This is a genomic window from Bacillus cereus group sp. MYBK216-1, assembly GCF_051916495.1.
Taxonomy (GTDB): Bacteria; Bacillota; Bacilli; order Bacillales; family Bacillaceae_G; genus Bacillus_A; species Bacillus_A thuringiensis_K.
In genome coordinates this window covers 518439-576109 of the sequence record NZ_JBQAGT010000001.1, presented here as the reverse complement: position 1 = coordinate 576109, position 57671 = coordinate 518439, and the positions used below count along the sequence as shown (strand labels likewise).

Sequence of the window (57671 nt, the reverse complement as noted above, 5' to 3'; positions counted from 1 at the left end):
TCTCCAGTAAAAAAATCATAATTGTACCAACAACAACGAGTGCAAAAAATGTTGTTGTCGTCAATTTTGTAAATAATGAAAAACGAAATAATTGTTGTCGCCTTTTACTAAGAAATTGCTTTACTTCCATTAGCACAGGGAAACCAATCGCGCCTAAAATAATTAGTAACATATGAATCATTTGAACAATATAATCTTTTTTATATGGAATTAATGATTGTCCTGTTAAATCAAATCCGCCGTTCGTAGTCGCACTAACAGCTGCAAAGAAACCGTGAAAATAAGCTTCTTGCCAAGTCGGAAAGTAAAGTAAAAATCTTGTACCTAATAGGATTGCTCCAATAAGTTCTATCGAAATAATTACAATTAAAATAGAACGCATCAATTCTACAAGACCCGATAAATTTCCTTGATTATGATCTGCCATAATTAATCTTCTTCTTTGCAAACCAATCTTTTTTCCCGTAATGATCCAAACAAATGTACCAAGCGCCATAATTCCTAAGCCGCCTAATTGTAGAATAAGGGCTAAAACAATAATTCCTGCTGTAGTAAACGTATCTGAAATCGTAATAACAGACAGTCCCGTAACACTTACCGCACTAACCGATGTAAAAAGCGAATCTATAAATGTCCATTTCACACCAGGCTTCGTAACAAACGGTAAACTAAGCAATATCACCGATACAACTACCGCTAATAAATAAAACAAAACGATGAGTTGTACAGGACGTAATTTTTGTAAAAACTTTTTTATATCTCTCATTCCATCACTTCGCTACCTTTTTTCTATCGATTAAATAAAGAAAAATCTTTACTTTCTTTATTTGTAAATAACTGCTCAAATAATTTGGCAAATACCATTCCATACACAGTTCCATTACCTCCGTGCAATAATGCGTAAAATAAATTATGTATCTTCTTATCTTCTTTTAAAATAGGTAGACCATCATGACTACTACCAAATGCTGCTGCCCAATAATACTCTGCTTGTATATTCTTATACTGTGGGAACATCTCTCTTACAATGTTAATAAGGATATCACGCTTACGCAATAGTTTCGTATCACCAATCGGTTGAATTTGCATCGCTTCATCTAATCCGCCTACCATAATGCGGTTTTGAAACGTCCGAAAATATAAGTAGGGACGTGCTGTTTCCCAAATTAACGATCGCTCATGCCAGCCATCAAACTGATTTATTTCATTTGTCACAACTGCATAAGATGCCTCTACTGTTGTATTTTTTTCTTTCTTTCCAAAAAGCGCTTCATAGCCCGTCGCCATAATAATATTCTTTGCTACAATTTGATTTCCTGTTTTCGTGTAACAAATTAAATCATTTTGCCGTTTTTTTATATGTATTGCCTCTGTATGTTCATATATATTAGCTCCCATTTGGTTTGCTTTATGCAAAAGACTATGCGCTAGTAAATACGGATTCACCTCAGCATCACCGTGTGTATACAATGCCGCTTGTTTTATAAAAGGATAACGTTCCTTAATATCAGATTCTGTAAAATACTCAACAGGAAATCCATAATTCTGTAACGTATTGTACTCCTCTTGTAAAAATGAGACATCCTCACTTTTACTTGCATAATATAAACTACTTCTTGGCATAAAATAGGGATCAATATCGAGAGTAGGTACCACTTTCTCCATTGTTCGTAACGCTTCGTAACACAGTTTATATGCTCGTACCCCTTTTTCTTCACCAAATGTATGGATAAGTGAGGTTAACGATTTATCATGAAGAAACTGTAATAAACCTACATTTGCAAATGTACTACCACATGCTATTTCTCTTTTTTCAATAAGCATTACACTCATACCGATTTTCGCTAAAGAATACGCTATATGAGCACCGGCTTCGCCACTTCCGACTACGAGCACATCACATATCATATCATTTTCTAACAGTGGATAACAAGGTACAGAAACTCCTGTATTCCAAAACAACTTACCCGTCATAAGTTTCATAATTATACTCCTAAAATATAAATTTCTCCTTTCTATGTTTTGTTATTTTTCACAAAAAAATCCAACTAACATAGGCTAGTTGGATTTTTTTATTTTTAATTAGAACGCTCTTCAAGCCAATTTCCAATCGTCGGATATGTTTGTTTTACAGCTGTTCCACCGTAAACGATAGACATATGCCCTGTTGGTAAACATACATATTGTTTATCTGTGCTAGAAATATGATCTAGTAATGCTTCTACTTGACATGGCAAAGCGATATGATCACGTTTCCCGGAAATATTTAAGACATTCGCCTTAATATTTGCAAGGTCTACCTTTTGTCCGCGAATAACGAGTTCACCCTTAACCAATTTATTATTTTGATAAAAATCACGAATCCACTGTCTGTATGATTCACCTGGGAACGGAATACCATCACCAACCCACTTTTGAACCAATCTCCAGCTTTCGACGAAGCGCTCATTCTCTGAACGATCTACTAAAGCAACATATGGACCAACAAAGTTCGTAATTGGCTTTAACATTTTGTTTCCGAAATCAATCATTTCTGGCGGAATATTTCCAAATGTATCAACGGCTTTATCTAAATTGAAATATTTCTCATCTAATAAAGGACCATACAATCCTGTTTCAGAGAAATCAAAAGGACTTGTCATGAAAATCAAATTACGAATTGGCATGTGCGGATGAAGTGCTGCATAAATAGAAGTTAGCGTTCCACCCATGCAATAACCAAGTAAAGAAATCTCGTCCGATTTTGCAGTTCGCATTACTTTTTTTACTGCTTTTGCAATATAATCAAACACGAAATCATCAAATTTCAAATGACTATCTTCTAAACCAAATGTGCCCCAATCAAGCATATACACATCAAAACCACGATCCACTAGATATTCCACTAAACTATTTCCAGGAGTTAAATCCATAATATATGGTTTATTAATAAGAGCATATATTAATAGAATTGGAACTCTTTGTGTTTTTTCTTGTTTTGGAATGTAGCGATAAAGCTTCGTCTTATTCTTCGTCCAAATAACCTCTTTCGGCGTTAATCCTACTTGCGGCTCTGGTTCACGTAATAAAATTTCACTCGCCCTTTTCACTCGGCGGTACGCTTTTCGGTACTCTTCTGGGTATAGCTCTAATTGCTTTTCCCATTCTGTTGCGAATGTAGTCATTTTTTTATCTCCTTTTTGGTCGATTTTCTTCTTAAAAAAAGAAGTGCATTCCTGCTATGGATATGCACTTTTTTCTTACTTCATTACATATATAATCCGCCGTTAATGTTTAATTGTTGACCTGTGATATACGCACCATCACGGCATAGGTATACTACACCTTTTGCAATTTCATCAGCTTGACCAAAACGTTTTTTGGGGATTTTTGCAACAATTTTTTGACGTACTTCTTCTGGTACTTCTGCTACCATTTCAGTATCAATAAATCCTGGGCAAATAGCGTTTACAGTGACATTTGTTTTTGCAAGTTCTAACGCTAATGATTTTGTAAATCCTAACATACCCGCTTTTGCTGCTGAGTAGTTTGTTTGGCCAAATCCACCTGCTTGACCAATAATAGAAGAAATGCTAATAATTCTTCCTTCTTCCGCTTCCGTTATGTATGGAAGAACCGCGCTTGTCGTATTAAATACACTGCTTAAATTCACGTCAATTACGCGCTCCCAATCTTCACGATTTAACTTTTTGAATGTACGATCTCTTGTAATACCAGCATTATTAACAAGAATATCAACTTTACCAAAATGATTCACAGCTTCTTCTACAAGTCGGTTTGCATCTTCTACTTTAGAAACATCCGCTTGCACTGCATAAACGTCATGCCCGTCTTTTCCTAATTCATTTACTAAATTTTCAGCTGCTTCTTTACTGCTATTATAGTTAATAACTACTTTCGCTCCCTCTTGTGCTAATGCTACTGTAATTGCTTTTCCAATTCCTTTTGCTCCACCTGTTACGATTGCTACTTTTCCATTTAATTGAACCATTTCTTTTCCCCCTTAAATGAATTTGTGAACGATTGTTATGAATCATTTTGATACTCATACTATAGAGTCCATATATAATTATGTTTCGCTGTTTATACGTGAAAAGAGATTCTCCCTCTCTCTTTTACCTGTTATAAACAAGCGCTTTTATCATTTTTTATTTTCTGGTTTATTCGCAGGCTTTACCTCTTCTTTTACAGGTACTTGTAGTTTAGCTAGTACTGCATTTTGCTTTTCTAGCAATTCTACAATTTGATCTACTTTTGTTTCAAGCGTACGAATATCTTGTTTTACTTTCGTCACATCACGCTTTAATGTAGGAGCTTGTCCTAAAGAATCTACTTTCTCTTCTAGAAACTCCTCAATGTTATCTACTTTATTTTCTAAGTTAATAACAAGCGTAGCCACTCTTGCGATATCTTCTTTCGTCGGCACATTTACTTGTTCTAAATAGTTTTTTGTCGTATCATTTAATGCTTTTTGATAAAACAAATTCAAATCTAGAACGCTGCCCATCCAAGCAGAATATTCTTCTGTTTTAATTGTTTCATTGAGCGCTTTTCCCCAAAATGTTTCGGTTTGTTCATAAGCATTTTTCCATGCTTGTAGTGGATCGAATTTTTGATCAATCACTTTACCTACACTCCCTTTTTCGTTTTTGAAACAATTCAACCTATTCACTATTTTCTAATATTCTGAATAAAACTTCAAGTCTATATTTTATTTTTTCTATTTTCTAACAAATGTGTTGACTTTAAAAACAGATAGGTGTAAATTGCACTTATAAGCAAAAAATTCCATCTAACTGATTCATGAGGTGATGCACAATCATGCTACAAAATGAACCAGAACAACGCGAAAGTTTGGAGAGCAACCAAGCGAAACAACCAAACTCCATGCCAAAAAACTTCTTAGTTCCCTTCTTACTTCTCTGTCTAAAAGACTGGAGTCTTCATGGTTACAAACTTATTCAAATGCTAATGGATATCGGCTTTTCTTCTGTTGACCAAGGTAATGTTTATAGAACACTACGCAAATTAGAAAAAGAAAACCTTATTTCTTCTACTTGGGATACAAGCGATGGAGGGCCGGCAAAAAGAATTTATTCTTTAACTGAATATGGAGAGCAATATTTAACAACATGTGCGACTTCTTTTGAACATTATCAAAATATGTTGCGAACGTTTTTCACGTTATACACCAATGCATTCTTTCCATTTTCTACTTCTCCAGAAAAGGATGAAAAGGATTCTTCATCTTCACCTGGTGGTACAGCAGAGTAATCTGCGTTCACAATATGCAAAAAAACATTTGGGGGTCAAACAATGGAAACTAAACCATACGAATTAGTCGATGCATTTTGGAAAAACTGGTCTCAATCACTTTCCCTTTTCTCTTCAGCTGGAAAACAGTTAGAGCAACTTACTTTAGAAACATTAAAACAACAACAAGACGCTTTGCATAAATTAACATCAGGAGTAGATGAACTAGAAAAAGAACTGCAACAACTCACTGCTCAGTTCAATAATCAATATACAGATTACGTGAAACAATTAACTGGAAACTCCTTAAATGATCAAATTAACGAATGGCAAGACAAGTGGAAGGAACTTTCTGCTCATATGCATCAGCTTACCGTTTCTCCTACAAAAACTTCTTTGTCAATTCTTACACAAACAAGCGGTCAATTTGAAGAAACAACAAAACAATTTATTGAGCAACAACAATTACAACGTGAAGAGGCTCAAAAACAGTTAGAGGGTTTTTTGGAAGAGTTCAAGTCAAAACAGTTGGAACTCGCAAAAAAGTTCGAGGAAAACTCAAAAAATCTATTTACTTCCATCAAGTAAGAAAAATGTGGGAGCTAACCGCAGCACAAACAAAACTCTTTCTTCCTCCTACTACATCAAGATGGCTAACATTTTTCGATATGGAAAAGAAGGAGGACAAAATGAATCCATTTCAAGAAGCACAAACTGTTCCGGAGCTTCGCTATGATGAGATTCAAGTCGGTGATCAAGCATCCCTTACAAAAACAATTACAGATGAAGATGTTATCAATTTTGCAAAATTGACTGGAGATGTGAATCCTATTCACATTTTAGATTCTTTTGCAAAAACGACAATGTTTAAAGAACGTATTGCTCACGGAATGCTCGTCTCGAGTTTTATTTCTACCATCCTTGGAACGAAACTCCCAGGCAAAAATACGATTTATTTATCCCAAAATGTTTCATTCCGTGCCCCTGTCAAAATCGGTGATACACTTCGCGTTGTGGCAGAGGTTATTAAGAAGCGTGACGATAAAAAAATCATTACGTTGCAAACAAACATATATAATCAATCAGATGATATTGTCGTGGAAGGAACAGCGACAATACTAAAAAAAGAGTAGCAAATTTGCTACTCTTTTTTCTATCCAAGAACTTCTAATCGCACCGATTACTTCCGCGTATGAGTACGTCGTTTCCACATAAAATAACGTTACCAGTTTAGATAAGAACTTAGCTGAACTGGACTACTCATAAGGATGTGTATCAACATGGTAAAAACAAACAAATTATTAGTTCCAGGTGCAGAACAAGCGCTTGAACAATTTAAATATGAAATTGCACAAGAATTTGGTGTAAGCTTAGGATCTAATACAGCATCTCGTTCTAACGGTTCAGTTGGCGGTGAAGTAACAAAACGTCTTGTTGCTTTAGCTCAACAACAACTACGTGGATAATAATATAACATATGGCTTAGAGGCAGATATTCTCTGCCTCTTTCTATTTTTAACATACATAATCGTACTTTTTCACATACTAGTAAAAGCAAACTGAAAGGAACGATATGTAACATGAAACGGATTAATATTCGCATGAGTCCTCCCCGTGTTCTTACATTGGCTTTTATTATGTTATCACTTATCGGTACATGCTTATTAAAGTTGCCAATTGCTACAACAACGTCTATCTCATGGCTAGATGCTTTATTTACAACCGTTTCTGCTTGTACGGTTACAGGGCTTGGTGTGGTAGACACTGGGAAGGTATTTACCTTATTTGGCCAATGTGTCATTTTAACACTTATACAAGTAGGCGGACTGGGCATTATGAGCTTTGCTGTCTTAATTGCGATTATGCTCGGAAGAAAAATCGGTCTTCAAAATCGGATTTTACTGCAACAAGCATTAAATCAAACGAATATCGGCGGCGTCATCCGTCTTGCCAAAGCATTATTTTTATTCTCTTTTACAGTCGAATGTATCGCTACTATAATTCTTTCTTTTGAATGGGTACCCAAATACGGGGTTACGAAAGGGATCTATTATAGTTTTTTCCATTCAATCTCAGCCTTTAACAATGCTGGCTTTTCTGTGTGGAGCGATAATTTAATGTCCCATTCTCATAGTATTCTTGTCAATCTCGTCATTTCCTCTCTCATCATTTTAGGTGGAATTGGTTTTACAGTAATCGTAGACATAAAAAGAAAGAAAAACTTTAAAAACCTTACACTACATTCAAAACTTATGCTCTCTTCTACTCTAATCGTCAACATTATTGCTACCCTTTTTATTTTTATATTCGAGTTCCATAACTCCCTTTCTATGAGAGGTTTTACCCCATTTGAAGAAGGATTGGCCTCTTATTTTCAAGCAATTTCAACGCGAACTGCCGGGTTTAATACAGTTGATATTTCTACATTATCAAAACCTTCCCTCCTATTAATGATGCTCCTTATGTTTATTGGTGCTGGTAGCGCTTCAACTGGTGGTGGGATTAAGTTAACAACATTTTTAATCATATTTTTTGGCGTATTTAAATTTTTACAACAACAAGAGGATATTGTCGTATTTAAAAAATCCATTAAAGATACTCTCATTGTCAAATCATTAACCATTACTATTATTTCCATTTCATTTATCTTTTTTGCTATTTTAATTTTAAGTATTACTGAGCGAGTTCCTCTATTGATGAGTGCTTTCGAAGTATTTTCAGCATTTGGGACTGTTGGCCTCAGTATGAATTTAACACCCCACTTAACTATAATCGGAAAAGCTATTATTATCTTTATGATGTTTTTTGGGAAAATGGGTCCTTTAACATTGGCTTTTTCATTTGCTCGTAAAAAGAACCCGAAAATAAAATATCCGAATGAAGATATTTTAACAGGTTGACAACCGTATAAATTATCCATATAATGAGAATACAATAACATATCTCCAAAGGGGAGTAGCGTCCAAGAATATTTCTTGGAAACAAAGTCGTCATTACGTAGAACTTAGTTCTTCCGGCTTTGTTGGCATTTTTTATTACATATGTCTAGCAAGACCTTTGCCTATTAACGGCAGAGGTCTTTTTTGTATTCATTTCCAGATTCTTCCAAAGTTAATAGGCAGGAGTATGGGGAAACTAAATAGTGGGGAAATTCTTCACTTATTTAGAACTTATAGAAATGAGAGGAGAATGTACATGGATGTATCATTATTATTGGAGTATGGTTGGGTATTACTCATCCTAATTGCACTTGAAGGGATTTTAGCGGCTGATAACGCTCTTGTTCTTGCAATTATGGTAAAACATTTACCAGAAGAAAAACGAAAGAAAGCACTATTTTATGGATTAGCGGGGGCATTTGTTTTCCGATTTGGATCGTTATTTATGATTTCGTTCTTAGTCGATGTATGGCAAGTGCAAGCAATCGGTGCCATCTACCTTATGTTTATCGCTGGTAATCACTTATTTAAAACATATGTTAAAAAGAATACAGATGAAGAAACAGAAGAAAAAGAAGCAAAGAAAAAACAAGAGAACTTTTGGTGGACTGTATTTAAAGTTGAGGTTGCTGATATCGCCTTCGCAGTTGATTCAATTTTAGCTGCTGTTGCACTAGCAATGACTTTACCAAAAACAGGATTAGGTACAATTGGTAGTCTTGATACTGGGCAATTCGTTGTTATCTTTGTAGGTGGACTTATCGGATTAATCATTATGCGATTTGCAGCAACTGCTTTCGTACAGATTTTAAAACGTAAACCAGGACTTGAAACTGCAGCATTCTTAATTGTAGGTTGGGTTGGTGTGAAGCTAGCAGTTTATACATTAGCACACCCTGCATTAAATGTAATACCACATTCATTCCCAGAATCCACTCCGTGGAAGCTTACATTCTGGATTGTATTAGTCGGAATCGCAGTTGGTGGTTGGTTCTTCTCAAAAGAAGTAGAAGTAAAAGTAGAAAAGAATTTAGACGAAAAAGCGCTGTAATTACAGCGCTTTTTCTTTTTCCGTTCTTCCTCTCAATGTCCAGAAAAAATTCCATTATACTACCTTTTGTAAACGTTTTCTTAATGTATGTATGTCCTTTTTGTGAAACATTGCACAAACTTATTGAAAGTGAGAACAATTCCATGTACTTTATTCATATAAGGAGTATTTATAGAAGATTTACTAAAGGAGCGTATTACTCATGCTAGAACAAGGACTAGATTATGTTGTCAAACTGGCTAAAAACAAAAAGAAAATACTAGATACAAACCCAATGCAATATTTCATTCGTGCTGCACTTGCGGGTATTTATATCGGTTTTATTATTGTACTATGTTTTAAATTAGGTAACTTTTTTCACATTGCAGATTCACCAGCAACGTATTTAGCTGCTTCTATGTTTTTCGGGATTGCTCTCGTACTTATTATATATGGCGGTGCTGAATTGTTTACTGGAAACACAATGTACTTTACTGTAGCAACTTTAAGAAAAGAAACAACGATTTCTGATACACTTCGTAACTGGGTTGCTTGTTATGCAGGTAACTTAGCCGGCGCGTTATTCTTTGCCTTACTATTTTACGCAACTGGAATTTTCGAAGCAATTGATCACGGTCACTTAATGAGTAAAGTCGTTGAAGGAAAGATGAACACACCTACGATGCAGTTATTCTTTAAAGCTATTTTATGTAACTGGCTCGTATGTCTTGCTTGTTTCTTACCTTCTCAGGTTAAAGGTGACACAGCAAAAATAATGGTCATGATGCTACTTGTTTTCACATTCTTCTTATCTGGCTACGAACATAGTATTGCAAACTTATCACTCTTTGCTTTATCTTTAGTTTCACCGCATCCTGAGACAATTTCTTTTTCAGGTGCTATTCATAACTTAATTCCTGTTACAATCGGTAACATTATTGGTGGATCAGTATTTGTCGGTATGGTATACCACTACTTAACAAAGAAAACACCTGACGTTCAACAGGAAAAAACTGAAATCGCAACAGCTCAACAAGAAGAGATTATTCCTTTACAAGCACATATGAAACATTAAAAACTCCAAAGTTTTACTTTGGAGTTTTTAGCTTCCCACGTATTTAACTAAAAGGTGAGGATTAATTTCTCCTTCTTCCTTTCCCTTATCCATTCTCTGTTTCATCTTATGCATACCGATGACATCATTCGTATGAAGGTGAATTTCATTTACATATAATCCCTCTGTACAAAAAGCTTCTACAAAATCTAGTCCATTTTTTGCTCCCCAGCCCATATTATAATCAAGGGAAAGAATATTCACATCATAATCCCGAACCATTTGCAAGGCACATTCTACTGTAGTTGCGGACACATACCCGAACGGGCAACTTCTTTGATCATCCATATATACGTTCATTTTCGATTCACTCTCTAATTTGAATAAGCGGCTAATACATAACACATTGCCCCAAGACTAATAAAAGGACCAAATGGAATTGGCTTTCGTACTTCTATACGTTTTAATCCGATACCAATCCCCAAAAAACAAAGACTAAAACAAGATGCTAAAAATAAAACGATAAAAACTCCCTTCACTCCTACTATAAAACCAAGTAACGAAAGCAGTTTTATATCTCCTCCGCCAAGCCCTTCTGGATATATCTTTTGCATGCAATATAACAAAATAAATATAACACCACTACCAGCTATACTATCTGTCCAAGTAACTAATTGTACAAAAACACTTTCGAGAATGAGTAAAACGGCAAACGAAATTAAAATACAATCAGGAATTAACATATATAAGTAATCTGTAACTGAAATAATAAGAAGTAGCGAAAAAAGGGATAAAATGATAATAAGCTCTCGTTCTATTCCAATCATATAAACTGTAAGAAGAAATATACCTCCTGTTATATATTCAAATGTTACATACATAATTGGAATTTTCCTCTTACAATTCGTACAATAGCCTCTTTGTATATAAAATGAAATGATGGGGATTAGTTCTTTTGTCCTTAGCACATATTTGCAATAATCACAATGTGAACGCGGGGTAATAATAGAAACACCTAATGGAACCCTCATCGCAACTAGCATAAAAAAAGAACCAAACACCATCCCTGCTAACAGTGCATATAAATAAGTGAACATCCCTTCCTCTCCTTTCCCAAAAAACATAGCAAAAAAAGGAGAGAACTTCTACTTCATATTATCCTTTATTCTACTAAAAAAGCAGGCCATTTTCTGGCCTGCTTTCCCCTCTTTTATACGATGAAATATACTGCTTTTAATGGTCCATGTACTCCGACAACAAGATTCATCTCAATGTCAGCCGAGTTACTTGGTCCTGTAATAAAGTTAATACAAGATGCCGCTGTCTCCCCATTTTCTACGCGTGAATTCATATCCTGAACTGCTTGTGTAATACGAGGCACAAGTGTTTCACGTGGAATAATAGCAAAATATACAGTCGGTAAAAAGTGTAAAGAACGTCCTTGCCCTTTATGACTTTGTACAACAATTGTACCAGATTCAGCTAATGTATAATCACTAAATGCAATACCAATATTCGCTTTTTCAGCTAAACGCATATTTTCGTCTTTTCTCTCTGGATCCCATACGTTCACTTCAACGTCTCGCTTTGGAAGTTCTTCTTTAAATAAAGATGTTAAACCATATGCATCAAAACGCTCATCTGCTGATAATAAAATAGGTCCCCCGCCGTTTTCCATAATTACTTTTTGAAGGTCTTCACCTAAACTGTCATTTGTCGTTTCTACTACAGTTGTATGAATGTTTGTACATTGCTTTTTAAACACTTCTAGTAATTCTTCTTGTGAATAATCTTTTAACGTTTCTATATTCACATTACTTTTCCATACTGGACGCTCTACACCTTCTGTTTTACGAGCGCGCCCAAGTTCTTTTGCAATGTTATCTAGAAAGGCATCACGGTTTTGAATTAATCCTGTCATTATTTGTCCCCACCTTTCTTATGATCTTTATACCAATCACGGAATCGTTCTTTACTTGGAGCTGGGAATTCACGAATATCTGTCCAGTTTTTAAGTGGCCCAACACCTTTTGATACACGGTTACCAGATGTAAATGGACTCATTGCTGCTGGCGCCATTTTTGATCCCATTTTATATAAAGCTGCTGAAGATGCACCCATACTAAACATTTTCATTGCTAATTTTTCTGCAAGTGGAGCACGTCCTTCTTGCTCAACGATAACTTGACGATGTTTTAATAATAAATCATGCAATGGAATTTTTACTGGACAAGCTTCTGTACATGCTCCGCATAAACTAGAGGCATAAGGAAGCTCTTTGTAATCATCATATCCACCTAAAAGTGGTGTTAATACCGCACCAATTGGTCCTGAGTATATAGAACCATATGAATGTCCACCAACATGACGATATACAGGGCATACGTTAACACAAGCAGCACAACGAATACATTGCAATACTTGGCGGAATTCAGATCCAAGAATTTGAGAACGACCATTATCGACCACAACTAAGTGGAATTCTTCTGGGCCATCTACTTCCTCTTCTTGAATTGGTCCCGCTACCGTTACATAACTTGTTAACTTTTGACCTACTGCACTACGACATAGTAAACCAACTAAAACATCTAATTCTTCCATTGTAGGAACCATACGTTCCATACCCATTACTGCAATTTGTGTTTTCGGAATCGACATGACAAGATCGGCATTACCTTCATTCGTTACTAAACAAAGAGAGCCAGTATTTGCAACAGCAAAGTTACAACCAGTTACACCAATTTCTGCATCCATAAATTTCTCACGAAGTTGTTTACGAACAAACTTTGTCATTTCATACGGGTCATCAGAATTTTCATAGCCTAACTTTTCTTTAAATACATCGCGAATTTGCGTTCTATTTTTATGAAGTGCAGGTGCAATAATATGTGAAGGTGGATCGTTATCTACTTGCAAGATATACTCTCCTAAGTCACTCTCTAACACTTCACAGCCAATCTCTTCAAGCGCATGGTTCATACTGATTTCTTCTGTTACCATCGACTTTGATTTTACTACTTTTTTCGCTTGTTTCTTTTTGGCAACATCTTGAATATACTTTGCAGCTTCCTCTTTCGTCTTCGCAAAGTACACGTGTCCGCCTCTTTTTGATACATTTTCACTTAACTGCATTAAGTAATAATCCAGATTTTCTAACGTATGTTGACGAATTTGTTCACCTAGTTCACGCCACTCTTCCCAGTTTCCTAATTCATCTGCAGCTTTTAAGCGATTCGTATATAAACGCGTTTGTGCAGAAGATACTGCTCCGCGCATAAACGAATCTTGAATTCCATCACCAACGCGATCATTAAATTTTTTCTCACTGATTTTCATAGACATAGCTTATGTTCCCCCTTCATGAGCGACTATTCAGTACCTCAGCAATATGCATTACTTTTACTTCTTTTCCTAAACGCTCAATACGTCCGCCAATGTTTAACAAACACCCACAATCTGCACCGATTAAATAATCTGCACCTGTTTCCATGACACTATCTACTTTTTCGTCTACCATTTGCTCAGAAATTGGAGTCATCTTAACTGAAAACGTTCCCCCAAACCCGCAACAATTTTGCACGTTTGGTAAATCTCTCACAGTTAATCCTTTTACATTTGATAATAAAATTCCTGGTGCTTCTTTTACTCCAAGCATACGCGTCATATGACATGATTTATGAATAGTAGCTATCCCTGATAAACTTGCACCAACATCTGTAACTTTTAAAACATCTACAATAAACTGTGTAAATTCATAAGTTTTATCAGCAACTTTTTGTGCACGTTTAGCCCACTTTGGATCATCTTTGAAAACATGCGGATACTCATGAAACATTGTCGCACAAGAACCAGATGGCGTAACAATATATTCTGCATCTTCGAAAGTTTCAATCATATGTTTCATCGCTTCTTTTGCTGCTTCTACATGGCCGCTATTATAAGCAGGCTGCCCACAACAAACTTGTGCTTCTGGAAATTCAATTTCACAACCTAAACGCTCCAACACTTCAACTGTTGCTTTGCCGACATTTGTTTCAAACATATCGACTAAACAAGTAACAAATAAAGTAACTTTCATAACTATTACTCCCCCTTTTTACAACTTCACCAACAAACATATGGTCATCAGATGACTTAGTAGAGAAGAAATAGGCTCAACCATGGCCTATCCTCTCCCTCTTCTAAAGAAAACGCTTACTTAATCTTTCTCTATTTTATCAGAAAATTAAATTTTTAAAAGATTAAATTACGAATTTATATCGTTTTTACCTGTGACAATATGTTCTACATTTGTTAAATGATCTAGCATTGCTTGCTGCGCTAATTCTACATCTTGTTTTAACACCGCATCATATATAACTTGATGCTCTTCTATAAGTCGTTCTGATGTCGTTTGTTCACCATATAAAATAATGCGTCTTGATTCACCAATTGTTTCAGCAATCATCTCTGAAACATGATTCATGAGTTCAAGCAAAATGTTATTATGCGAAGACTCTGCAATTCCCATATGAAATTGAAAATCGGCTTTTTCGCCAGCCTTTTCATCTCCAATGCTCTTTGCCATTTCATCTAGCCAATGTTTCATATTTTGTAAATTATCTTCCGTACGTTTTGCCGCCGCTACTCGAACTGCCCCCACTTCAAGCACCTTTCGTACTTCTAATAAATTCAAAATATCTTCTTTCTTCATTAATAATCTATTGTTTAATGATTTCGTTAATGAAGAAGAATCGAAGTTCTTCACATATGTACCTTCTCCTTGTTTCATCTCAATTAAGCCCATCGCTCTTAGCGCACTTAGCGCTTCACGAACAGCAGATCTGCCAACTTGAAACTGCTCAGCTAATTGATGCACAGGGAGTAGTTTGTCACCAGGTTTTAACGTACCATTTTTAATCATTGTTAAAATAGCTTCAGATACTTCTTCGTAAATTTTTTTCGGTTTAATAGATTTGTACTCCAGTTAAATCACCTCAGTATCTTCCAAACAACAATTGAAACGATTTATAAAAACTTTGCATCATAACTATTTTAGACCGAATTGATAAGAAGTACAAATGTTTTGTTCATAAAATAGTCAAATTTTCGATATTTATTACATATTAATTTATATTTTTATGTATAAATATTTCCTTCAATATAAAGAACATGTCCTAAAAATTAGAACATGCCCCCCTCATCCTGTAAATTCAGTTTAATACTAACCGTTGTTCCCTTATCTTTTTCACTTTCAATTTGCCACTGTCCACCATGTATATGAACAATTTGTTTCACAATAGCAAGGCCTAAACCTGTTCCACCGTGTTGACGACTTCTCGCTTTATCAACTCGGTAAAAGCGTTCCCCAAGGTTTTCCAAATGTTCTATATCAATGCCAATTCCTGTATCTTGTATTTTTAATTCACAGTAATCATAGATTTGCTCTAAAGTTATAACGATATTTCCTTTTTGATTTGTATACCGTATCGCATTATCTAACACATTATGAAGCACTTGTTGCATACGATCCTCATCAATCATGACAATGACCTCTGGATTTAAATTGGTTGAAATATGAATTTCCTTTTCTATAAACTTAATCTCATACGTATCTAATACGTCTTCAATCAGCTGTGAAAAAACGATAGGTTGCTTCTTTAACGGAAAGTGCTCGCCTTCTAATTGTGCTAAGTCTAACAAGTCATGAACGAGACGCTGCATACGACCTGCTTCTTTATGAATTAGCTGCGTTACTTTTTCCTGCTGCGGTCCCTTTGCAACACCATCTAAAATAGCCTCGCTATACCCTTTTATATAACTAAGTGGTGTTCTAAGTTCATGCGAAACATTTGCTAAAAATTCCTTACGCTTTACATCTTCTGTTTCTAATGAATTTGCCATTTTATTAAATGCTTTTCCTAATCGTCCAATTTCATCCTCTGAAGAAACTGTAATCCGCTCCGAGAAATCTCCCGTAGCCAAATGATTTGCAACCCGCTCCATTTGCGAAAGTGGCTTCGTAATTGCAATTATAATTTTTCTTCCAACCCATATCGTAATTAAAATCATAGCAATTGCTAACGGTGCTAAAATAAGACCCATATCATAGATTAAATCTTTTATACTTTTTAAAGGAATATACGAATAGACAATTCCGACTAATTTTTTATTTTCCAATACAGGAATGACAACCCCCATAATATTACGGTCAAAATGTTCTTCATATCCTATTTTTGTCACAGTTTTCCCATCTAATAGCGTTTGCCTATCTCCTTCACTTATAAGAGAATGGTGATGCACATCAAAAGGCAAACATGCGCTTAAGTCACGCGGATTAGACACAAAAATAACGTCTGAACTAGATATTTGATCAAACGATCTTACTTTCTCTTCAAAAGTTGATATTCCTTCACGCCTATCATATTGAGCAGCAAGACTTTTTCCTTCCATTACTAACGAAGCTTTTAAATTATCAACGTATAATTTTTCATACGAGTATAAAGATACGAAATAAAGAAAGGACACTGTTACACATACTGCACATACTACTGTAAGCCAAAGTTTTTGTACCATCGTAAACATACGTTACACCTCGAATTTATAGCCTACACCCCAAACAGTTTGAATGTAGTTTCCACTTTCTCCAAGCTTCAAGCGCATCGTTTTCACATGCGTATCCACTGTTCTTGTACTTCCGGCATAATCATATCCCCATACCTTTTCAAGTAATTGCTCCCGGCTAAACACTTGTCCTGTATGCTGGCAAAGAAAATATAGTAAATCAAACTCTTTTACAGTAAGAGAAATCAATTCACCATCCGCCTCGATTCGTCTACTTTTTTCATTGATAAGAATTGGTCCAAATTGAATCTCTTCTTGCTGTTCTTGCTTTGTATATCTTCTTAGCACAGCTTCCATACGGGCAACCAATTCACCAGGACTAAACGGTTTTACAATATAGTCATCTGCTCCCATACGTAAGCCGTTCACCCTATTCCACTCTTCACCTTTTGCGGTTAAAAATATAATCGGTACATCTGACGTTTTTCTAATTTCTTTACAAACTGAAAGTCCATCCATTTCTGGCATCATTATATCTAATACAACGAAATCATAATGATCCGTTTCTAGCTTTTTAAGAGCCTCTTTTCCATTTTCAGCTTCTCCCCACTCATATCCAAAGTTATCCAAATACATTCCAACAAGCTGCCTCATATCACTTTCATCATCTACAACTAGCACTCTATATTTATTCATTGTCCTTCCCTTCCCTCTCTATGAGTTGAAACGGTCCTTTTCCGACTTTAATTGTTTGTTTTATTTTCAAATTCTTCATATCCATAACGCACACTTCATCACTATCATAACTGGCTACATACCCTTCTGCTCCGCTCTCCAAAAATGCAAATGGATTCGACCCTACTTCTACAGAAGCTATTTCTTTATATGTGCTAACATCAAACTTTCTAAGTGTATTCGACCCATGACTGAGTGCATATACGTACTTACTATCCTTCGTTATATTCACAGGCATAAATGGAGCGTGTAAAGAACGCACCATTTCTCCACTCTGTAAAGAATACACTAACACTTTCTCATTTACTTGATTTCCATCACCATGTCCGCCAATCCATATTTCTTTCCCATCAGGACTAATCGTCGCTCCTGTTGATGCTGGCGGAATCATAAAGGATTGAACAACTTCTTTTTTCTTCGTATCAATTGTCGTTAGTTTCGTATCATAAAAGTTTAGTACAGATAACCGATTCTGATACTCTACCATCGTTATAGGCCCTTTTCCTGTTGAAACATTTCCTGTCTCTTTCCCATTTATCGTAAAGAATCTTACCTTTTGAACATTTTGATCAGCAGCAAATAATTGTTTTTTATCTGCTGATACGACCACATTTACAATGCCCTTTCCAGTTTTATATTTTTCCACTTGCCTTCCTTCCGCTAGTGAATATACATACATATATTCTAATTGCTTACCGTATACAAGTATTTCATCGCCATTTGGAAGCAGTGTGATTCCGGCCATTGGCTCATTTAGTTCCCATGTCGTAATTAACTTTTTATCCTTTTTATCAATAAAACTAATACTGCCTTCTTTTATATTCGTAGTTATAATAACATTTTTATCTTTAGCAATTGGTGTATATGAACTTCCTTGACACCCTACTAATAGAAATAAAAAACAGAGAAGAAAAACATACTTTCTCAAAAGATTCCCTCCATCTTCAGATGATTTCGTTATAATTGTAAAATAACAAATAAATGTGTGGAAAGTGTGAAATTTCCCTTTCTTACTCAATTTACATATATAATGTACAACAAATAGAATTTGAGGTGTGTCAATTATGCTATTTCCTGATTTAGCGAATAAAATTGTACGAGAAGTACGCAGACTAATTACAGAAAATATAATTATCATTAATATAGAAGGCGTTATTATCGCAAGTACAGATATAGAAAGAATTGGACAATTTCATGAAGGTGCACTCCGCTGCGCCAAACAAAAGAAAACCGTCATCATTACAAAAGAAGATGAAAGGCGATTGCAAGGTGTAAAGGCTGGGATGAATCTTCCTTTATTATTTCATGATGAAGTAATTGGTGTCATTGGGATTACAGGAGAACCTGAAAACATTTCACGCTACGGAGAAATATTGCGTAAGATGACCGAATTATTAATTCATGAAAACTACTTTTTAGAGCAACTAGAACTTGAGCACCGTTCTTATGAAGCTTTTGTCTTTGATTGGCTTCAAAATACAGAGTGGTCCCCAAGTTTTCTTGATCGCGCAAAAACACTTGGCATTGATTTATATAAGAAAAAACAACTTATTTTGTTTTCTATTGGCAAAAATGACACGATGCTCCAGCGTAAAATATGGCAACACATACGTAATATTTTAACAAAAGAGCATCTATTTGTTCGCTGGGGAAATGATCGTTTTATTTTATTTACAGCAATGAGCTCCAAAGAGCAAACTTATCAATTTTTAAAACGATTAAAACAAGACTGCGAAACTTTATTTTCTATTCCTTTATATATAGGGATTGGACAAACAGTTACCTCAAACAATATGAGCATATGTTACGAACAAGCATTACGCGCTCTTTCTGTATCATTGGAAACGAAAAAAATTGTATTTAATGAAGATTTACGTTTAGAAATGTGTTTACAAGATATTTCTGCCGAAACGCGTGAACAATTTCTAGAGCGTACCATCGAAAACTTATTATCATTTCCTGAGCTTATGCACACTTTACGCTTATTTATCGATTATAACCAATCTTATAAACAGACGGCTAAACAATTACATATACACATTAACACATTACATTACAGGCTAAAAAAGATTGAAGAACATACAGGACTTGATCCAAAACAATTCAAAGACTTAAACGTTTTATACTTCGCACTTCTCCTATTAGATAATCATATAAAAAAGAACGATAAAATAGATTAATCTTTAGATGATTATACATAGAAAGAATCCCTCAACTTTTTTATCATTATAATGAAAGCACTGTTACCACGTTGTTTATTATAACTAAACACGTTAACAGTTTGAGGGGGATTTCCAATGTTAGAAAAACAAATTATTCATTCATTCGTATCTATTGTTGGCGAAGATAATGTAGATACATCCAATATGGGGCGTTTAACTTATAGTTATGATGCTACTCCAAACTTCCAAGCAATGCCTGATGCAGTCATTGCTCCTCGTAATACAAATGAAGTAGCTGAAGTGTTAAAAGTATGTAACACTCACAAAATTCCTGTGTATGTGCGCGGGTCTGGAACAAATCTTTGCGCAGGAACATGTCCACTTGAAGGCGGTATCGTCCTTATTTTCCGCCATATGAACAATATTTTAGAAATTGATGAAGAAAACTTAACAATTACTGTACAAGCTGGTGTCATTACACTTGATATTATTAAAGCGGTAGAAGAAAAAGGTTTATTTTATCCACCAGATCCAAGCTCGATGAAAATTTCTACAATCGGCGGTAATATTAATGAAAACTCAGGTGGATTACGCGGTTTGAAATATGGCGTAACACGTGATTATGTAATGGGGCTTGAACTTGTCTTACCAAATGGTGATATTATTCGCACTGGTGGTAAATTAGCAAAAGATGTAGCTGGTTACGATTTAACTCGTTTATTTATCGGTTCTGAAGGAACACTTGGCGTGGTAACAGAAGCTATATTAAAACTTGTTCCTATGCCTGAAACAAAGAAAACAATGCTTGCATTATATGAAGATATTAATGAAGCTGCACGTGCTGTTTCTTCTATTATTGCAAATAAAATCATTCCAGCAACACTGGAGTTTTTAGACCAACCGACAATTGAAGTAGTAGAAGAGTTTGCACAAATCGGTTTACCTACAGATGTAAAAGCAATTTTATTAATCGAACAAGACGGTCCGCCCGAAGTAGTCAATCGAGATATTGAAAACATGGCTAATGTTTGCCGCTCTATGAATGCAGTTGATGTTCGCGTTGCAAAAGATGAAACAGAAGCAGATGCGCTTCGTACCGCTCGCCGTAGTGCTCTATCAGCGCTCGCACGACTAAAACCTACTACAATATTAGAAGATGCAACTGTACCACGTTCACAAATCGCTCCTATGGTTGAAGCTATTAATGCCATTGCAAAAAAATATATTATTCCTATTTGTACGTTTGGACACGCTGGTGATGGTAATTTACATCCAACTTGTATGACAGACGCTCGTAATGCAGAAGAAATGCACCGAGCTGAGCAAGCTTTTGCTGAAATATTTGCGAAAGCAATTGAACTTGGTGGCACAATTACTGGTGAACATGGTGTTGGTGCAATGAAAGCTCCATATTTAGAAATGAAATTAGGTAAAGAAGGTATTGCAGCTATGCAAGGAATAAAGCAAGCTTTCGATCCAAATAACATTATGAATCCTGGAAAAATGTTCGCGAAAGACACTCGAAAAAGAGTGGTGGTTGAGCGATGACCACATTAAATAAAGAAAATATTCAAAAAGAATTTAAAGAACGATTAAGTGAAGATGAATTACTAAACTGTATGCGATGCGGTTTTTGTTTACCTACTTGTCCTACCTACATTCAATCCGGATATAAAGAGTCACATTCACCGCGCGGACGTATCGCATTAATGAAAGCAGTCGTTGATGGTTTAATCGAACCAGATGAAGATGTTGAAAATACATTAAACGTTTGTCTTGGTTGCCGTGCTTGTGAGCCTGTTTGTCCATCTGGTGTAAATTATGGACATTTATTAGAAGAAGCTCGTGATATTATTAATCAAAATAAAAAATTCTCAGTGCCAGTGAAAGCTGTTCGAAAAGTCGTTTTTGAAGGATTATTCCCCCATCAAAATCGAATGAGAACATTAACTGGACTAATCGGATTTTATCAACGTTCTGGTTTACAAACACTAACACATAAAACAGGGATTATGAAGTTATTCCCTGAAACACTTGCAACGATGGATCTCGTTTTACCCAAAGTCCCTAAAATGAAAGCGATGAAAGATCGTCCTTCATTTTTACCTGCAGAAAGTACAAAGAAAAAACAAGTTGCATTCTTCACAGGCTGCTTAATGGATACGATGTTTTTAGAAACAAATAACGCAACGATGAAACTTCTTCAATTAGCTGGTTGTGATATCGTTATTCCGAAAACACAAAGTTGCTGCGGTGCATTGCATGGACATGCTGGTGAAAAGAGTGGAGCAAAAGAATTAGCAAAGCGAAATATAAAAGCATTCGAAGATTTAAACATCGACTATATTATTACGAATGCAGGTGGTTGCGGAGCTTATCTCGTAGACTATGATTATCTTTTAAAGGATGATCCGGATTGGGCTGAACGTGCTAAGCAGTTTATTTCTAAAATTAAAGATATTACTGCTATTCTAGTAGAACTAGATTTCCATAAACGTAATGACTTACGACTCACGCCGCAAGTTATTACGTATCAAGACTCTTGTCATTTACGCAATGTTATGCGCACATCTTCTGAACCTCGTATGTTACTAGAGGCTATCCAAGGTGCAACATACCGTGAAATGAAAGATGCCGACCGTTGCTGTGGTTCTGCTGGTATTTACAATATTGTTCATTCAGAGTTATCAATGGCATTTCTAGATTACAAAATGGACCGTGTGCATGAAACAGACGCAGCAACCATTGTTACTGCAAATCCAAGTTGTTTATTACAAATGAAATTGGGCATTGAGCGAGAAGGGCTTTCTCATAAAATGAGAGGAATTCACATTGTGGATTTATTATTAGAAGCAATTGAAACTAACTCGTAATAACTCGTAACATACGTAATAATAGGAAAACGGCTATCTCCTTCGTCTATGTAAAGAGATAGCCGCTTTTTTGTCTGCTACAACATTAAAAATATGTTACTTTATTATAAAAAAGAACAACAGAAACATTACAGTTTTGTAAAAATCAATCCATTATATTCCTCAAAAAATCGCTCAAACCATTGATACAATAGGATTCTTCATTTTCTATTTAGGTAACTTTATCCAAAAACCCCCTCTTAAAACCAAGTATAAAAACACTATAAATTCCTTTTACACTCTATATTTCTCTTATTTTTGTTCCCTTCTTCTCTTAGGATAAATTAGGTAATTTTAAAGTCTATGAATTTTTTTCCATCTTTTTTCTCGCAAATTGTATGCTACGATGAATTTGTCAGTCAGACAGGCTGTCAAAAACAAATCGTGTGAAAACAAATTAAAACTTTATATAGGGGGACACACATCATGAAAAAGCGTGTTTTATTATCTGTAGCTGCTGCAACAGCTCTTACTTTAGGAGTATCTTCTCTAGATGCACAAGCTGCAACAGTACAACCATCTAACTTAAAGGTTCAAAATATTCAGCATTCAAAAGTGATGATGAAACAAATGAGCCAACAAGAATTACAAGCATTCTTACAATCTATGGGCGTTGAATCATTAGCACAATGGCAACAAGGAAACTTCCAACCAAACTGCTTCATTCCTGGTCAACAACCTACTGAAAATGTTGTAACTGAGCAACCAACTGCTAAGCCAGAAACTCAAAAGCCTGCTGAACAAAAACCAGTTGAGCAAAAGCCTGCTGAAGAAGTTCAAAAACCAGAAGCTCAAAAACCTGCTGAAAACAACAATACTCAAAAACCTACTGAACAAAAACCTGCTGAGCAAAAGCCTGCTGAAGAAGCAAAATCTTTAAGCGAGTTTGAACAACGTGTTGTTGAATTAACAAATGCTGAGCGTGCAAAACAAGGCTTACCAGCACTAAAAATCGATACTGAATTAAGCAAAGTATCACGTATTAAGTCTGAAGATATGCAAAAAAACAACTACTTTGATCATAACAGCCCTACATACGGGTCTCCGTTTGACATGATGAAGAAATTTGGCATTTCTTATACATCTGCAGGTGAAAACATCGCTCAAGGCCAACGTACACCTGAAGAAGTAGTACAAGCTTGGATGAACAGCGCTGGACACCGTGCAAACATCTTAAATAACGGCTTCACTCATATCGGTGTTGGTTATGTAGAAAGCGGCAACTACTGGACACAACAATTTATTACGAAGTAAATAGATTAAAAGAGTCTTCTCATAATGAGAAGACTCTTTTTTAAGTTTCATAGCTTTCTATTATGTATGAATAGAAAATATATAACATAAACAACATAGATCCACAGCTTATTACACTAAGCAATACATAAAATCCCCACTCTAAGTTCAAAAACAATGAAAACAATATGCCACATGCCATCACTTGAAAAATCCGTCTACTCACTAAACGAATTTTTTGTAATTTAATTGGGTCTTTTTCTTTGCCTTTTATTTTCTTAAATTCTTTACTCAGCATAAAAAGAAACATACTAATCCCAATCGTTAATCCTGTTTGAAAGGATATCAAATCCCCAAAATTAATAAAGAGGATAAGCATATGAATAAACAACATAAATAACGTAATTTTCTTTATAAATCCGCCTATAATACCATGCTCTCTTTCATTAAACTTAAATATATTATGTGAAATAATATACAAAAATCCATATGAAAAAATAATAAAACAGGGAATAAATGCTACAACAACTTGTTTACTCATAAACTCGTTTGGCTCACCATTTACATTCCAATGTACTGCCATACGATTTGGTAAATAGGGATAAAGACATAGAGTAAGTAAAAGACAAGCGAAAAATATTCCAAGTACATACTTATATTTGATCAAGTGATTCTCACCTCTCTTTTCTCTTAACGGCTTCGCTTCTTGTAGAGAAATCCCTGCAAAAATCTACTTTTTTCAAGTTAAAACTTATACTTTACGCATTTTCTTTTTGAAATTCTTTTATTTTATTATTTAACTTTGCAGGAAACGGCACATCAACTTCAATCGCTTCTTTCGTAATTGGATGCAAGAAATTTATCTTCATCGCATGTAATGCTTGACTGGACATATATTTTGTTTGTCCACCATATAATACATCCCCAACTAGTGGATTACCATTATGACTCATATGAACACGAATTTGATGTGTTCTACCCGTTTCTAATTGTAACGTTACGAAAGTCGTGTTTTGCTTCTTAAAATACTTTTCTACTTTATAATATGTGATAGCCTGGTCACCTTTTGGAGAAATACGACGCCTTGTAGCATGATGGCGATCCCTTCCGATAGCAGCATCAATCTTTCCTTGTTTCTTCTTTACTTTCCCTTCAACGAGCGCAGCATACGTTCTTTTAATTTTTCTTTCCATTAATAGACGATCCATAATTGCACCAGCAATTCTATGCTTAGCAAACACGACACCACCTGTCGTATCTTTATCTAAACGATGAATATGACGCACCCTCGTCTCTAAACCTTGCATTTGAAAATGAAAAGCAACAAGATTTGCAAGCGTCCCGGTTCCACCTTTTTCAGCAGGGTGTGTGTCCATTTGCTCTGGTTTATTTACGATAAGTACGTGATCATCTTCGTATACTACATGTAATTCACCATATTCTGGATCTACACCGTACTCTTCCTCCGCAAACATATGGACTTGTAACTTATCGTTCTCTTTTAAAAGCTCATTCCATCTTCTTTGTTCCCCGTTAACCGTAACACCTTTTTCCATACGAAGCTGATGTAATAGCTTTTTCGGTATTTCCCATTCTACTTTTAATACCGATTCAATACTTATACCATTCCATTTAGCTGGAACGGTAATTTCACACCATTCGCCCTTTTTCTTTGTTTCCATACTGTTTATCACCTTATTTCTATTGATTCTCTCATTGTAACGGAAAACACACTTTGATGCACCGTCAAAAATAGAGGACAGTCTTATAATAGACTGCCCCTCAAGCTCTAAGTCTTTTCATTTCTAACAATACTTCTTCAGCTTTTTGTTCATACGATAAATCCTTAAAGAAATCCGCCAACCTTTTATAATCATTGTAAGCATCTAATAAATCGTCCATCTTTTCTATTTTCATCACTTGTTGTTTTTGTTTCATTTTTACTGGATAGCGATAACCTGATACTTCTTGTATTTTGTAATACTCATCCTCTACTTGAACGACCTTTACAAGTTCTTCCTCTTCTGCATCCATCGTATACCCGTCAAATTCTCTAAGTAGTTCATAAATGATATGAGTCCATTCATCTTTTGGATAAAATCCTTTTTCTAACCGATAACCGACAATGCGATACATATGCCCATCGTTCTCGGCAAACTGTACTGTATCATTTAACTTAAACTTAAAATAACGAAACATTGCCTTCACCTACTTATTATGTAATGTTCTTATCACATACTATTTGCAAAATGTAGGCTTTGCTATTCATAAAAAATGCTCATCAATATGATGAGCATTTTTTACAATGATTTTTCTCGTTTTTTTCGAAATGGTAACCACCAGTTCCAGTCTCCAAATAACTTCATTAAGCTTGGTACGAGCATAAGACGAATAATTGTTGCATCAAGAAATATTGCTAACGCAACGCCAAGACCCATCTGCTTTACTGGTAAAATATCAGTAAATGCGAATGCACCAGTTACAACAATCATTATTAAAGCAGCTGATGTAATGATTCTACTTGTTGAAACGAGCCCTTCTAACGTTGCTTGATCGTTATCTCCTGTTTCTTCATAGAGCTCATGAATACGTGAAATAAGAAATACTTCATAATCCATACTAAGCCCAAATACGAGGCCAAAAATGAAGATTGGTAAGACAAACAGAACCGGACTCGTTTCTAAACCGAAATGACCACCTTCAAATAACCAAACAACAATTCCAATAGTTGCACTTAAACTAAGTATATTCATAACAATTGCCTTAATTGGAATGAGTATAGATCGGAATGCAAATAATAATATAACAAAGGTCGATCCAAATATAACAGACATACCAATTACTACTTTATCTTTAATTTCATCTTCTAATTCTTGTTGAAATGTCGTCATTCCTCCTAGATAATAAGTAACATCCGTTTCTTTATAGTTCTTTTTAAAGTCACGCACCCACTGTTTTGCAGTCTCTGTACGTGGTTTTGTTTTCAAAAAGATTTCTATCGTCGTCTTATTCCCTTGCGTGTATGCTTCAAATACAGGAGTTAGTTTCGCTGATTCTGGCGACTGTAATATTCCAACAACTTGATCTACTTTCATTCCAGTTAACCCGTCGTATAAACTTCTTACTTCATGTACTTTCTTATCATCTTTTAACTTTTGAACGACTTCTTCTATCTTTTGTAGACTTTCTTTTTCTTTCATATCTTTTTTCGTCTCTACAACTAACGTAACATCAGCGTGTGTTTTGACAGTTTCATTAAATGCTTCTTCATACTTTTCATATGCAATTCTTGTATCACTCTTTTCAGGTAAAGCTTCAACACCAGGGAACTGCAAATTAGCTGTACGTAACGGTAATAAGCAAATAACAATAAATGTTGTAACAACAATAATCATTGCAATTGGATGTTTCATCACAAATTGTGCAAATTTACGCCATGCTTTTGCCGGCGTATGTGCTACTTGATTCTTTTTTAATATTCTTTTACCTATTAACGATAATAGTGCTGGAAGAAGTGTGAGTGAGAATAAAATGCTCATAATGACAACAATCATTCCGCTAATCGCTACAGATTGAATATAATCTATCTTAAAGAAAAACAAACCGGATAACCCAACAAATACACATAATCCTGAAAATACAATCGCATGTCCTGCCGTTTGATATGTAATTGCTATCGCTTCTTTTACCGTTCGTTTAGCAACTTCCTCTCGAAAACGGTTCACAAATAATAGCGCAAAATCAATAGATAATGCAAGTCCAATCATCGGTGCAACGTTTAACACGAAAATAGATAGTTCTTTATCAACACCGATGAAATACAATATCCCCATCGTACTAATAACACTAAGCGCCCCATTCAAAATCGGTAAAATTGATGCCAAAAGACTCCCAAACGAAAATAGTAATACAAGAAACGCAATTGGTAATCCAACCATTTCTGCTACTTTTAAATCATTTTGCGTTCTTTCATTAATCTCTTGATTAATTTTCGGAAATCCTGTAGGTGTTAATTTTAATGCTACATTACTTTCTTTCTCAATCTCATCAGCAAATTGTAATGTCTTTTCCATTCTTTCTTTATTTGTTTTCCCGGAAAATAAAATTGTCGCATAACCGATGTCATCTTGTAGCATTTCTTTATTTTGGATTGGGTGATGGAAAGATTCATAGTTCTCTTTCTCTTGAACATTCTTTACAATTTCATCTATTCGTTTTTTAAATTCCTCATGCGAAACATCTTTATTTTTCTCAAAAACGAGCAGAAGCGTATCTTGAGACTTCTTAAAATCTTTATCTAAAATTTCTTTTGTTTTTTGATAGTCGCCTTCCGTTTGGAAACCATCGCCACCTAATACTCCCGGTAGCTTTGGAGCAAAAATCCCAAGTGCGATTGCGAGCAACAGTAGCGCTACAATTACTGTATAACGAGACTGATACAAAAAGGCTCCTAACTTCCCCCACTTATCAACTTTATGTACATTTGTCTTCACACATTTTCACCTACTTTAAATGATTCAATTGTCACTTATACTGTATCACATCTTGATATAAACAAAAAACGTCTGGAAAAACTATAATGATAGTTTTTCCAGACGTCTTTCTATCTCTCTTTATTAAGCCCTAATCTCTCAGTAAGTAAACGATGGTAGTAAATCGCGATAATTAACAAAATACCACCTACGCAGTAACCAGCTAAAATATCAGTTGGGTAATGTACATTTAAAATGACTCTACTTAATCCAATCGATAGAATTACTATACCCATCAAAATTATTGTGACACATTTCCCAGCTACGCTTTTCAAATTAGCAGCAATGATATAAGTAAGAAATCCAAATGTCATAATCGATAGCATTGCATGTCCACTAGGAAAACTATATCCAAGTGCATCTAGCGCTTCATTTAATGACGGACGTTCTCTCTTTACAATCTCTTTTATCCCTTTATTCACAAGATGTGTTATTAAAATTCCCATTGGATATACAATCATCGCAGCATAATAACGCTTCTTCCAAAAAACAAGCAAACTTATAACGAGCGTAGCGACTATCCCAATTGCTGATCCCAATTTTGTAAAGTACGAGAAAAATGTAAGAGAACTTTCCGTTTGCAGCCCTCTTACTAATCCACGGACATATGTATCCATCACTGTAACGCCACCTGCATGTACGCGCCAAGCAACAATACCAAATACAGCAAATAACAAACCGATACACATTACCTCATACTGATGTAACTTCTTCAAACGATTTCCTCCTACTATGAAAAAATGCGATTTCTACTTTAGAAACCGCATTTCCTTACTTATTTACCTTTTGTTTTTAGCTCTGTCCAGTAACGATCATAATCTTTTAACTTATCGTCCACATCAACAAGCCATTCTGTACGATCTAACTCTTCTTTCGTTAAGAAGATCATGTGATTATCACGGTATTCTTTACTATGAAGAGGATGAGCTTTTTCATTTGGATTACTGTAACCAATTGACTCGTAGTTTTTCACACTTACTTTTTCATCTAGTAAGTAGTTCATAAATTTCTCAGCAAGCTCTTTATGTTTTGCACCTTTTGGAATTGCTAACGTATCAGCCCAAATTGTGCCGCCTTCTTTTGGTACAACATATTCTACATCTTTATTATCTTTTGCGATAAATGCTGCATCTCCAGACCAAACTGTTCCAATCCAAGCATCTTCTGTAATGAATTTTTGTTTAATGTTATCTGTATCAAATGCTAATAAGTTTGGAAGCAGCTTCTTTAAATCATCTGCTGCTGTCTTTAATTGTGCATCGTCTTTCGTACTGTTTGAGAACCCGTGCTTCTTAAGACCCATTCCTAATACTTCACGAGAATCGTTTAGTAACGTTACACGTCCTTTATATTTCTCATTCCATAAGTCAGCCCAGCTTGTAGGTGCTTCTTTCACATACTTTTTATTGTATGCAATCCCTGTTACACCCCAAGTGTACACTAAAGAATATTTATTCTCTGGATCAAACGCAGGTGTTTTGAAATTAGAAACCATGTTTTCGATATTTGGGATATTCTTTTTATCTAACGGCGCTAATAAGTCCATTTTCGCCATTGTTTTAACCATGTAATCAGACGGCTGGATTAAGTCATACTTTGCACCACCAGCTTGTAATTTTGCAAGCATTTCTTCATTACTTGCGTACTTGTCATAGTTAATTTTCACATTATACTTTTTTTCAAAATCTTTTAGCACTTGCTCATCAAAATTGTCAGCCCAGCTATAAATATTTAATTCTTCTTTCTTTTCACCACAACCAGCAAGCACACCAGCAACAAGGCTAAAGCTAATTGCTGCGCCAGCTATTCTTTTCATTAATTTCATCGATTTATTACCCCCTTGTACTTTCTATATCGTTCGTATTATAAAGGAAGGTGTCCTCCAGAGTTTTCTTCACCATCTGCACCTTTGTTCCGGAAGATTTCAGATAGAACCATTAATCCTACGATAGCAACAATTAAAATTGTAGAAAGAGCATTAATTTCTGGTGATACTCCGCGCTTAACCATACTGTAAATGTATAGTGGCAATGTTGTTGATCCTGGTCCTGATACGAAGAAACTAATTACAAAATCATCAATTGATAATGTGAATGTTAATAATGCTGCTGAAATAACTCCCGGTGCAATTGCTGGGAACGTTACATAACGAAACGTTTGCCAAGGGGTTGCTCCTAAATCATTTGCAGCTTCTTCTAAGTCACGTCCCATACTTGAAAGACGCGCAGCTAAAATAACAACAACAAACGAAATACTAAATGTAATATGTGCAATAATAATCGTTGTTTGTCCAAGTTCCATTCCTAACTGACTGAAAAGAATTAGTAAAGATAATCCCATTAAAATATCCGGAATTAAAATTGGTAAATATACAAGGCCATTAATAGCCCCTTCGAAACGATATTTATAACGATGTAAAGCAATTGCAAAGAATACACCAAGTACCGTTGTCACAATCGTTGTTATAACTGCAATCGTAATACTATTTACAAATGCATCAATAACATCTTGTTTTTGAAATAAATCTGTATACCAATGGAATGTAAAACCTTCCCACTCCGCATTAATGCGAGAGTCGTTGAAAGAATAGACCATTAAAACCATCATTGGAAAATACAAGAATAACAAAATTAACCAAGAATAGGAAACTAAAAACTTCTTCATCTTTGCCTATTCGCCTCCGTTCTCATTATATTTATATACTTTCGTTGCACGATAATATAAGTAAATTAACAGAACAGAGAATAGAACAACGATAATCGATAACGCGGATCCAAACGGCCAGTCACGTGCACCTAAGAATTGGTTTTGAATAACGTTTCCGATTAATGCTACTTTCGATCCGCCCATCACGTCTGATACAACAAACATTCCGATAGAAGAAACGAATACTAAAATAGAACCAGTCGCAATTCCTGACATCGTCATCGGCACTGTTATATTCCAAAATGCCTTTATTGGTGTTGCTCCTAAATCATAAGCCGCTTCTAGCTTACGCTTATCCAGCTGCTCAATTGCTGCATACACTGGTAAAATCATAAATGGTAATAAAGAATAGACCATTCCGAGTATTACAGAAGGAGTATTATATAATAAATTTAACGGTTCACTAATAATGCCAAGCTTTAATAACAACGTATTCACAAGACCTTGTGAACGTAAAATAACAATCCATGCGTATGAACGAACAAGAAAGTTAATCCAAAACGGGATCGTTGCCAATAATAAAAGAATAGAGCGGTATTTGCGGTCAACAATTGTAATTGTATAAGCAAACGGATAACCAATTAATAAACATATTACTGTCGTAATAACTGCGATTTTAACAGTTTCCCATAACGTTCCTAAGTACAATGGGTCAAACACACGGGATATATTCTCCAGCGTAAATTGCATTTCTACTGTCCCGTAAGCTCCGCGCTGCATGAAGGCGAATCCTAATACGAATATGAGCGGGATTAGGAAGAAAATTAACAGCCACGCGACTGTAGGTAGTGCGAGTAATTTCCCTTTTTTCAATTTAAGGTCACCTCGTCCTCTTGCTCCCAGCCTACATATACATTATCTCCAATGCTCCACTGCGCTGCCTCTTCAGCAGTTTGATATGCCATTAGTAATTCTGATGTTTTCTCATCACGTACATAAAGCTTCTCCATATTTCCGACAAACTCAATATCTTCAATATGTCCAAGATGGTATTCTTTTAAAATTGGTTCTTCAACCGAACGTACTTTTACATTTTCAGGGCGAATTGCTACATAGCCTTCCCCGTTTTTCACAATATTATTTTCACCGATGAATGTCGCAACGAACAATGTTTTTGGCTTATTATAAATTTCTTTCGGTGTTCCGATTTGTTCGATATGTCCTTTATTCATAACGACGATACGATCGCTCATGCTCATTGCTTCTTCTTGATCGTGCGTTACGTATATGAACGTAATTCCTAAATTACGTTGTAAGTTTTTCAATTCACGTTGCAAGTCTTTTCGTAACTTAAAGTCAAGCGCTCCAAGTGGCTCATCTAATAGTAATACACGCGGATTATTTACAATCGCTCTTGCAATTGCAACACGCTGCTGTTGTCCACCAGAAAGCTTCGCAGGTTTACGATTACGGAACTCAAGTAACTGCGTTAAACGCATTGCCTCTTCAGCACGCTCTTTCTGCTCTGCTGCTGATACTTTCTGCATTTTCATACCAAAACAAATATTCTTCTCTACTGTCATATGTGGGAATAGTGCGTAATGTTGGAACACTAGGTTCATATGACGTTTATATGGCGGCAAATCGTTAATTCTTTCATCATCTAATAAAAGATTCCCTTTAGTTGGAGTTTCAAATCCTGCGATCATACGAAGTAAAGTCGTTTTCCCGCAGCCACTCGGCCCTAAAATTGTTAAAAACTCTCCCTCTTTAATATCTAAAGAAAGAGGTGGGATAATCACTTGATTTCCAAAATGTTTTTCAACTGCTTCAACTTTAATAATCTTTTTCATTTTCCCGTCCTATCTACCTTAAATTTTAAATTTTTATATTCATGAATAAATATTTATGTTCTATAGACTATTTTTTGTTTCGATCCAAACAAAAATGGTTATTTAGCAAGCGTTCGTTTCTATTCTTTATGTAGTATGTTTGATTCATTTTCGCATGATACATAACGTCGAACAGAAAAACCCCTTCCATTGCGAAGGGGCTTTTATCATACGGCTACGCCTACTGATAAACACCATCATCATTTTAACAACTTTCGTATGAATTTTAAAGCACTTTTTGTAGAAGAGTAACGAATTTTCATGTCGAATGCTGTAGATTGGGCTAAAATGCTTTTATAATGTGAAAAAGTCCGAAAACTTTCTTTCCCATGATAACCCCCTAATCCACTACTTCCAACACCCCCAAAAGGTAAATATGGCGTGGCAAGATGATAGACAACATCATTAATACAGCCTCCACCATATGAAATATTACTCGTCACTTTCTTTTGTACTTCTTTATCTTCAGAAAATACATATAACGCTAACGGCTTCGGATGTTGCTGGATTGTGCCAATTACATCTTCTATATTGTCGTACTCTATGATTGGTAAAATCGGACCAAAAATTTCATCTTCCATAACAGCATCTTGCCATGTAATATCCGCTAGCACTGTCGGTTCAATATGTAATGTATCTTTCTCATAGTTTCCACCAATTACGACTTGACCATCTTGTAAAAATCCACATAATCGTTCAAAATGACGCTCACTTACAATACGCACATAATTTTCATTTTTCAAAGGTTCTTTACTATACTGCTCTGTAATTTCATGTCGCAGTGCCTCAATTAGCTTTTCTTTCACGGAAGAATGCACGTACATATAATCAGGCGCTACACACGTCTGCCCTGCATTTAAAAACTTACCCCAAACAATTCTTCTTGCTGTCATCTCTATCTTTGCATCTTTATGTACAATACAAGGACTTTTCCCGCCAAGTTCTAAAGTGAGCGGCGTCAACTGTTTCGCTGCTGCTTCCATTACAACTTTTCCAACGCTAACACTACCAGTAAAGAAAATATAATCAAACGGTTCCTTCAGCAAAGATGTACTCTCTTCAACGCCACCTTCTACTACCGCTACAAGCTCTTCTGGAAATAATTCATCTAGCATTCTCTTAAGCACTTTTGAAACGCTTGGCGTTAACTCTGACGGCTTTAAAACGATTGTATTTCCAGCTGCCAATGCTCCTACAAGTGGTGCAATTGCTAATTGAAAAGGATAGTTCCACGGTGCAATAATAAGCGTCACACCATACGGTTCTGGCACTACTTTTCCTTTTGATCCAAAATGAGTCAGTGCTGTTCGAACTCGCTTCGGTTTACTCCACGATGACATATGTTTCAATTGAAAGGAAATTTCTTTTAATACATATCCAACTTCCGTTGTAAACGACTCGTGAACTGACTTATTTAAATCTAATTTCAATGCCTGAAATATTTCTTCTTCAAAATGCTGAATGCCTTCATAAAGCTTCTTCAAATTATTCTTTCTCATTTCGATGCTTCTCGTATGACCTTTTAAAAAATATTCCTTTTGCCTACTTACAATAGAGGAAATACTCATTCACTCACCTTCTCCCACTATTTTTATCCAATTCTTTCATTATTTATATAGACTTCATATATAACAAATTTCTATTCTTAAAGTTACATTATATATGACTTTTTCAGCTATATAAAATTCATTGCTCACAAAAAAACTACCGAAAGAAAATCTCTCGGTAGTTTCACAGTATTAACGATATAAACGAACAGCACCTGCAGAATTATCATCAGCTTGTCCTACTACTTCAAACTTCAGACCAAGCTTCGGTAAAATACGTCCTGCATCTGGAATCTGTTGATTAATATACGTTTTAGAATCATCAAACTTCGGTACACCCGCTAAACCATCATACGTATACGTTCCACGCGTTGGAGATACAACTTTCCAAGCTGGCGTTTTATCGAATGAGAACGCCGCATCAGCGATTTGGAATCGTGTACTACTTTCCACTGTCGGTTTACCATTTAAAGTTCCTACAATTGCTTCTGGATGAGAATCAACTACACCTAGGAATCCGTGTCCTGGATGTACACCTACCCAGTTATCTGTGTAAGCTGAATCTGCATACCATACGACCATACCACTGTTATACTCTGGACCACGAGCAAATTTTAACGCGTTATCTGAACCAGCATAGTTTCTCCACTCAACATAATAGTTATGGCTCTTCTTCTCTGTTCCGTTAGAAACAGCAAAACCATCTAATTTGAATTGTGATGTACCTTCTGCATCATCAGAGAATACTACGTTACCATCTACTGTTAATGAAGCATTATCAAGTAGGAAACCATTTAATGCTAAACCACCATCAGTAATGTAATCAAATGTTAATTTTACTTTCTTACCTTTGAATTGGCTTAAATCATATGATTTGTCAATCCATTTGCCATTTGTCGAATCTGCATTTCCACTATTAGCTTTCTCACCAAGTCTTTCAATTAACGTTTGTTGACCATCTTCTGTTACAGCGTGTACTTCAAGGAAGTCATACTCTGCTTCAATTTCATATAATGATTTGAAGTCAAATTGTGCAGTCGTTGCATTTGTTAAATCGAACAGCGGTGTTTCCATCTTCGTATGAAGATCATCACCTTTTGTGCTGTAGTAATACTGTTTTCCGAATGCCGGCTCAATTGTTTTTATATCTTTATCTGGTAAGTTAACACGAATCATACCCGGACGGTTAGATTTCGTAACACTTTGGTCTAAATATGTTGCTAGGCCGATACCTTTATTTAATTTCTCATAATCTACTTCTACGATATTTGCCCAATTACCACCGATTGTTTTTTGGAAAAACTCTTTATTTTGTGGTGAGAAACTTGTTGGCGTCGTTCCAGCAATTTTACCTGCCCAGCTTCCGCCACTCATAATAGACCAAGCTTGAACTGGTTCACCATCTCCGCTATATTGTGTATCATACTCATCTGGTAAACCTAAATCATGACCATATTCATGTGCGAATACACCAACAGCCCCATCTTCTGGTTCAATTGTGTAGTCGAACGCTGCCATCTTTCCACCCCAATATGGAACTTTCGCTTGTGTACCTTCAATTGCAAATGGTTTTGGTCCAACTGTCCAGCGATGTGACCAAATTGCATCATCACCTAACTTACCACCACCTGCTTCTTGTCCAACACCTGCATGAATAATCATTAAGTGATCAATTAAACCGTCTGGTTGATTTTTATTTCCATCACCATTTACATCATATTGATCAAATTGATCAAACTCTGATAGATCAAGACCGCTATCTACAGCTGCTTTTAATGCATCTTTTACTAAATCACGTGGTCCTTTTGGTCCTTTATTATCATGACCACCGCTAGCAGCATCCGCACCGTAATCAGCAGCTTTACCAGGAACTGTTAACCATTTTGTAACTGTTCCATCTACAGTGTAACTACCACCAGATTGCTCTTCATAATATTGTTTAAATGTTTCAATTTTACTTCCATCATCTAACGTGAATGGCTCGTCACCGAATAACATTTTTTCATAGTGTTCTTTATTAAAGTCTTCCGAATACATATAGCCAGGCTCTTTATCAATATTGTTATGTTTAAAGTCAGCGTACTCTACAAGTAAAACGAGTACTTTATCTTTACGCACATCACCGTTATACGCTTTTTGCTTTGCTGGAGATGTTGGTACTTTACCATTTAATCCGCCTTTAACTGGTCCTGTCGCTGCAGGTGTTCCTGTTGCAGGGTTATCTAATTTTTCTTTCGTGTCTGCTTTCGCATCTTTCACTTTCTTTAAAAAGTCAGATGCTTCTTTCGTAAGTTGATCCCCATTCGGTACTTCTTTCCCAGGATTTTCACCCTTTTTGTTCTCTACATACTTTTCGACAGCTTTCTTTGTTTCTTTCTCTGAAGCTGACGAATCAATTACCCCACGTTTTTTTAGCGCATCTGCTAAACGTTCTTCCGGAATTAAGTGATCATCAACTGGGCTCGTAGCTGTTTTATTCGCAGGCGTTTCAGCATATGCAGATTGAGTGCCAGCTCCGAATGAAAGGCCTAATACAGCTGTTAAAGCGATTGATGACAAAACTTTGAACGGTTTCTTGTTCATCCCATATTTCCTCCCCTAATAAATAATATGTATTACAAATTGAATTTTATTAAAAATTCAATATTTTTTCAATATTTAGTCATATTATGTAATATTTTTAATATATTTGTAAAAATTTCATAGTTAGCATACGAATATATCACAATTCAACAATGTTTTCTGAAAATATTGAAAGTTTTTATCGAACAATTTATAATTTCCATAGAGGGAGTTTAATGGGGATTTTATCTTTGTTTCATCTACACAATATTTGATAATTCACTATATAAAACACAAAATCCGATTGCATTATCATGTATTCTGTAGCAGCAATTATGACCGATAATTAGGGAGGAATTACATTTGTACAAAGATAAGACAGACGCACTGGATCAAGAATGGATTGATTTAATACTTGAAGCTCTAGATGCTGGTATCGCCATGCAAGACATCGAGCAATTTTTCCAACGTATGAAGCCATCCAGTCAGGCTCAATAGGTTTGTTCTTTTTAACGAAGTTTATGTTATAATAATGACATCATAAGACAACTACATATTGATAGAAAGGTGCGCAAATATGATTGGAGAACGTATAAAACGCCTTCGTTTACAAAAAGGTATTTCATTAACTGAACTTGCCGAAAAAGCTGGCGTTGCTAAATCTTACATTAGTTCTATAGAACGAAATTTACAAAAAAACCCTTCCATTCAGTTTCTTGAAAAGATCGCAGCAGTTCTACAAATTCCAGTTGATACTTTACTTCATGATGAAACAACAAAGGAAACTAACCTAGACTCCGAATGGACACAACTCGTTAAAGATGCAATGAACTCTGGTGTCTCCAAAGAACAATTTCGTGAATTTCTTGAATTTACAAAGTGGAAGCAAAATCAAAAATAATAATAGAAAGAAGTGCTTACAACCAGCACTTCTTTTTCTTTATAAAAAAAAGCGGGGGATACCCGCCTTTTTTATTATCTTTCTTCCCCAGCTTCTTGGTTAGCATTGAATGTCCATTCTAAATTCAATGTATCACCTTGGAAGATATTTTGGTCTTTTCCATCATCTACAAATTCAAATTGTACCCATAGATAATCCTCTGTACCAGCTTCTAATCCACCTTTTTCTCCCCACTCAGGAGCGAAGATATCTTTAGCTAAAAGATCTGAATCAGCTTTTTGTAAGTCTGCTAAAGTTGTTTCGTATACAGGCTCACTTTGTTTGTCCCAGTTCCAAAGGAATTTTACTTTAACGTGCTTACCAAAGTCTTCACCTGCATTATCACCTTTTGCATCTTTAACAGTATACTTTGTTGCTAATTTAACGTCTTTAATAGTTAACGAACCGCTGTTTTGTAATAAGAACTCTTTCTTAACAGAATCCCCTGGTTTTAAATCTTTAATATCTACAAGCGTCTTAGGGTTTAATGTAAGGTCTAACGTCCCAGCTGCAAATGTATTGTTTGATACTTCTTTATCACTAAAGAATGCAAATGTTCCTCCACCAATTAAAGCTAACCCCAATGCTGCTGATGCAACTCCCATACCTAATTTCTTTTTCAGACTCACAATCAATTCCCCCTAGCTTTTTTTATATTTTTATCACTTATTTTTCAATAAGAGATGTAAAGAAAACTATATTAGCTTAGCCAATATGTGTTCTTTTTTAAAAACCTTATGTTCATTATAACGAACAAACCTATATAAACACAACACATATTTATTAATATTTTCAGTTATTTTTATTTCTCAATATTATTTAGACTTTTCAGAAAAAATAATGATAATTTATAACTTTTTTCACACTCAAATCATTTAATACTATAAGAAAAAAGAAAAACAAAGAGGTGAGGGCTAACGTTCCCTCACACTCGTATAAATATTACTAGTCTTGCTTATTCGTTCGCTCTCTCTTACACCACATTCTTATTTTCTGGCTGTTTCACTAAAGCAGTTACTCCGCTTTCTTCTGCTCTTCTAGCTTTTTCTGTTCTTCCAATTTCTTTTGCTCTTCTACTTTTTTCTGTTCTTCCACTTTCTTTTGCTCTTCTACTTTCTTCTGTTCTTCTACTTTCTTTTGTTCTTCTACTTTCTTCTGTTCTTCTACTTTCTTTTGTTCCTCTACTTTCTTTTGTTCTTCTACTTTCTTTTGTTCCTCTACTTTCTTTTGTTCTTCTATTTTCTTTTGTTCTTCGGCTTTCTTTTGTTCTTCGGCTTTCTTTTGTCCTTCCGCTTCAATTGCAACGTTTAATTGTTGCTGAAGAGCCTGGATTTGCTCATCAATAGCTTTCAAGCTAATTTCTTTCTCAATATAGTCACGCTTCTCTTTGATACTGCGGAAGCCTTCATTTACATATATGGACACTTGCTGCATCGACTCATCTTTATTTACCTTTAATTCTTCTTGTATTTGATTGTAAGGAGCTTCTATTTCAGTATATACATTTTGCAGGGCTTCCTTCTCAGCAACAATTTTCTCACGCCCTTGTTGCCATACAGAAATCGCCTGTTTTATTTCTTCAATAGAAGTTGCTTTCGATTTCCCCTTCATCGTTCCATACTCACGCTCAATAAACTGTTTATGTTTTTCAGATTGCTCTTTTAACGTATTAACTGTTTTCGGAAATATAATTGCTGTAGAAAGCGTCGCTTCTACTTTCGTTTCATGAATGAACGCCGCTTCTGTATGCGTCATAATTTGAGATCCTAAATAAAACGTAATAGAACACATACACGGCAATATAAGCATCTTTTTAAAATTACGCGGTCTTTTCAGCATCTTAATCTCTCCCATCGAACGTTACGTTCTTTATACAGAACATTACCTATATTATAGTAAAGAACTATTAAAATTGATAGACAAATACTAGAAAAATAGAAAAAGGGCTATCCATGTGATAGCCCTTTTTATTATTATCTTTCTTCACCTGCTGTTTGTTGTGCATCAAACGTCCAATTTAATTGTAACTTATCACCTTGGAATTGATTTTGATCTTTTCCATTATCAACGAACTCAAATTTCACTTTGAATTTATCGGATTTACCTGCTGAAATACCTTTTTCATCCCAGAACCAAGCCGATAAATCATTATCTACAGCTGTAAGTGTGTCACCTTTTAATTTATCTAAAGTAGTTTGTTTCACAATTGTCTCATGTTTATCTACATTTTTTAAGAATGTTACTTTAATATGTTTACCAAAATCATCTTTATTATCTTTCTTTACATCTTCTACATTATAATCTGTTTTCAGTAGAACCTTTTTAATATTTAAAGAGCCTTTATTTTCTAGTTTAAATTCTTTTTCAATTGTATCCCCAGGTTTTAAATTCGATACGTTAACAACCGTTGATGGATTTAATGCTAAATCCAGTGTTCCAGCCGCAAATGTATTGTTTGACACTTCTTTATCACTGAAAAATGCAAATGTTCCTCCACCAACTAAAGCTGCTCCTAATACCGCTGATGTAATACCCATTCCTAATTTTTTCTTTAAAGTCATGTCCATATCCCCTTAATATATATTTGTTAACTTCCTAAACGGAAAGTATAACCAAACGAACTAGACGGATTGTTCTACTTTTTTATCTTTCTTTTCTCCGTCAATGCTACGAATAGCACCAAAAATAGAAATCGCGGAATAACCAAGTAAAAAGACTCCTGGAATAATAAGAAGTAATGCTGCTCCCGCTTTTGAATTCGCATAATTCAGTAAATAACCAACATACGGAACTGTAATATCTGCATACTTTCCAACTACATTTTCTGCAAGTACTGGCTCTAAATCTGGTCCGTTGTTGTTATCCCCTTTTGTTTCATAAATTACTTTTCCATTTGTATCTTTCACACCGATAATACGGTGAGTGATAATTTTTTGATCTTTCTCTTTAAAGGTAATAACATCACCTTTTTGATATTTAGAACCATCTTTGTTTGGTTCTATTGCAATGATTGATCCTGTTAAAAACGTCGGCTCCATTGATCCTGAAAGAACGCTCTTAAATTGATATCCCATCACTGTCGGATCACCACCGCTTGCTTTTGAAGAAATAACTACAAAAGCTAAAAAAACCATCAATGCAAATAAAACAAATGAGATCGCGTTGCTAATTATCTTCCATATTAATTTCATCGTCTCTCTCCCTCTCCGTTGTTTTATATTATTTGAAGTATGCAATATCCACTTTGTTCTTTAACAAGAACACAAGTAAATGATATAACGAACTTTAAGTTATTGCAATAAGAAAATTTACAATTATTAGTTATTTTAAGTATAGAAAAAAGACTGTGCCAAAATTTTACACAGTCTTTTTATTAGTAATTTATTTACCTTCTGATTTCATTCCTTTTGTATTTCGGCGCAACACTACATATAAAATTGCTCCAAATAATACAATCGCACCTATCCCAACACTTATTACTTTCACATTTGAGTCTTTTACTTCAGGCATAGTTGTATCTTTTTTAGGCATCGTAAAAGTGACATCTTCTGTTGAAAGAACATTTACCGTCGCAATTGTTTGATTATTTTTCGTAATATCAACTGCACCAACTACCTCACCACGATGTATTCCTTTATGATATAAAGATTCTTTATCTAATGAAGCCGCCCGGAAAATAGTTTTCACATTTTTCCCTTCATCTTTCTTAAGCATAAGCTCCGCACTTTGTTCCAACTCAGAATTAACATCTTTATTTAAATATGTTGTTTTTTGATGCCAATTATGTTTATCAAGCACCATTTGCTTTGTAAATTGACCGAAAGAATATTCCGCCATCTGCTTCAAATCTTCATAAATTTCAGGTCTTTGAGAAGCCATTACTACGCTTATAATACGATTTCCATCTTTCTCATTTAATAAAACAAGTGTATTACGTGCTTCATTCGTAAACCCTGTCTTACCGCCAATGCTATATGGATTTTCAAAAAAATTAGATTTATTAAAAATAGACACCGTCTGCCTAGACGTCGTAACTGTCGTTCTTTTCGTATTCATCGCTTGTAAAATTTCAGGATACTTTTGCACACCCTTCGTAATCATAGCCATATCATACGGCGTCGTATAATGGTTCGGATCATGCAATCCATTCGGTGTTACAAAGTGGCTATCTTTCGCCCCCAATTGCTTCGCTTTCTCATTCATCATATTAGCGAAATTCTCAACACTCCCGCCAATCCGCTCCGCAATCGCATACGACACATCATTCGCACTCAGCACCATTAAAATCATAAGCGCAGTATTTCTATTAATTGTCTCTCCAGGTTGAAACTCAATTTGATAATTACTCTTCTCTTGATCTAATGCTAATTGTGAAAATGTAAATTGATCCTCTGGCTTTGTATGCTCCATGAGTAAAATCGCTGTTAACACCTTCGTCGTACTAGCAGGAAATGCGCGGTGATATGCGTTTTTGTCATACAAAACATCTCCTGTTTTTGCATCAATTGTCGTTGCAAACTGACTAAAAACATTCGGTCCTTCCGCAGGTGGTGGTGCAACTTGTTCTGGATTTACTCCAATATTCGTCTCAGCACGCAATGTCATAGGTGTCAAAAAAAACGAACAAATAACTGTAATAAAAACCAAAATTTTCTTAAAATTTACCATATGACTCTCCCTTTTCCATTTACTCCTTAACAAAATAATAAATCTACCAATCATATGTAATTTGTATTATATTGGAAGAATTTTCACTATTTTTTACTATATCATACTTTTACGATAAAGAACATAAATATACAATAAAAATAAGAAGGAATTACTCTTTCTTATCCTTCTCATCAATCAACGAATCTATTAACTTTTGACTAGCTTCCTCGGGCGTAATCTCATCTGTTATTCCCATAAACGACCAACCTTTAGAATCAACCCACTCAACAAACTCTTGTAAAAATTCATCATGTGTAACATCCACATCAAGAATCGATCCATTAATCGAAATCGTTCTATTTTTAGACACGCGCATCTTGAACGTTTTTCTTACCATTACAACTTTTCTCCCTCTACTTCTGAATATTTATAAAGTGAAACTTTCATCAACCCTCACCAATCGGACTTTTACGGCCATCCAGACTCCAACCTAACTTCTTTACTTTTGCTGAATTTCGAGGTAAGGGATCTTACTGCCTGCAAATAGCGAGATAAAATAATCATGTATCTCTGTTATACATGATTTTCAGTAAATTGTAAAAAGGATATATTGGCCAATTGGCATATTGAAACTGAAAATCTATCATTCTGCAAAAATATCAAATGATATGTAATTGATCATAAATGACTAAATAGATTCACATAAAAATAAAATAACTTACATTTTACCACACCAAATACAAATGACTTTCTTACAATGGAATGGAGTATACTAGAAGAAAACTTAAAATGAGGAGGAACCTCATGACGCGTTGTACGTATTGTAAAACGAAGTGGACAATAAAAGATGTATGGGCAATACTCGTGACATTTGAAAAGGATTGTCCGTATTGTTTTATGAGACAATATCTATCAAAGAAAACGGTGAACGCTATGCCAGAACTTATAAGCTTACCTTTACATTTCTTACTCCCTTTTCTTGTTGATTTGAGTGCTGAAGATCCTTTGGATTGGTATCGTAAATAATATAACCACTACATCCAAAGACTACTTTCTACTAAATTCGCTTCTCATCATTATTCCTTCATACATTACTAGCATAATCGCTTATACTTTCCCTTTTGAAGATTCTCTAACTCAGCAGGAAGAGCGTCCCCTGAACAAGGTTTATCAATTATGACTTTAATAAACGATGATATATGCATACTGTTAAGCATAAAAAATTAGCATTAAGTTCCACTCAAATATTAATTGAAACCCAACACTCCATTTAATCTGTAATCTAGAATACAAGCAGTGTTTTTTATTATGCATTTTTGCATACAGTATTATTTTCTCTTGTAAATAGATAATAATGTTATATAATAAAACCAACATTTTACCAATAAAAGGTAATAATAAGTGGTGGAATAAGTAAATAACCAAAGCGTATTAACAGATTTGTTCTATGTAAATCATGATACATATATAGAATCAAAACTATGAAATTTTATCTTGTGATTAGATTACTACAAGATGAAAGATTCATAGCGAATACACTTAAGGAAAAAACGTTCCATTAGATTAATATGATATCTATCGAACGAATTGAGAATATACTTAGGGGGAATTTCAAGTGAAAACATTTGGTAAAGTATTATTAACAGGAGCTTTAGCTTTAGGCGGTTTAACAGCTATGAACATTGATACACCAAAGGCACATGCTGACGGAGCAAGCGAGTTCTGTCGTTATATTTGTGGTCCTAGCGAAACGTTGAATGGCTTCACAATTCAATTACACGCTACAGAGTACAGCTACGGCCAAAATATGATTGCAAAAATCACAAATGATAGAGCTGAAGATGTGCGCTATCGTGTAACTATTGAAAAGAAATGGGCAAGTGGCTGGGGTTACTATGAAACTGACTTCAATTTTGGCTCCGAATTACCAGCTGGAACAAACGAAGAATTTTACAATACAACTGGTTTTGGGGGACAACTTCCAGAAAACGGGGAATATCGTTACAAAGTTAAAATTACAAATGCTGACGGTTCTGTAGATACAATTTATACAGCTTCAATGACACTTACAGGAAGATAGCTCATGAACGAGCTCCATTATTTATACTTGTATTTTTGATGATATCATTGATAATTGCGGTGATATTATTATTATTGAAATAAGCTCTTCTGGGCTTATTTTTTATATACAAATTGGAATAATAATATTCAGAAAATTACATCTTTACACTATTGAAGTTTGTTGCTATTATAAGAATACGTCAAATGTTACAATATTCAACAAATTATATAAATCCTCCGATTACACGAATGAAAACACATTGCTGGTCGTAATATTTATAGTTGGGATCCCGTAGCTCAGCAGGGAGAGCGCCACCTTGACAGGGTGGAGGTCGTGAGTTCGAGCCTCTCCGGGGTCATATCCTTTAAAAAGGCCATAGCTCTACAAAAGTTTGTAAGTGTTAAGGCGTTATCCTTTGCACACCCAAAATCACCCTAGTGCTGCGTTCACTTATTTTGTAGGGTGCAGGTCATTCGTGTCTTCTTATACGGTAAACCAAATTACCGATATAACGAGGCGTTTTATTTTGTCCAGAACAGATAAAAGAGGTACAGTACAGCAAAGTTAAGTCGTACAAGTATTGAGGTTACACAGATTGAAACTTACACGTTCCAAGAGTTATTTAACATTTATATATTTGCAAAAAAAAGCAGAAGGCCTCACAAGAAGAACCCTTGAAAATAAGAAGGAATAGTTCTTAGTATTTCACCGATATTTAGAAGAATATCATGAAGATATAACACCTAATACACTTCATACAAATATTAAATGAACAAATAAGAAGATAATATCTTTACTGAGATATTATCTTCTTATTTGTTCAAATGTTAATTTTCTTATAGTTAATAAGCGTATCTATCTTTAGTAAAAATTCTTCTTCCCAACAAGCAACGAATAATCTATATATAAGACCACTCTTAGTATCTAATTCCTTTATATATATATGTGTTACATCTTTAACGTATCCTTTCCCTTTACCATATCTGCTAATAACAGAACTCCAAAATGGACTACTATTAACCTTTGGACTTAAAATATGTTGTCCTAAATAATTCTTAGTCTTTTCACCAAGACTATCCTTAAACTCATTATACAATTTAATGATATTTTCTTCCCATAGGCTTAGCAAAGTGCGACAAGAACGACTAATGTTATATTGTTTCTGTGATGATATTAGGTGGACCACTTTTAATATTTCCTTCTCAAATATTGAATCAACAAATTGACCCATCACTGTATATCCAGATTGATAAACATTGCCATTGTACCATTCACCAAAAAGTTTATTTGTGGCATTAATAGTACTTGGATGCCAAGAAGCTATGCATTGTGTTAATAGTGCATTAAATTCTTCAACTTTTATAAAATTGTTATTTAGCTTTAATGACTCAACATTCCTTTTTATGACTTCTATATACTGCATATCACTCTTGGTTATGCGTCCATTTGTTAGCCTGCGGAAGTCTGCATTCACCTTATAGATATATTTAATCAAACCTTCTTCCCTTTTCCTTATAACACTAAAAATTGTATCAATGAAAGGGATCTTTTCCTGATTATAAACTTCTACACTGGAATTAGAAATCACTTTCCCCTTTACGAAACAACCAAACGGATTATAAAATAATATATTTTCTTTATCAAAATCTAAGTTATGCAATTCTCTCCAAATAGCATTTCTTTTATGATTTATCCCTTCTTCCTCATCCTCAACTACTCCGTTATCTCCAATGGTATTCTCTGGCTGTCCTTCTTCCCAATTTACAAGCAATACTAAATTGGATTTATTGCTATGAGGTGGATTAACAATAACATTATCAATTAAACCTTTTGTATTATAAGTAATAGGATTATTAAACCCTCCAACAAAAACACAAATTGTATTTTTCTGTTTATTAAGGTAGTTATGTAAATCTTCTCTAGCTTCCCATCCTTTTGAATCAAGTCCTCTTGTATCAATAATGCTCTCTACTTTCAAAATAGCCTTATCATTAAGGACTGCACTATTTACATGTACGTTGATAACCTCGGGGATACTCATATCTTCACGTGCAACTCGATTTATTAATCCAAACTCCCTTCTAAGCCAATCTTTCTGTCCCTCCAAAGTTCCTTCACCACAATATACAATTTTTTCGGTCGTACGATGATTAAGATTAGCTCGAGTTACAATTTCCTCAATAAAATCACCAACAGTTTTAAAATCTGAAGCTAGTTTTATAATTTCATCTTCTGTTAATCTAATAAGGTTTCTCAGTCCTCTATTGTACTCTTCAGGTAAAGTAGAACTATTACCCTTATCCTCCTTTACTTCACTCCAATACGAATGACAAAGTATTTCTAATAAGCTGATTACCTTACTATTTTCCATTTTCTTAATTTCAATAAATGTTTCAGAATCTGGTACAATAACAACCTCACTCATTGTTGTACCACCAGACCCTGTCGTGAGTAATTCATTCACTTTCTTAACCTCATCCCCTAATAACTTTCTCTCTTTGGAACTTGGTTTACTGTAAGAAATCAAATCAAAGAGATGAGATGCAAGGGTAGTTTTTCCATTTCCTTTCTCCCCAATGAAAACTATTTTATACTTTTCAACTTCCAATTGGCTTTTTGCTTCAGTAAGCGTCTCCACCATGTTATTTAATTCATTAATAATATAAGATTCTTCTTCTACCTTTACTTGTTCCAAGACCTCTAATTGGAGTTGTTCTATACTTTTTATCAACTCATTTTTATCCTTCAAATCAAACACCTCCAGTTCTAATTTATCTACGGTTAGCTGACTAATTCACTTAAAATAATATGCGTGCTCAATAAATTTATGACCCTAAAGTATGATATGCAGCTTATACACTTGTGCTTAAATGTACTATATATCACAAAACAAATCGTAATATGTTCTGTCTAACACATGTGAAAATAATGTCTGTTAATATCACTTTTTTCATTTTATACGGTGATAATTTCAATTCTGATTGCAGGAGTGTTAGTTTTACTCCCCCCTTTCCAATAGATATAATGTTATAGTTCGTCGAGAGTACCCCTTATATAAAAAAGGAGACACCCATCTCTTTTGATGGAAATTGTGATGTTAAGGATTTTTTAGGTAGAGCACAACCACCACGGATACGAAATTAATGTCTACAAAAGAATCCCCTTTTCATCATAATACTTGCTTCAACATCGGCCTCACTACCCTATATTCATCACTATAAGCTTCCTTTATGATTAAAGGCGGGTAATCACTTTTTTCTTCCTCAATCATTATGAATACTTCTGTTTTCTCTTGTAATGTATTAGATTCACTATTTTTAGTAGGTTTTCTACTTGTTTTAATTTTCTTTGTTACTTCGCCAAGTTTTTGCCCAACTTCTTCTACTTTGGCAGGTTCATTCGTAACATAGTATTCTTGTTCGTCCCATACTAATATAGGTGGCACTTGTTCTCTTTTGTTACATATTATATAAGTAGTACTAGCAACAAGTAGTATACAAGTTAATAAATAGAAGATAGTTCTTTTATTCATATACTACACTCCTTATCTATCATTTCATTGGATTATATAACACAAATTATTTACGGTAAATGGATTAGGTGGTAATTTTTAGGTTTAATAATAAAAAAACCTTACCGAAGTAAGGTTCCGTTTTTACATTCTATAGTGACTGATTAATTAATACGATCATTACAATAATCGCTATAAGCATAACAACTAAACAGCCGATTAATTTATAAAATCCTCGCTTCGTTAACGTCCCACCTTGAACGTCTTTACGAATAAATAAGAATACGGCTAAAAATAATACAAGCCCAATGCCAAAAGCATACATCATTTGCATATCTTAATCTTCCTTTCTCTCCTCCATCTTAATATCTTTTTGCTAAAACAACAAATGAGATAAAGACGGTACTCATTGTAAGTGCCATAAGTATATTCAATAATTCAGTAGCTGATAGTGTAAGTATTTTTAAGTTTAAGCCGATAGAGAAAAGAAGATAATATGCCGTTAATGCAAAAAAGGTTACAAACATTCCTTTATAACGAATAAGTTTCATTCGCTCATCTTTTTCTTTAAATTGTGGGTGCAAGTAACTAAGGCAGAAACACATAATCATCATTGCAAGTAACGTATAAGTAGGACTTGGCGGTGCAGAATGCGTCATTATACCTGTTAATATCATAAATCCACTCATAAATAGAAAAATAATCCCCATAATTACAAAGTACTTTTGTGAATAATTCATCCCTATCCCCCCTCTTCTTTTCCTTCATAAATAAATACATGTTCTATTGTTGTCTGAAATGTTTTCGCTATTTCAAATGCTAGCGGAAGTGATGGATCGTATTTCCCTTTTTCAATTGAGATAATGGTTTGTCTGGAAACTCCAAGTTTCTCAGCCAACTTTTCTTGAGATAGTCCAAATTTTTTCCGGTATTCGACCATTTTATTTTCCAAGGAAATTTCTCCCTCCTTCCATATACCGAGTATATATGTAAAGGAAACTTTACGTCAAGTTCCCTTTACATATATTTTGATTATTATTCACGCTATTTATATAGAAGAAACTTTTTTAAATTTCAGCACGTCTATTTTGAAGCGAAACACAAAAAACTGTAAAGAAATGTTACTATATCTCCTCACTTCTTTTTTTAAAATTTAATATCTCCATATTTGTTTTATCCTTTTAAAATATTTCATTTATTTCTTTATTTCACGAAATGCGTTATTTGTTTTACGGTGTTTTTCGTCATATTTATAGAAACTAACTGTTTATGAAGCATTTTTTATGTTTAGCAACTTTTTTTGTAGAAATCCTTCACTTTCCTTTCAATATTTAACACTATCTAAATAAAGTTTACGATAAATTCATAATTTTTTATTTTTTATACTATATTCCGTTATATTGTTGTATAATATCTATGAAAGCGCTTATTATTTCAATATACATAATTCAAACTATTTTTATCGAAACATTCTAACTATTATACCTATATTTAAATGCAACAATTATAGCTATTAGTATAGGCATACCAAATATATCCACCCCATTTTTCTGTAAAATTACTTTATAACATGAAAGATTAACTTGGGTGATAAGTTATTGTGAATGTTTTTTTACAAAACAGATAAGTAATAGTGTTTGGTATTATGTAAATTATTGTAATAACATAAGAGTAAAGAAAACATTTACATTGATTACTGATTCATTACTTATTGAAAAAGAGCAAAATGCACCTTTGTATGGAAAAGGATTATATGCATTGGGAGGTTTAAACAAATGACGAGGAAGAATACAACGACAAACCCTTGGGCCAAGTTCCACGGTCCGAACCTTGGTTATGTTATTGAGCAGTATGATCTTTACGTAACTGGAGCAGGTTCTGTTGATCCGGAATTACAAGAGCTTTTTGAAATTTTTGGAGCTCCTTCGTTTCAAGATGATGTCGTAACAGGGGACAACACAGCAACACATTTTTCTCCTCAAAACACAGGTAACATTGAAAAAATTCTTAAAGTCGTTCAACTTGTTGAGCAGATTCGTTCTTTCGGGCACACGTTGGCTCACATCAACCCGATGGAAGATGCTGCAAATGGACAATCTCTTCTTGAGAAAGCAATGAACGAACTGAGCAATGCTGACTTGAAAGCGATTCCAGCGAAAACAGTATGGCCAGATGCACCAGAAGGTATTCACACTGCACTTGATGTAATTCATAGATTAAAAGACGTTTATACAAAATCTTTAGCTTATGAATTTTCTCATATACAAGATAGTGAAGAACGCGCGTGGTTGCATCAAATGGTGGAATCAAATTCATTGCGTCAACCACTATCAAATAAAAAACGAACTGCTCTTTTAAAACGTTTAACAGCTGTTGAAGGTTTCGAGCAATTCTTGCATAAAACATTCGTTGGGCAAAAACGTTTCTCTATCGAGGGCGTTGATATGCTTGTACCTGTTTTAGATGAAATTGTTCTAGAAGGTGCTAAAAACGGCGTAGAGGATGTCATGATTGGTATGGCTCACCGCGGTCGCCTAAGCGTACTTGCTCACGTATTAGAAAAACCATATAGTCACATGTTTGCTGAGTTCAAACATGCAAAAATAGAAGGCGCAGTAGCCAATTCTGGCTGGACTGGCGACGTGAAATACCACCTAGGTAGAGAACAAGTCGTTAGTAACGAAGAAGTTAGCACTCGCGTTACATTAGCAAATAACCCGAGTCATCTTGAGTTCGTGAATCCTGTAGTAGAAGGTTTCGCACGTGCTGCTCAAGAGAATCGTAAAAAATCTGGTCTTCCAGATCAAGATACTTCAAAATCATTCGTAATTTTAGTTCATGGTGATGCTGCATTCCCTGGTCAAGGTATTGTATCTGAGACACTCAACTTAAGCAGATTGAACGCGTATCAAACAGGCGGAACGATTCATGTTATCGCAAACAATGCAGTTGGTTTTACGACTGATAGCTATGATTCTCGTTCTACGAAATATTCAAGTGACCTTGCAAAAGGTTTCGATATTCCGATTGTTCACGTGAACGCTGATGATCCGGAAGCTTGTCTTGCAGCTGCTAACCTTGCGATTCAATATCGCATGTTGTTCAAAAAAGATTTCTTAATCGATTTAATTGGTTACCGCCGCTACGGTCATAACGAAATGGATGATCCAGCAGTTACGCAACCACAAGTGTACAAAAAAATTAAAAACCATCCAACTGTAAGAGCAATTTATGCAGATCAATTACAAGCTGCTGGTGTTCTAAATGCAGATGAGGTTGAAACAATTACACAGTTTACACAAGAGCAATTAAAATCCGACTATGCACAAGTACCACCAGCTGATACGAGTGATGCAACAATTCACGTTAAAGTACCAGATGTTGTTGCAAAAGGTATTCAGTCAATTGATACTGGTGTTGAGATTGACTCACTTCGTGCAATTAATGAAGGTCTACTATCTTGGCCAGAAGGCTTTAACGTATATCCGAAAGTGAAGAAAATTCTTGAGCGCCGTAAAGATGCTCTTGAAGAGAACGGTAAAATTGAATGGGCACTTGCTGAATCATTAGCATTCGCTTCTATTTTACAAGAAGGTACGCCAATTCGTTTAACTGGTCAAGATTCACAGCGTGGTACATTCGCACACCGTCATATCGTATTACACGATACTGATACAAATGAAACATATTCACCGTTACATCGCTTACCAAACATTAATGCTTCGTTCTCTGTTCATAACAGTCCGTTATCAGAGGCTGCTGTTGTTGGTTACGAATATGGTTATAACGTATTCGCTCCAGAAACTCTTGTTATGTGGGAAGCGCAATATGGTGACTTCTCAAATACTGCGCAAGCATTATTTGATCAATATGTTTCAGCTGGAAGAGCAAAATGGGGTCAAAAATCTGGTTTAGTTCTTCTATTACCACACGGTTATGAAGGTCAAGGACCAGAGCACTCTAGTGCACGTCCAGAGCGTTTCTTACAGTTAGCTGCTGAGAATAACTGGACAGTTGCAAACTTAACGAGCGCGGCTCAATACTTCCATATCCTGCGTCGTCAAGCATCTATCTTAGGAACAGAAGCTGTTCGACCATTAGTATTGATGACGCCGAAGAGTTTATTACGTCACCCACTTACGCTTTCAACTGCTAGTCAGTTAAGCGAAGGACGTTTCCAACCTGCTTTAGAACAAGAAAACCTTGGCATGAAACCAAATAAAGTAAAACGTCTTGTTTTAAGCACAGGTAAAATGGCAATTGACTTAGCAGCAGAAATCGAGTCTGGTAAACATGAGTACAACTTAGACGAAGTTCATGTCGTTCGTATTGAGCAATTGTACCCATTCCCTGCTGAGAAAGTTCAATCTATTATTAAACGCTTTAAAAACTTAGAAGAAATCATTTGGGTTCAAGAAGAACCTCGTAATATGGGCGCATGGCATTACATGGCTCCAATTCTGTTCGAACTTGCTGGAGATAAAGTGAAAACAGGTTACATTGGACGTCCTGATCGCTCTAGTCCATCTGGCGGCGATCCATTCGCTCACAAAGCTGAGCAAGAACTAATTGTTGCACATGCTTTAGATGTGAAGTATAACTTCCGTCAAGATAAACAAGAAATTGAAGTTTACAGCAACTAAAAAGTAACAATGAAGGTTTCTAGCTTGTTCCTTGGGCAGAATATCTGCCCAAGGCCAGGCTAACAAATGGAGATTACCGAAGACAAAAGAAGAAAAAACACACCGTTAGGCAAATAAGGGGAGGACATTTAAAATGATCGAAATTAAAGTACCTGAGCTTGCAGAATCTATTACTGAAGGAACTATTTCACAATGGCTTATCAACGTAGGCGACAAAGTTGAGAAAGGTGGCAGCGTTGTTGAGCTTGAAACTGATAAAGTCAATGTAGAAATCATTGCAGAAGATTCAGGTATTGTATCGAAGTTACTAGGCGAACCTGGGGATACAGTTGAAGTTGGAGCAACTATCGCAATTTTAGATGCTAATGGAGCACCAGTTGCAGTAAGTACACCTGCACCGGCTGCTGAGCAACCAAAACAAGAAACGGCTGAAGCACCGAAAGCTGCGGCACCAAATGGTGAGCAAACTGCAACACTACAAGGTTTACCAAATACAAACCGTCCTATCGCATCACCAGCTGCTAGAAAAATGGCTCGTGAATTAGGAATCGACTTAAACGACGTACGTAGTACAGATCCACTTGGACGCGTGAGACCACATGATGTACAAGCTCATGCTGCAGCACCAAAAGAAGCACCAGCTGCTCCAAAGAGTCCAGCTCCTACTCCAGTTGCAAAAACGGAATTCGAAAAACCAGTTGAGCGCGTGAAAATGTCCCGCCGCCGTCAAACAATTGCAAAACGTCTTGTAGAAGTTCAACAAACATCTGCAATGTTAACAACATTTAACGAAGTTGATATGAGTGCGATCATGGAATTACGTAAAGAACGCAAAGATGCTTTCGAGAAAAAACATGATGTACGTCTTGGCTTCATGTCATTCTTCACAAAAGCAGTTGTTGCAGCATTAAAACAATTCCCACTATTAAATGCTGAAATTCAAGGTGACGAGCTTATCATTAAAAAATTCTATGATATCGGTATTGCAGTAGCAGCTCCAGATGGATTAGTTGTTCCAGTTGTACGCGATGCTAACCAATTAAACTTCGCTGAAATCGAAAGCGAGATTCGTGAATTAGGTAAAAAAGCACGCGATAACAAACTTTCATTAAAAGAACTACAAGGTGGTACATTTACAATTACAAACGGTGGTGTATTCGGTTCTCTAATGTCAACACCGATCCTAAATAGCCCTCAAGTTGGTATTTTAGGAATGCATAAAATTCAAGTACGCCCAGTTGCAATTGATAACGAGCGTATGGAAAACCGCCCAATGATGTACATTGCTTTATCTTACGATCACCGTATTGTAGATGGTAAAGAAGCAGTTAGCTTCCTTGTTGCTGTTAAAGATATGCTTGAAGATCCAAAGTCATTATTATTAGAAGGTTGATAGATTAAAAATCTATTAAAGGCTGTAGAATGATTCATTCTACAGCCTTTTTTTATTGTGTTCATACGGGACAAATTTCATGACATAAGGTAATAATGTATGCCTAAACGTAAGGAGGATTAAAATGAATAACCTTCCAATTCATGCAAAACTTAAAGTAAATAAGGATACTTTCTTCCTCCCCGATTCAAACGGGGGTGTCTATTTTCGAAATAACGCCAGTTCATTTCGCATGGACGGTGATGGAATTTATGACTGGATTGAAAAATTAATGCCAATGTTTAACGGGAATTATTCTTTAGCAGAAATAACCGATGGCCTCCCTCTCCCCTATCAAAATCGAGTATTTGAAATTGGAGAGATTTTATATGAAAATGGTTTCGTTCGCGATGCAAATCAAGATGCACCTCATGAATTAAACAGTACATTACTCGACAGATATGCTTCACAAATTGAATTTTTAGAAGCTGATTCTCATTCAGGTGCTTTAAAATTTGAAACATACCGCGGAGCAAATGTCCTTGTACTTGGCTCCGGAGATATGCTTACTTCTTTAGTTTCTTCTTTATTAGAATCTGGTTTACCTACATTTCATTACCTCGTTACAGATCGAGATGAAACAAACTATGACAGAATACATGAGCTAATAGAACGTGCATATGAAGTTGATAATAGTGTACTCCTTCAAGAAATCGATACTACAATTGACCGTCCCTTGCATGAAGTATTCGAACCTTTTGATTGGATTTTATATGTTTCTCAAAATGGAGACATTGACGGTTTAAAAACAGTTCACACTATTTGTAGAGAAACGAAAAAGAATTTTATACCAGCTATTTGTTTATCAACACTCGGTATAGCTGGACCTGTCGTAACGGAAAATCGTGATGAATGCTGGGAATCCGCATGGCATCGGCTACATGAAACGACTTTGCAAAATGAAAATTCATCGGATTCCTTCTCACCAATTACATCTGCCATGTTAGCAAATGTAATCGTTTTTGAATTGTTTAAACATGTCGCGGATGATTCATATCGTGAAAAAGAATCACAATTCTTTTTATTAAACTATGAAACACTTGAAGGAACGTGGCATCCTTTTATAAAACACCCTCTTGCAACTGATGAAAGTTTTACAATTGATACGATAGAAAATCTTTCTGAAAAACTTGAGCATCGGTCGAACCAACATACTTCAACTGATGTATTCCGATTTTTTGACTCATTAACTTCTAAAGAATCCGGTATATTCCATGTATGGGATGAACAAGATTCATATCAATTACCGTTATCACAGTGCTATATTCAAGTAGCCAATCCACTATCAGATGGCCCAGCTCCCCTTCTGCCTCTTATGACTCGCAGTGGATTGACTCATAATGAAGCACGCCGAGAAGCTGGTTTAACAGGAATTGAAACATATGTAGCAGAAATCATTCACCGCCTTATTCCTGAACATAACGATATCGGTATCGGGGCTGGAGAAACGATGACAGAAGGATTTTACCGGGCACTACAACAACATTTAAACAATAAATTGTATGAGCGGCAATCACATATGCTAGAAGAACTTACAACGATTGATTTAACTGATATTCACGATAAACATTGTAGATTTTATTACGATGCCCTTGCTACAATTCATGAAACACCTAAAATCGCAATGAGCGAAGAGATTCTTAGTTTTCCAGTCGTTTGGGTTGGTATAAATGATAGATGGTACGGTGCATCTAATATTAATATGACGTTAGCGTTACGGAACGCACTACAACTATCACTGCTCCACATTCAAAGTGAAGAGACTCCTTACAGAGCTAATATCTTGCCTGAATCGTCTATTATTTTATATGACACGGATTCTTTTAGAGTGGAAATACAAGCGGAAGAAGACATTCCAAGCGTACAATCTTTACAACTCGCCTTACAACATTTAGAAGAACATAATTTTTACCCATTCGTATTTGATTTAGCAATTGAACCATTTTTGAAAGAAAGCTTAGACGGTGTATACGGAGTATTAATTGCAAAGGAGGACGGTCTATGACTCAAAATATATTGCTTATAGGGGATGGCCTTCTTGCAGACTATGTACATGATCAATTATGCAAACAATATTCCATCATTCGCCAGCATACCCTTACAGAAGAACTTCCTGAAAATATTCATCTCGCTCTCGTATTACATGATGGATCTCCTTCTACTATTCATCATGATGCTGAGCTAATTTTTCGGTCAAAACATATCCCGTGGCTACGTGGTTTTACTTCATTTGGCGAAGGTATTATCGGTCCTTACATTCATCCTCTTGCGCCCGGATGTTCCCATTGTTCTGATGGACGCCGTTTTATCGCTGGCTTTGATCAAAAAGAAATGTGGGAACTACAGCGGAAATATGCCTTTAAAGCAGATAATGTAACGAGGCGTGATGTACGTGCCACCCAAAATGGAATGTTGCAAATGTGCCATATTATTTGCGCAGAAACAGAAAAAATATTAACTCATAACCATTCCTCTTTAGAAAATGAACTTATTTTACTAAACTTACAAACATTACAATGTACGCGGCATTCTTTTCTTCCAGATCCTCTCTGTCCTGTATGTAGTAATTTACCTGATGATACTGCGGATGCGGCGGAAGTTTCTTTACAACCGAGTTTAAAAGTAAGCACCGAAACGTATCGCTGCCGTTCCATTCATGAATTAAACACATTTTTAACAAGAGACTATTTAGATTATCGGGTCGGTATGTTGAACGGCAAAATACAGCATTCTTTATTACCATTCGCTGACGTCATTATAAACATGCCATTAATGTTTGGAAATGAAGGTGTTGCAGGCCGAACTCATTCATTTGCAGTGAGTGAAGCAACTGCCATTTTAGAAGGTTTAGAACGATATTGCGGTATGTCGCCTCGTGGAAAAAAAACAAATGTGCATGGTAGTTTTCATGATTTAGAGGAACATGCACTAAATCCCCTCACACTCGGTGTACATACAAATGAACATTACAATCGTAATAATTTTCCATTTAAACCGTTTGATCCTGATTATGAGCAAAACTGGGTATGGGGATATTCTTTATCACAAAACAGACCGCTTTTAGTTCCTGAATCAATTGCTTATTACAGCCTCGGTCATCGAGATGCTTTCGTGTATGAAACATCAAATGGATGTGCAATTGGCGGTAGTTTAGAAGAAGCGATTTTTCACGGCATTTTAGAAATTGTAGAGCGTGATGCCTTCTTACTCACTTGGTATGCCGAATTACCTCTTCCCCGCCTTGATCTTAATTCAGCAAATGATACAGAATTACAATTAATGATCCAGCGGTTACGTACGATTACCGGATATGAATTATACGCTTTTAATGCGACGATGGAACACGGCATCCCGAGCTTATGGGTAATTGCAAAAAATACGCGTGAAAATGGA

The 57671-nt window shown here is 35.4% G+C and carries 55 protein-coding genes, 1 tRNA gene and 1 riboswitch (2 of these 57 cut by a window edge); of the genes, 20 read left to right on the top strand and 36 right to left on the bottom strand.

Annotated features, from left to right (window positions below; genetic code table 11):
• The 5 genes from ACTFRH_RS03050 to phaR form a co-directional block, all read right to left on the bottom strand.
• Nucleotides 1–766 carry the 5' portion of a TrkH family potassium uptake protein gene (locus ACTFRH_RS03050; protein ID WP_001204713.1) on the bottom strand. Its footprint begins 584 nt before the window's first position, so the window shows 766 of its 1350 coding nt (coding positions 1–766); its start codon is at nt 764–766; the stop codon falls past the left edge of the window.
• 23 nt (nt 767–789) lie between these two features.
• Complete coding sequence (locus tag ACTFRH_RS03045; RefSeq protein ID WP_000772562.1) at nt 790–1983, bottom strand: NAD(P)/FAD-dependent oxidoreductase; 1194 nt, start codon at nt 1981–1983, stop codon at nt 790–792.
• A 95-nt stretch (nt 1984–2078) separates the two neighbouring features.
• Complete coding sequence (phaC, locus tag ACTFRH_RS03040; RefSeq protein ID WP_000206336.1) at nt 2079–3164, bottom strand: class III poly(R)-hydroxyalkanoic acid synthase subunit PhaC; 1086 nt, start codon at nt 3162–3164, stop codon at nt 2079–2081.
• An 83-nt stretch (nt 3165–3247) separates the two neighbouring features.
• Nucleotides 3248–3991, bottom strand: a complete 744-nt coding sequence (locus ACTFRH_RS03035) for an acetoacetyl-CoA reductase (RefSeq protein ID WP_000250407.1) — start codon at nt 3989–3991, stop codon at nt 3248–3250.
• A gap of 150 nt (nt 3992–4141) precedes the next feature.
• Entirely contained in the window at nt 4142–4624 is a 483-nt protein-coding gene (phaR, locus tag ACTFRH_RS03030; RefSeq protein WP_000566944.1) for a polyhydroxyalkanoic acid synthase subunit PhaR, read from the bottom strand.
• A gap of 197 nt (nt 4625–4821) precedes the next feature.
• Here phaR and phaQ point away from each other — a divergent pair, with 197 nt between their 5' ends.
• The 7 genes from phaQ to ACTFRH_RS02995 all read left to right on the top strand — a co-directional run bounded on the left by phaQ (nt 4822) and on the right by ACTFRH_RS02995 (nt 10297).
• Nucleotides 4822–5274 (top strand): poly-beta-hydroxybutyrate-responsive repressor, encoded by a 453-nt coding sequence (phaQ, locus tag ACTFRH_RS03025; RefSeq protein WP_000939955.1) that lies wholly within the window; start codon nt 4822–4824, stop codon nt 5272–5274.
• Nucleotides 5275–5316: 42 nt separating this feature from the next.
• Nucleotides 5317–5841 carry a polyhydroxyalkanoic acid inclusion protein PhaP gene (gene phaP, locus ACTFRH_RS03020; protein ID WP_000448594.1) on the top strand — a complete coding sequence of 175 codons (525 nt, stop codon included), beginning with the start codon at nt 5317–5319 and terminating at the stop codon, nt 5839–5841.
• Nucleotides 5842–5942: 101 nt separating this feature from the next.
• Nucleotides 5943–6386 (top strand): MaoC family dehydratase, encoded by a 444-nt coding sequence (locus ACTFRH_RS03015; protein WP_001067916.1) that lies wholly within the window; start codon nt 5943–5945, stop codon nt 6384–6386.
• 147 nt (nt 6387–6533) lie between these two features.
• Nucleotides 6534–6719, top strand: coding sequence for an alpha/beta-type small acid-soluble spore protein (locus tag ACTFRH_RS03010; RefSeq protein ID WP_000241212.1), 186 nt, complete (start codon nt 6534–6536; stop codon nt 6717–6719).
• A 114-nt stretch (nt 6720–6833) separates the two neighbouring features.
• A complete protein-coding gene (locus ACTFRH_RS03005) occupies nt 6834–8153 on the top strand; it encodes a TrkH family potassium uptake protein (RefSeq protein ID WP_000822325.1) in 1320 nt (439 codons plus the stop codon).
• A gap of 38 nt (nt 8154–8191) precedes the next feature.
• A riboswitch (yybP-ykoY riboswitch) is annotated at nt 8192–8366 on the top strand.
• A gap of 82 nt (nt 8367–8448) precedes the next feature.
• Complete coding sequence (locus tag ACTFRH_RS03000; RefSeq protein WP_000383326.1) at nt 8449–9243, top strand: TerC family protein; 795 nt, start codon at nt 8449–8451, stop codon at nt 9241–9243.
• Between the two features lie 202 nt (nt 9244–9445).
• Nucleotides 9446–10297, top strand: coding sequence for a formate/nitrite transporter family protein (locus tag ACTFRH_RS02995; RefSeq protein ID WP_000893022.1), 852 nt, complete (start codon nt 9446–9448; stop codon nt 10295–10297).
• Nucleotides 10298–10324: 27 nt separating this feature from the next.
• Here ACTFRH_RS02995 and ACTFRH_RS02990 read toward each other — a convergent pair whose 3' ends face one another.
• From ACTFRH_RS02990 to ACTFRH_RS02950, 9 genes are all read right to left on the bottom strand, one after another.
• Entirely contained in the window at nt 10325–10636 is a 312-nt protein-coding gene (locus ACTFRH_RS02990; RefSeq protein ID WP_001103769.1) for a cyclic-phosphate processing receiver domain-containing protein, read from the bottom strand.
• A 14-nt stretch (nt 10637–10650) separates the two neighbouring features.
• Nucleotides 10651–11373: a prepilin peptidase gene (locus ACTFRH_RS02985; RefSeq protein WP_000495722.1), complete on the bottom strand. Its 723-nt coding sequence runs from the start codon at nt 11371–11373 to the stop codon at nt 10651–10653.
• A gap of 113 nt (nt 11374–11486) precedes the next feature.
• Complete coding sequence (locus tag ACTFRH_RS02980) at nt 11487–12197, bottom strand: LutC/YkgG family protein (RefSeq protein ID WP_000147192.1); 711 nt, start codon at nt 12195–12197, stop codon at nt 11487–11489.
• A complete protein-coding gene (locus ACTFRH_RS02975; protein ID WP_000061927.1) occupies nt 12197–13618 on the bottom strand; it encodes a LutB/LldF family L-lactate oxidation iron-sulfur protein in 1422 nt (473 codons plus the stop codon). Before ACTFRH_RS02975 ends, ACTFRH_RS02980 begins: the two co-directional genes overlap by 1 nt.
• 16 nt (nt 13619–13634) lie before the next feature.
• Nucleotides 13635–14354 carry a (Fe-S)-binding protein gene (locus tag ACTFRH_RS02970; protein WP_000869152.1) on the bottom strand — a complete coding sequence of 240 codons (720 nt, stop codon included), beginning with the start codon at nt 14352–14354 and terminating at the stop codon, nt 13635–13637.
• Nucleotides 14355–14522: 168 nt separating this feature from the next.
• Nucleotides 14523–15212: a FadR/GntR family transcriptional regulator gene (locus tag ACTFRH_RS02965; protein WP_254904515.1), complete on the bottom strand. Its 690-nt coding sequence runs from the start codon at nt 15210–15212 to the stop codon at nt 14523–14525.
• Nucleotides 15213–15439: 227 nt separating this feature from the next.
• Nucleotides 15440–16840 (bottom strand): sensor histidine kinase, encoded by a 1401-nt coding sequence (locus ACTFRH_RS02960; protein ID WP_000494797.1) that lies wholly within the window; start codon nt 16838–16840, stop codon nt 15440–15442.
• Between the two features lie 3 nt (nt 16841–16843).
• Nucleotides 16844–17515, bottom strand: coding sequence for a response regulator transcription factor (locus ACTFRH_RS02955; protein WP_001046395.1), 672 nt, complete (start codon nt 17513–17515; stop codon nt 16844–16846).
• Nucleotides 17508–18482: a YncE family protein gene (locus tag ACTFRH_RS02950; RefSeq protein ID WP_001234149.1), complete on the bottom strand. Its 975-nt coding sequence runs from the start codon at nt 18480–18482 to the stop codon at nt 17508–17510. Before ACTFRH_RS02950 ends, ACTFRH_RS02955 begins: the two co-directional genes overlap by 8 nt.
• Nucleotides 18483–18618: 136 nt before the next feature.
• Between ACTFRH_RS02950 and ACTFRH_RS02945 the strand changes: the two genes are divergently transcribed.
• The 4 genes from ACTFRH_RS02945 to ACTFRH_RS02930 all read left to right on the top strand — a co-directional run bounded on the left by ACTFRH_RS02945 (nt 18619) and on the right by ACTFRH_RS02930 (nt 23882).
• Entirely contained in the window at nt 18619–19734 is a 1116-nt protein-coding gene (locus ACTFRH_RS02945) for a CdaR family transcriptional regulator (RefSeq protein WP_000898636.1), read from the top strand.
• Nucleotides 19735–19851: 117 nt separating this feature from the next.
• The gene (gene glcD, locus ACTFRH_RS02940; RefSeq protein ID WP_000890760.1) at nt 19852–21264 is read left to right on the top strand and encodes a glycolate oxidase subunit GlcD; all 1413 of its coding nucleotides are present in this window, start codon (nt 19852–19854) and stop codon (nt 21262–21264) included.
• Nucleotides 21261–22589, top strand: coding sequence for a (Fe-S)-binding protein (locus tag ACTFRH_RS02935; protein ID WP_000209647.1), 1329 nt, complete (start codon nt 21261–21263; stop codon nt 22587–22589). Before glcD ends, ACTFRH_RS02935 begins: the two co-directional genes overlap by 4 nt.
• Before the next feature lie 465 nt (nt 22590–23054).
• Nucleotides 23055–23882 (top strand): CAP domain-containing protein, encoded by an 828-nt coding sequence (locus tag ACTFRH_RS02930; RefSeq protein ID WP_000747586.1) that lies wholly within the window; start codon nt 23055–23057, stop codon nt 23880–23882.
• 40 nt (nt 23883–23922) lie between these two features.
• On the opposite strand, the gene ACTFRH_RS02925 is transcribed toward ACTFRH_RS02930, so the two are convergent.
• From ACTFRH_RS02925 to inhA1, 11 genes are all read right to left on the bottom strand, one after another.
• On the bottom strand, nt 23923–24528 hold the full coding sequence (locus ACTFRH_RS02925; RefSeq protein ID WP_000598994.1) for a DUF1648 domain-containing protein: 606 nt from the start codon (nt 24526–24528) through the stop codon (nt 23923–23925).
• Between the two features lie 91 nt (nt 24529–24619).
• A complete protein-coding gene (locus ACTFRH_RS02920; protein ID WP_000448352.1) occupies nt 24620–25543 on the bottom strand; it encodes an RluA family pseudouridine synthase in 924 nt (307 codons plus the stop codon).
• Between the two features lie 100 nt (nt 25544–25643).
• On the bottom strand, nt 25644–26060 hold the full coding sequence (locus tag ACTFRH_RS02915) for a hypothetical protein (RefSeq protein WP_000490301.1): 417 nt from the start codon (nt 26058–26060) through the stop codon (nt 25644–25646).
• A 101-nt stretch (nt 26061–26161) separates the two neighbouring features.
• On the bottom strand, nt 26162–28354 hold the full coding sequence (locus tag ACTFRH_RS02910) for an MMPL family transporter (RefSeq protein WP_440048770.1): 2193 nt from the start codon (nt 28352–28354) through the stop codon (nt 26162–26164).
• Between the two features lie 110 nt (nt 28355–28464).
• On the bottom strand, nt 28465–29082 hold the full coding sequence (locus ACTFRH_RS02905) for a phosphatase PAP2 family protein (protein ID WP_003300478.1): 618 nt from the start codon (nt 29080–29082) through the stop codon (nt 28465–28467).
• Nucleotides 29083–29168: 86 nt separating this feature from the next.
• Complete coding sequence (gene potD, locus ACTFRH_RS02900) at nt 29169–30218, bottom strand: spermidine/putrescine ABC transporter substrate-binding protein PotD (protein WP_000772487.1); 1050 nt, start codon at nt 30216–30218, stop codon at nt 29169–29171.
• A 38-nt stretch (nt 30219–30256) separates the two neighbouring features.
• Nucleotides 30257–31057 carry a spermidine/putrescine ABC transporter permease PotC gene (gene potC / locus ACTFRH_RS02895; protein ID WP_000714192.1) on the bottom strand — a complete coding sequence of 267 codons (801 nt, stop codon included), beginning with the start codon at nt 31055–31057 and terminating at the stop codon, nt 30257–30259.
• A gap of 6 nt (nt 31058–31063) precedes the next feature.
• Nucleotides 31064–31912, bottom strand: a complete 849-nt coding sequence (potB, locus tag ACTFRH_RS02890; protein WP_000715490.1) for a spermidine/putrescine ABC transporter permease PotB — start codon at nt 31910–31912, stop codon at nt 31064–31066.
• On the bottom strand, nt 31909–32892 hold the full coding sequence (gene potA / locus ACTFRH_RS02885; protein WP_000720333.1) for a spermidine/putrescine ABC transporter ATP-binding protein PotA: 984 nt from the start codon (nt 32890–32892) through the stop codon (nt 31909–31911). The genes potB and potA overlap by 4 nt, the downstream gene beginning before the upstream one ends.
• A gap of 239 nt (nt 32893–33131) precedes the next feature.
• On the bottom strand, nt 33132–34499 hold the full coding sequence (locus ACTFRH_RS02880; RefSeq protein WP_000028374.1) for an aldehyde dehydrogenase: 1368 nt from the start codon (nt 34497–34499) through the stop codon (nt 33132–33134).
• Nucleotides 34500–34670: 171 nt separating this feature from the next.
• Nucleotides 34671–37061 (bottom strand): M6 family metalloprotease immune inhibitor InhA1, encoded by a 2391-nt coding sequence (gene inhA1, locus ACTFRH_RS02875; RefSeq protein ID WP_046945123.1) that lies wholly within the window; start codon nt 37059–37061, stop codon nt 34671–34673.
• Between the two features lie 342 nt (nt 37062–37403).
• Here inhA1 and ACTFRH_RS02870 point away from each other — a divergent pair, with 342 nt between their 5' ends.
• The gene (locus ACTFRH_RS02870) at nt 37404–37538 is read left to right on the top strand and encodes an anti-repressor SinI family protein (RefSeq protein ID WP_000276219.1); all 135 of its coding nucleotides are present in this window, start codon (nt 37404–37406) and stop codon (nt 37536–37538) included.
• A gap of 79 nt (nt 37539–37617) precedes the next feature.
• On the top strand, nt 37618–37941 hold the full coding sequence (locus tag ACTFRH_RS02865) for a helix-turn-helix domain-containing protein (protein WP_000578885.1): 324 nt from the start codon (nt 37618–37620) through the stop codon (nt 37939–37941).
• A gap of 74 nt (nt 37942–38015) precedes the next feature.
• Here ACTFRH_RS02865 and calY read toward each other — a convergent pair whose 3' ends face one another.
• From calY to ACTFRH_RS02835, 6 genes are all read right to left on the bottom strand, one after another.
• Nucleotides 38016–38609 carry a biofilm matrix protein CalY gene (gene calY / locus ACTFRH_RS02860; RefSeq protein WP_440048771.1) on the bottom strand — a complete coding sequence of 198 codons (594 nt, stop codon included), beginning with the start codon at nt 38607–38609 and terminating at the stop codon, nt 38016–38018.
• Between the two features lie 385 nt (nt 38610–38994).
• Nucleotides 38995–39819: a DUF4047 domain-containing protein gene (locus ACTFRH_RS02855; protein WP_000919963.1), complete on the bottom strand. Its 825-nt coding sequence runs from the start codon at nt 39817–39819 to the stop codon at nt 38995–38997.
• Between the two features lie 134 nt (nt 39820–39953).
• The gene (locus ACTFRH_RS02850) at nt 39954–40541 is read right to left on the bottom strand and encodes a CalY family protein (protein ID WP_000172854.1); all 588 of its coding nucleotides are present in this window, start codon (nt 40539–40541) and stop codon (nt 39954–39956) included.
• Between the two features lie 60 nt (nt 40542–40601).
• Nucleotides 40602–41171 carry a signal peptidase I SipW gene (gene sipW / locus ACTFRH_RS02845; protein WP_000767791.1) on the bottom strand — a complete coding sequence of 190 codons (570 nt, stop codon included), beginning with the start codon at nt 41169–41171 and terminating at the stop codon, nt 40602–40604.
• Nucleotides 41172–41361: 190 nt separating this feature from the next.
• On the bottom strand, nt 41362–42648 hold the full coding sequence (locus ACTFRH_RS02840) for a D-alanyl-D-alanine carboxypeptidase family protein (protein ID WP_000247034.1): 1287 nt from the start codon (nt 42646–42648) through the stop codon (nt 41362–41364).
• A gap of 151 nt (nt 42649–42799) precedes the next feature.
• Nucleotides 42800–43027 carry a hypothetical protein gene (locus ACTFRH_RS02835; protein ID WP_000251856.1) on the bottom strand — a complete coding sequence of 76 codons (228 nt, stop codon included), beginning with the start codon at nt 43025–43027 and terminating at the stop codon, nt 42800–42802.
• Nucleotides 43028–43434: 407 nt separating this feature from the next.
• Between ACTFRH_RS02835 and ACTFRH_RS02830 the strand changes: the two genes are divergently transcribed.
• The 3 genes from ACTFRH_RS02830 to ACTFRH_RS02820 all read left to right on the top strand — a co-directional run bounded on the left by ACTFRH_RS02830 (nt 43435) and on the right by ACTFRH_RS02820 (nt 45050).
• The gene (locus tag ACTFRH_RS02830) at nt 43435–43656 is read left to right on the top strand and encodes a hypothetical protein (protein ID WP_000196286.1); all 222 of its coding nucleotides are present in this window, start codon (nt 43435–43437) and stop codon (nt 43654–43656) included.
• Between the two features lie 589 nt (nt 43657–44245).
• Nucleotides 44246–44710, top strand: coding sequence for a hypothetical protein (locus tag ACTFRH_RS02825; protein ID WP_000846650.1), 465 nt, complete (start codon nt 44246–44248; stop codon nt 44708–44710).
• A 267-nt stretch (nt 44711–44977) separates the two neighbouring features.
• Nucleotides 44978–45050: transfer RNA gene (locus ACTFRH_RS02820), tRNA-Val, on the top strand.
• 462 nt (nt 45051–45512) lie between these two features.
• Here the strand turns inward: ACTFRH_RS02820 and ACTFRH_RS02815 are convergent.
• From ACTFRH_RS02815 to ACTFRH_RS02795, 5 genes are all read right to left on the bottom strand, one after another.
• On the bottom strand, nt 45513–47441 hold the full coding sequence (locus ACTFRH_RS02815) for a hypothetical protein (RefSeq protein ID WP_000653372.1): 1929 nt from the start codon (nt 47439–47441) through the stop codon (nt 45513–45515).
• Nucleotides 47442–47861: 420 nt separating this feature from the next.
• Nucleotides 47862–48224, bottom strand: a complete 363-nt coding sequence (locus tag ACTFRH_RS02810; RefSeq protein ID WP_001042764.1) for a hypothetical protein — start codon at nt 48222–48224, stop codon at nt 47862–47864.
• A 130-nt stretch (nt 48225–48354) separates the two neighbouring features.
• A complete protein-coding gene (locus ACTFRH_RS02805; protein ID WP_001178294.1) occupies nt 48355–48537 on the bottom strand; it encodes a DUF3976 domain-containing protein in 183 nt (60 codons plus the stop codon).
• Nucleotides 48538–48565: 28 nt separating this feature from the next.
• A complete protein-coding gene (locus tag ACTFRH_RS02800; protein ID WP_001109911.1) occupies nt 48566–48943 on the bottom strand; it encodes a hypothetical protein in 378 nt (125 codons plus the stop codon).
• Nucleotides 48944–48945: 2 nt separating this feature from the next.
• Nucleotides 48946–49155, bottom strand: a complete 210-nt coding sequence (locus ACTFRH_RS02795) for a helix-turn-helix transcriptional regulator (protein WP_000428508.1) — start codon at nt 49153–49155, stop codon at nt 48946–48948.
• Nucleotides 49156–49978: 823 nt separating this feature from the next.
• On the opposite strand from ACTFRH_RS02795, the gene odhA reads away from it, so the two are divergent.
• From odhA to ACTFRH_RS02775, 4 genes are all read left to right on the top strand, one after another.
• Entirely contained in the window at nt 49979–52846 is a 2868-nt protein-coding gene (gene odhA, locus ACTFRH_RS02790; protein ID WP_000197156.1) for a 2-oxoglutarate dehydrogenase E1 component, read from the top strand.
• 133 nt (nt 52847–52979) lie between these two features.
• Complete coding sequence (gene odhB, locus ACTFRH_RS02785) at nt 52980–54239, top strand: 2-oxoglutarate dehydrogenase complex dihydrolipoyllysine-residue succinyltransferase (protein WP_000569895.1); 1260 nt, start codon at nt 52980–52982, stop codon at nt 54237–54239.
• Between the two features lie 124 nt (nt 54240–54363).
• Nucleotides 54364–56283, top strand: coding sequence for a putative thiazole-containing bacteriocin maturation protein (locus tag ACTFRH_RS02780; RefSeq protein WP_001061558.1), 1920 nt, complete (start codon nt 54364–54366; stop codon nt 56281–56283).
• Nucleotides 56280–57671, top strand: the 5' portion of a protein-coding gene (locus ACTFRH_RS02775) for a TOMM precursor leader peptide-binding protein (RefSeq protein ID WP_000192987.1). Its footprint extends 558 nt past the window's final position; 1392 of the gene's 1950 nt are visible here — the first part of the coding sequence; its start codon is at nt 56280–56282; its stop codon lies off the right edge, out of view. Before ACTFRH_RS02780 ends, ACTFRH_RS02775 begins: the two co-directional genes overlap by 4 nt.

Excerpts from the sequence above, each read along its gene's own strand:
- ACTFRH_RS03045 (WP_000772562.1), bottom strand. The coding sequence starts at position 1,983 with ATGAAACTTATGACGGGTAAGTTGTTTTGGAATACAGGAGTTTCTGTA.
- phaC (WP_000206336.1), bottom strand. The coding sequence starts at position 3,164 with ATGACTACATTCGCAACAGAATGGGAAAAGCAATTAGAGCTATACCCA.
- ACTFRH_RS03035 (WP_000250407.1), bottom strand. The coding sequence starts at position 3,991 with ATGGTTCAATTAAATGGAAAAGTAGCAATCGTAACAGGTGGAGCAAAA.
- phaQ (WP_000939955.1), top strand. The coding sequence starts at position 4,822 with ATGCTACAAAATGAACCAGAACAACGCGAAAGTTTGGAGAGCAACCAA.
- phaP (WP_000448594.1), top strand. The coding sequence starts at position 5,317 with ATGGAAACTAAACCATACGAATTAGTCGATGCATTTTGGAAAAACTGG.
- ACTFRH_RS03015 (WP_001067916.1), top strand. The coding sequence starts at position 5,943 with ATGAATCCATTTCAAGAAGCACAAACTGTTCCGGAGCTTCGCTATGAT.
- ACTFRH_RS03010 (WP_000241212.1), top strand. The coding sequence starts at position 6,534 with ATGGTAAAAACAAACAAATTATTAGTTCCAGGTGCAGAACAAGCGCTT.
- ACTFRH_RS03005 (WP_000822325.1), top strand. The coding sequence starts at position 6,834 with ATGAAACGGATTAATATTCGCATGAGTCCTCCCCGTGTTCTTACATTG.
- ACTFRH_RS03000 (WP_000383326.1), top strand. The coding sequence starts at position 8,449 with ATGGATGTATCATTATTATTGGAGTATGGTTGGGTATTACTCATCCTA.
- ACTFRH_RS02995 (WP_000893022.1), top strand. The coding sequence starts at position 9,446 with ATGCTAGAACAAGGACTAGATTATGTTGTCAAACTGGCTAAAAACAAA.
- ACTFRH_RS02990 (WP_001103769.1), bottom strand. The coding sequence starts at position 10,636 with ATGAACGTATATATGGATGATCAAAGAAGTTGCCCGTTCGGGTATGTG.
- ACTFRH_RS02985 (WP_000495722.1), bottom strand. The coding sequence starts at position 11,373 with ATGTTCACTTATTTATATGCACTGTTAGCAGGGATGGTGTTTGGTTCT.
- ACTFRH_RS02980 (WP_000147192.1), bottom strand. The coding sequence starts at position 12,197 with ATGACAGGATTAATTCAAAACCGTGATGCCTTTCTAGATAACATTGCA.
- ACTFRH_RS02975 (WP_000061927.1), bottom strand. The coding sequence starts at position 13,618 with ATGTCTATGAAAATCAGTGAGAAAAAATTTAATGATCGCGTTGGTGAT.
- ACTFRH_RS02970 (WP_000869152.1), bottom strand. The coding sequence starts at position 14,354 with ATGAAAGTTACTTTATTTGTTACTTGTTTAGTCGATATGTTTGAAACA.
- ACTFRH_RS02960 (WP_000494797.1), bottom strand. The coding sequence starts at position 16,840 with ATGTTTACGATGGTACAAAAACTTTGGCTTACAGTAGTATGTGCAGTA.
- ACTFRH_RS02955 (WP_001046395.1), bottom strand. The coding sequence starts at position 17,515 with ATGAATAAATATAGAGTGCTAGTTGTAGATGATGAAAGTGATATGAGG.
- ACTFRH_RS02945 (WP_000898636.1), top strand. The coding sequence starts at position 18,619 with ATGCTATTTCCTGATTTAGCGAATAAAATTGTACGAGAAGTACGCAGA.
- glcD (WP_000890760.1), top strand. The coding sequence starts at position 19,852 with ATGTTAGAAAAACAAATTATTCATTCATTCGTATCTATTGTTGGCGAA.
- ACTFRH_RS02935 (WP_000209647.1), top strand. The coding sequence starts at position 21,261 with ATGACCACATTAAATAAAGAAAATATTCAAAAAGAATTTAAAGAACGA.
- ACTFRH_RS02930 (WP_000747586.1), top strand. The coding sequence starts at position 23,055 with ATGAAAAAGCGTGTTTTATTATCTGTAGCTGCTGCAACAGCTCTTACT.
- ACTFRH_RS02920 (WP_000448352.1), bottom strand. The coding sequence starts at position 25,543 with ATGGAAACAAAGAAAAAGGGCGAATGGTGTGAAATTACCGTTCCAGCT.
- ACTFRH_RS02915 (WP_000490301.1), bottom strand. The coding sequence starts at position 26,060 with ATGTTTCGTTATTTTAAGTTTAAGTTAAATGATACAGTACAGTTTGCC.
- ACTFRH_RS02905 (WP_003300478.1), bottom strand. The coding sequence starts at position 29,082 with ATGTGTATCGGTTTGTTATTTGCTGTATTTGGTATTGTTGCTTGGCGC.
- potD (WP_000772487.1), bottom strand. The coding sequence starts at position 30,218 with ATGAAATTAATGAAAAGAATAGCTGGCGCAGCAATTAGCTTTAGCCTT.
- potC (WP_000714192.1), bottom strand. The coding sequence starts at position 31,057 with ATGAAGAAGTTTTTAGTTTCCTATTCTTGGTTAATTTTGTTATTCTTG.
- potA (WP_000720333.1), bottom strand. The coding sequence starts at position 32,892 with ATGAAAAAGATTATTAAAGTTGAAGCAGTTGAAAAACATTTTGGAAAT.
- ACTFRH_RS02880 (WP_000028374.1), bottom strand. The coding sequence starts at position 34,499 with ATGAGTATTTCCTCTATTGTAAGTAGGCAAAAGGAATATTTTTTAAAA.
- inhA1 (WP_046945123.1), bottom strand. The coding sequence starts at position 37,061 with ATGAACAAGAAACCGTTCAAAGTTTTGTCATCAATCGCTTTAACAGCT.
- ACTFRH_RS02865 (WP_000578885.1), top strand. The coding sequence starts at position 37,618 with ATGATTGGAGAACGTATAAAACGCCTTCGTTTACAAAAAGGTATTTCA.
- ACTFRH_RS02855 (WP_000919963.1), bottom strand. The coding sequence starts at position 39,819 with ATGCTGAAAAGACCGCGTAATTTTAAAAAGATGCTTATATTGCCGTGT.
- ACTFRH_RS02850 (WP_000172854.1), bottom strand. The coding sequence starts at position 40,541 with ATGACTTTAAAGAAAAAATTAGGAATGGGTATTACATCAGCGGTATTA.
- sipW (WP_000767791.1), bottom strand. The coding sequence starts at position 41,171 with ATGAAATTAATATGGAAGATAATTAGCAACGCGATCTCATTTGTTTTA.
- ACTFRH_RS02840 (WP_000247034.1), bottom strand. The coding sequence starts at position 42,648 with ATGGTAAATTTTAAGAAAATTTTGGTTTTTATTACAGTTATTTGTTCG.
- ACTFRH_RS02835 (WP_000251856.1), bottom strand. The coding sequence starts at position 43,027 with ATGGTAAGAAAAACGTTCAAGATGCGCGTGTCTAAAAATAGAACGATT.
- ACTFRH_RS02830 (WP_000196286.1), top strand. The coding sequence starts at position 43,435 with ATGACGCGTTGTACGTATTGTAAAACGAAGTGGACAATAAAAGATGTA.
- ACTFRH_RS02810 (WP_001042764.1), bottom strand. The coding sequence starts at position 48,224 with ATGAATAAAAGAACTATCTTCTATTTATTAACTTGTATACTACTTGTT.
- ACTFRH_RS02805 (WP_001178294.1), bottom strand. The coding sequence starts at position 48,537 with ATGCAAATGATGTATGCTTTTGGCATTGGGCTTGTATTATTTTTAGCC.
- ACTFRH_RS02800 (WP_001109911.1), bottom strand. The coding sequence starts at position 48,943 with ATGAATTATTCACAAAAGTACTTTGTAATTATGGGGATTATTTTTCTA.
- odhA (WP_000197156.1), top strand. The coding sequence starts at position 49,979 with ATGACGAGGAAGAATACAACGACAAACCCTTGGGCCAAGTTCCACGGT.
- odhB (WP_000569895.1), top strand. The coding sequence starts at position 52,980 with ATGATCGAAATTAAAGTACCTGAGCTTGCAGAATCTATTACTGAAGGA.
- ACTFRH_RS02780 (WP_001061558.1), top strand. The coding sequence starts at position 54,364 with ATGAATAACCTTCCAATTCATGCAAAACTTAAAGTAAATAAGGATACT.